General features: G+C 74.1%; 53 protein-coding genes and 1 pseudogene. 28 read left to right on the top strand and 26 right to left on the bottom strand.

Annotated elements, in window-relative coordinates; translation table 11 throughout:
* The first annotated feature begins 77 nt into the window (after positions 1–77).
* Positions 78–4,214 (top strand): ABC transporter transmembrane domain-containing protein, encoded by a 4,137-nt coding sequence (locus TOK_RS07425; RefSeq protein ID WP_098957063.1) that lies wholly within the window; start codon positions 78–80, stop codon positions 4,212–4,214.
* A 149-nt stretch (positions 4,215–4,363) separates the two neighbouring features.
* On the opposite strand, the gene TOK_RS07420 is transcribed toward TOK_RS07425, so the two are convergent.
* Both TOK_RS07420 and TOK_RS34655 read right to left on the bottom strand, forming a co-directional pair.
* Positions 4,364–6,286, bottom strand: coding sequence for an FAD/NAD(P)-binding domain-containing protein (locus TOK_RS07420; RefSeq protein WP_098957062.1), 1,923 nt, complete (start codon positions 6,284–6,286; stop codon positions 4,364–4,366).
* 42 nt (positions 6,287–6,328) lie between these two features.
* Positions 6,329–6,451 (bottom strand): hypothetical protein, encoded by a 123-nt coding sequence (locus TOK_RS34655; RefSeq protein ID WP_256387962.1) that lies wholly within the window; start codon positions 6,449–6,451, stop codon positions 6,329–6,331.
* Between the two features lie 470 nt (positions 6,452–6,921).
* On the opposite strand from TOK_RS34655, the gene TOK_RS07410 reads away from it, so the two are divergent.
* Positions 6,922–7,335, top strand: coding sequence for a hypothetical protein (locus TOK_RS07410; protein WP_141566298.1), 414 nt, complete (start codon positions 6,922–6,924; stop codon positions 7,333–7,335).
* Positions 7,336–7,338: 3 nt separating this feature from the next.
* Here the strand turns inward: TOK_RS07410 and TOK_RS07405 are convergent, their stop codons facing one another.
* Positions 7,339–7,743, bottom strand: coding sequence for a PaaI family thioesterase (locus TOK_RS07405; RefSeq protein WP_098957059.1), 405 nt, complete (start codon positions 7,741–7,743; stop codon positions 7,339–7,341).
* 156 nt (positions 7,744–7,899) lie between these two features.
* Here TOK_RS07405 and TOK_RS07400 point away from each other — a divergent pair, with 156 nt between their 5' ends.
* Entirely contained in the window at positions 7,900–8,697 is a 798-nt protein-coding gene (locus TOK_RS07400) for an enoyl-CoA hydratase-related protein (protein WP_098957058.1), read from the top strand.
* A gap of 24 nt (positions 8,698–8,721) precedes the next feature.
* Here TOK_RS07400 and TOK_RS07395 read toward each other — a convergent pair whose 3' ends face one another.
* On the bottom strand, positions 8,722–9,315 hold the full coding sequence (locus TOK_RS07395; RefSeq protein ID WP_141566297.1) for a TIGR03086 family metal-binding protein: 594 nt from the start codon (positions 9,313–9,315) through the stop codon (positions 8,722–8,724).
* 78 nt (positions 9,316–9,393) lie between these two features.
* Here TOK_RS07395 and TOK_RS07390 point away from each other — a divergent pair, with 78 nt between their 5' ends.
* Positions 9,394–10,254: an NAD-dependent protein deacetylase gene (locus TOK_RS07390; protein ID WP_098957056.1), complete on the top strand. Its 861-nt coding sequence runs from the start codon at positions 9,394–9,396 to the stop codon at positions 10,252–10,254.
* Between the two features lie 6 nt (positions 10,255–10,260).
* On the opposite strand, the gene TOK_RS07385 is transcribed toward TOK_RS07390, so the two are convergent.
* The 3 genes and pseudogenes from TOK_RS07385 to TOK_RS07375 form a co-directional block, all read right to left on the bottom strand.
* Complete coding sequence (locus TOK_RS07385; protein ID WP_253258240.1) at positions 10,261–10,623, bottom strand: barstar family protein; 363 nt, start codon at positions 10,621–10,623, stop codon at positions 10,261–10,263.
* 80 nt (positions 10,624–10,703) lie between these two features.
* Positions 10,704–10,808, bottom strand: a pseudogene (locus tag TOK_RS07380) (guanine-specific ribonuclease N1 and T1); the annotation flags it as partial.
* Between the two features lie 90 nt (positions 10,809–10,898).
* A complete protein-coding gene (locus tag TOK_RS07375; protein WP_098957055.1) occupies positions 10,899–11,129 on the bottom strand; it encodes a hypothetical protein in 231 nt (76 codons plus the stop codon).
* A gap of 43 nt (positions 11,130–11,172) precedes the next feature.
* Between TOK_RS07375 and TOK_RS07370 the strand changes: the two genes are divergently transcribed.
* Positions 11,173–12,138: a zinc-binding dehydrogenase gene (locus TOK_RS07370; protein ID WP_098957054.1), complete on the top strand. Its 966-nt coding sequence runs from the start codon at positions 11,173–11,175 to the stop codon at positions 12,136–12,138.
* A 78-nt stretch (positions 12,139–12,216) separates the two neighbouring features.
* A complete protein-coding gene (locus TOK_RS07365) occupies positions 12,217–12,687 on the top strand; it encodes a MarR family winged helix-turn-helix transcriptional regulator (RefSeq protein WP_141566296.1) in 471 nt (156 codons plus the stop codon).
* A 59-nt stretch (positions 12,688–12,746) separates the two neighbouring features.
* Here the strand turns inward: TOK_RS07365 and lepA are convergent, their stop codons facing one another.
* Positions 12,747–14,606, bottom strand: a complete 1,860-nt coding sequence (lepA, locus tag TOK_RS07360) for a translation elongation factor 4 (RefSeq protein WP_098957052.1) — start codon at positions 14,604–14,606, stop codon at positions 12,747–12,749.
* Positions 14,607–15,176: 570 nt separating this feature from the next.
* Between lepA and TOK_RS07355 the strand changes: the two genes are divergently transcribed.
* The gene (locus TOK_RS07355; RefSeq protein WP_098957051.1) at positions 15,177–15,920 is read left to right on the top strand and encodes a hypothetical protein; all 744 of its coding nucleotides are present in this window, start codon (positions 15,177–15,179) and stop codon (positions 15,918–15,920) included.
* A gap of 167 nt (positions 15,921–16,087) precedes the next feature.
* On the opposite strand, the gene TOK_RS07350 is transcribed toward TOK_RS07355, so the two are convergent.
* A complete protein-coding gene (locus TOK_RS07350) occupies positions 16,088–16,672 on the bottom strand; it encodes a maleylpyruvate isomerase N-terminal domain-containing protein (protein WP_098957050.1) in 585 nt (194 codons plus the stop codon).
* Positions 16,673–16,755: 83 nt separating this feature from the next.
* Here TOK_RS07350 and TOK_RS07345 point away from each other — a divergent pair, with 83 nt between their 5' ends.
* Positions 16,756–17,685, top strand: coding sequence for an SPFH domain-containing protein (locus TOK_RS07345; protein ID WP_172457457.1), 930 nt, complete (start codon positions 16,756–16,758; stop codon positions 17,683–17,685).
* 9 nt (positions 17,686–17,694) lie between these two features.
* Positions 17,695–17,904, top strand: coding sequence for a hypothetical protein (locus TOK_RS07340; protein WP_098957048.1), 210 nt, complete (start codon positions 17,695–17,697; stop codon positions 17,902–17,904).
* A gap of 401 nt (positions 17,905–18,305) precedes the next feature.
* On the opposite strand, the gene TOK_RS35275 is transcribed toward TOK_RS07340, so the two are convergent.
* From TOK_RS35275 to TOK_RS07325, 3 genes are all read right to left on the bottom strand, one after another.
* Positions 18,306–19,862, bottom strand: coding sequence for a C40 family peptidase (locus TOK_RS35275; RefSeq protein ID WP_374754864.1), 1,557 nt, complete (start codon positions 19,860–19,862; stop codon positions 18,306–18,308).
* 106 nt (positions 19,863–19,968) lie between these two features.
* Positions 19,969–20,625 (bottom strand): response regulator transcription factor, encoded by a 657-nt coding sequence (locus TOK_RS07330; RefSeq protein WP_098957047.1) that lies wholly within the window; start codon positions 20,623–20,625, stop codon positions 19,969–19,971.
* On the bottom strand, positions 20,626–21,993 hold the full coding sequence (locus TOK_RS07325) for a sensor histidine kinase (protein ID WP_098957046.1): 1,368 nt from the start codon (positions 21,991–21,993) through the stop codon (positions 20,626–20,628).
* Positions 21,994–22,480: 487 nt separating this feature from the next.
* On the opposite strand from TOK_RS07325, the gene TOK_RS07320 reads away from it, so the two are divergent.
* Positions 22,481–23,377 carry a DNA-3-methyladenine glycosylase gene (locus TOK_RS07320; protein WP_098957045.1) on the top strand — a complete coding sequence of 299 codons (897 nt, stop codon included), beginning with the start codon at positions 22,481–22,483 and terminating at the stop codon, positions 23,375–23,377.
* A 75-nt stretch (positions 23,378–23,452) separates the two neighbouring features.
* Complete coding sequence (locus TOK_RS07315; RefSeq protein ID WP_098957044.1) at positions 23,453–24,082, top strand: hypothetical protein; 630 nt, start codon at positions 23,453–23,455, stop codon at positions 24,080–24,082.
* A 6-nt stretch (positions 24,083–24,088) separates the two neighbouring features.
* Here TOK_RS07315 and TOK_RS07310 read toward each other — a convergent pair whose 3' ends face one another.
* Positions 24,089–24,892 carry an enoyl-CoA hydratase/isomerase family protein gene (locus tag TOK_RS07310; protein WP_098957043.1) on the bottom strand — a complete coding sequence of 268 codons (804 nt, stop codon included), beginning with the start codon at positions 24,890–24,892 and terminating at the stop codon, positions 24,089–24,091.
* Positions 24,893–24,922: 30 nt separating this feature from the next.
* On the opposite strand from TOK_RS07310, the gene TOK_RS07305 reads away from it, so the two are divergent.
* Positions 24,923–25,609 carry an O-methyltransferase gene (locus tag TOK_RS07305; RefSeq protein WP_098957042.1) on the top strand — a complete coding sequence of 229 codons (687 nt, stop codon included), beginning with the start codon at positions 24,923–24,925 and terminating at the stop codon, positions 25,607–25,609.
* 236 nt (positions 25,610–25,845) lie between these two features.
* Here the strand turns inward: TOK_RS07305 and TOK_RS07300 are convergent, their stop codons facing one another.
* Positions 25,846–26,646 carry an AraC family transcriptional regulator gene (locus tag TOK_RS07300; protein ID WP_253258239.1) on the bottom strand — a complete coding sequence of 267 codons (801 nt, stop codon included), beginning with the start codon at positions 26,644–26,646 and terminating at the stop codon, positions 25,846–25,848.
* Positions 26,647–26,695: 49 nt separating this feature from the next.
* On the opposite strand from TOK_RS07300, the gene TOK_RS07295 reads away from it, so the two are divergent.
* Both TOK_RS07295 and TOK_RS07290 read left to right on the top strand, forming a co-directional pair.
* Entirely contained in the window at positions 26,696–27,127 is a 432-nt protein-coding gene (locus TOK_RS07295) for a DUF2000 domain-containing protein (protein ID WP_098957040.1), read from the top strand.
* Between the two features lie 48 nt (positions 27,128–27,175).
* Positions 27,176–28,333, top strand: coding sequence for an acyl-CoA dehydrogenase family protein (locus TOK_RS07290; RefSeq protein WP_098957039.1), 1,158 nt, complete (start codon positions 27,176–27,178; stop codon positions 28,331–28,333).
* A gap of 100 nt (positions 28,334–28,433) precedes the next feature.
* On the opposite strand, the gene TOK_RS07285 is transcribed toward TOK_RS07290, so the two are convergent.
* Together TOK_RS07285 and TOK_RS07280 are read right to left on the bottom strand one after the other, a co-directional pair.
* Complete coding sequence (locus TOK_RS07285) at positions 28,434–28,832, bottom strand: cytochrome c oxidase subunit 4 (protein ID WP_098957038.1); 399 nt, start codon at positions 28,830–28,832, stop codon at positions 28,434–28,436.
* Positions 28,833–28,851: 19 nt separating this feature from the next.
* Positions 28,852–29,799, bottom strand: coding sequence for a cytochrome c oxidase subunit II (locus TOK_RS07280; protein WP_098957037.1), 948 nt, complete (start codon positions 29,797–29,799; stop codon positions 28,852–28,854).
* A 185-nt stretch (positions 29,800–29,984) separates the two neighbouring features.
* Between TOK_RS07280 and asnB the strand changes: the two genes are divergently transcribed.
* The gene (gene asnB, locus TOK_RS07275; protein ID WP_098957036.1) at positions 29,985–31,898 is read left to right on the top strand and encodes an asparagine synthase (glutamine-hydrolyzing); all 1,914 of its coding nucleotides are present in this window, start codon (positions 29,985–29,987) and stop codon (positions 31,896–31,898) included.
* Positions 31,899–32,186: 288 nt separating this feature from the next.
* Entirely contained in the window at positions 32,187–33,206 is a 1,020-nt protein-coding gene (locus TOK_RS07270; protein WP_098957035.1) for an acyl-CoA desaturase, read from the top strand.
* On the opposite strand, the gene TOK_RS07265 is transcribed toward TOK_RS07270, so the two are convergent.
* Both TOK_RS07265 and TOK_RS07260 read right to left on the bottom strand, forming a co-directional pair.
* Positions 33,128–33,988, bottom strand: coding sequence for a diacylglycerol kinase family protein (locus tag TOK_RS07265; protein WP_098957034.1), 861 nt, complete (start codon positions 33,986–33,988; stop codon positions 33,128–33,130). The genes TOK_RS07270 and TOK_RS07265 overlap by 79 nt on opposite strands.
* A complete protein-coding gene (locus tag TOK_RS07260) occupies positions 33,985–35,577 on the bottom strand; it encodes an FAD-binding oxidoreductase (protein WP_253258238.1) in 1,593 nt (530 codons plus the stop codon). Before TOK_RS07260 ends, TOK_RS07265 begins: the two co-directional genes overlap by 4 nt.
* 16 nt (positions 35,578–35,593) lie before the next feature.
* On the opposite strand from TOK_RS07260, the gene TOK_RS07255 reads away from it, so the two are divergent.
* Complete coding sequence (locus tag TOK_RS07255; RefSeq protein ID WP_253258237.1) at positions 35,594–36,178, top strand: TetR/AcrR family transcriptional regulator; 585 nt, start codon at positions 35,594–35,596, stop codon at positions 36,176–36,178.
* Positions 36,175–37,668, top strand: a complete 1,494-nt coding sequence (locus tag TOK_RS07250; protein WP_098957031.1) for a glycerol-3-phosphate dehydrogenase/oxidase — start codon at positions 36,175–36,177, stop codon at positions 37,666–37,668. The genes TOK_RS07255 and TOK_RS07250 overlap by 4 nt, the downstream gene beginning before the upstream one ends.
* A 107-nt stretch (positions 37,669–37,775) precedes the next feature.
* Here the strand turns inward: TOK_RS07250 and TOK_RS07245 are convergent, their stop codons facing one another.
* From TOK_RS07245 to TOK_RS07235, 3 genes are all read right to left on the bottom strand, one after another.
* Positions 37,776–38,711, bottom strand: coding sequence for a carbohydrate kinase family protein (locus TOK_RS07245; RefSeq protein ID WP_216361886.1), 936 nt, complete (start codon positions 38,709–38,711; stop codon positions 37,776–37,778).
* A gap of 180 nt (positions 38,712–38,891) precedes the next feature.
* Positions 38,892–39,260, bottom strand: coding sequence for an iron-sulfur cluster assembly accessory protein (locus TOK_RS07240; protein WP_098957030.1), 369 nt, complete (start codon positions 39,258–39,260; stop codon positions 38,892–38,894).
* A gap of 141 nt (positions 39,261–39,401) precedes the next feature.
* A complete protein-coding gene (locus TOK_RS07235) occupies positions 39,402–40,523 on the bottom strand; it encodes a glycerate kinase (RefSeq protein ID WP_253258236.1) in 1,122 nt (373 codons plus the stop codon).
* A gap of 45 nt (positions 40,524–40,568) precedes the next feature.
* Here TOK_RS07235 and TOK_RS07230 point away from each other — a divergent pair, with 45 nt between their 5' ends.
* Genes TOK_RS07230 through TOK_RS07215 form a run of 4 tightly spaced genes read left to right on the top strand, consistent with a single transcriptional unit; the run spans position 40,569 to position 43,601 of the window.
* Positions 40,569–41,222, top strand: coding sequence for a DUF3043 domain-containing protein (locus TOK_RS07230; RefSeq protein WP_098957028.1), 654 nt, complete (start codon positions 40,569–40,571; stop codon positions 41,220–41,222).
* A gap of 11 nt (positions 41,223–41,233) precedes the next feature.
* Complete coding sequence (locus TOK_RS07225) at positions 41,234–41,755, top strand: bifunctional adenosylcobinamide kinase/adenosylcobinamide-phosphate guanylyltransferase (protein ID WP_098957027.1); 522 nt, start codon at positions 41,234–41,236, stop codon at positions 41,753–41,755.
* 21 nt (positions 41,756–41,776) lie between these two features.
* On the top strand, positions 41,777–42,832 hold the full coding sequence (locus tag TOK_RS07220; protein WP_098957026.1) for a nicotinate-nucleotide--dimethylbenzimidazole phosphoribosyltransferase: 1,056 nt from the start codon (positions 41,777–41,779) through the stop codon (positions 42,830–42,832).
* Between the two features lie 4 nt (positions 42,833–42,836).
* Positions 42,837–43,601: an adenosylcobinamide-GDP ribazoletransferase gene (locus tag TOK_RS07215; RefSeq protein WP_098957025.1), complete on the top strand. Its 765-nt coding sequence runs from the start codon at positions 42,837–42,839 to the stop codon at positions 43,599–43,601.
* 4 nt (positions 43,602–43,605) lie between these two features.
* Here the strand turns inward: TOK_RS07215 and TOK_RS07210 are convergent, their stop codons facing one another.
* On the bottom strand, positions 43,606–44,712 hold the full coding sequence (locus TOK_RS07210; protein WP_098957024.1) for a branched-chain amino acid aminotransferase: 1,107 nt from the start codon (positions 44,710–44,712) through the stop codon (positions 43,606–43,608).
* A gap of 50 nt (positions 44,713–44,762) precedes the next feature.
* Positions 44,763–46,046, bottom strand: a complete 1,284-nt coding sequence (locus TOK_RS07205) for an APC family permease (RefSeq protein ID WP_141566295.1) — start codon at positions 46,044–46,046, stop codon at positions 44,763–44,765.
* Positions 46,047–46,198: 152 nt separating this feature from the next.
* On the opposite strand from TOK_RS07205, the gene TOK_RS07200 reads away from it, so the two are divergent.
* The gene (locus tag TOK_RS07200) at positions 46,199–47,698 is read left to right on the top strand and encodes a leucyl aminopeptidase (RefSeq protein ID WP_098957022.1); all 1,500 of its coding nucleotides are present in this window, start codon (positions 46,199–46,201) and stop codon (positions 47,696–47,698) included.
* A gap of 4 nt (positions 47,699–47,702) precedes the next feature.
* On the opposite strand, the gene TOK_RS07195 is transcribed toward TOK_RS07200, so the two are convergent.
* Positions 47,703–47,999 carry an oxidoreductase gene (locus TOK_RS07195; protein WP_306305128.1) on the bottom strand — a complete coding sequence of 99 codons (297 nt, stop codon included), beginning with the start codon at positions 47,997–47,999 and terminating at the stop codon, positions 47,703–47,705.
* Between the two features lie 257 nt (positions 48,000–48,256).
* Here TOK_RS07195 and lpdA point away from each other — a divergent pair, with 257 nt between their 5' ends.
* The 4 genes from lpdA (at position 48,257) to lipB (ending at position 53,376) form a co-directional block, all read left to right on the top strand.
* Positions 48,257–49,639 (top strand): dihydrolipoyl dehydrogenase, encoded by a 1,383-nt coding sequence (gene lpdA, locus TOK_RS07190; protein WP_098957020.1) that lies wholly within the window; start codon positions 48,257–48,259, stop codon positions 49,637–49,639.
* 57 nt (positions 49,640–49,696) lie between these two features.
* Positions 49,697–51,583, top strand: coding sequence for a 2-oxoglutarate dehydrogenase, E2 component, dihydrolipoamide succinyltransferase (sucB, locus tag TOK_RS07185; protein WP_098957019.1), 1,887 nt, complete (start codon positions 49,697–49,699; stop codon positions 51,581–51,583).
* Positions 51,584–51,665: 82 nt separating this feature from the next.
* The gene (locus TOK_RS07180) at positions 51,666–52,550 is read left to right on the top strand and encodes a TIGR01777 family oxidoreductase (protein WP_098957018.1); all 885 of its coding nucleotides are present in this window, start codon (positions 51,666–51,668) and stop codon (positions 52,548–52,550) included.
* Positions 52,551–52,602: 52 nt separating this feature from the next.
* A complete protein-coding gene (gene lipB, locus TOK_RS07175; protein ID WP_098957017.1) occupies positions 52,603–53,376 on the top strand; it encodes a lipoyl(octanoyl) transferase LipB in 774 nt (257 codons plus the stop codon).
* 174 nt (positions 53,377–53,550) lie between these two features.
* On the opposite strand, the gene TOK_RS07170 is transcribed toward lipB, so the two are convergent.
* Together TOK_RS07170 and TOK_RS07165 are read right to left on the bottom strand one after the other, a co-directional pair.
* Positions 53,551–54,252 (bottom strand): HdeD family acid-resistance protein, encoded by a 702-nt coding sequence (locus tag TOK_RS07170; RefSeq protein ID WP_098957016.1) that lies wholly within the window; start codon positions 54,250–54,252, stop codon positions 53,551–53,553.
* Positions 54,253–54,699: 447 nt separating this feature from the next.
* Positions 54,700–55,635 (bottom strand): LLM class F420-dependent oxidoreductase, encoded by a 936-nt coding sequence (locus TOK_RS07165; RefSeq protein ID WP_098957015.1) that lies wholly within the window; start codon positions 55,633–55,635, stop codon positions 54,700–54,702.
* Between the two features lie 98 nt (positions 55,636–55,733).
* On the opposite strand from TOK_RS07165, the gene TOK_RS07160 reads away from it, so the two are divergent.
* Complete coding sequence (locus TOK_RS07160; protein WP_098957014.1) at positions 55,734–56,660, top strand: oxidoreductase; 927 nt, start codon at positions 55,734–55,736, stop codon at positions 56,658–56,660.
* The last annotated feature ends 78 nt before the right edge of the window (positions 56,661–56,738 follow it).

Raw genomic sequence — 56,738 nt, 5'->3', positions numbered from 1 at the left:
ACTGCTGAGAAGGTGTTCCGGCGGCCCCGCGCGTAGCCCCAGCGGCGCGGGGCCGCCGGCATGAACGGAGTTCGTCGATGTCCACCACCGCCGACGGGGGACGCACGTCCCCGCCGCGTCGGGCATCGGTGATGCCGGATCACGAGCACGATCCCGAGGAGTGGGACTCCCCCGGCTCCGCGCCCGACCACCACGACGACCCCCGGGTGCCTGCCAGGACGAGCAGCGGTGGGCACGACCGTGACTCCCGGCCCGACGAGTCCCGGCCCGACGACTCGCGGCCCGACGACTCGCGGTACGACGCCGACCAGGACGACGACCGGTACGACGACTACGACGACGAGCCCTACGAGCGAAGCTCCATCGCCGACGTCCGCGAGGCCGCCAAGGTCCCGATCCGGCACATCTTCAAGCGCTTCTGGCCCGACACCAAGCCATTCCGCGGGCGGATGCTGCTGAGCCTCCTGCTCGTCGCCGTCGGCCCCGCGCTGGGCACCGTGAACATCTACCTGTTCAAGGTTCTCGTCGACGACATCATCACCCCGCAGGACTTCCGGCTCTTCCCGGTCGTCGCGGGCGCCTTCCTCGCCATCACCGTCGTCGGCGGTCTGATCAACTTCGGCGACGAGTACATGACCGCGTGGGTCGGCGAGAAGTTCGTCATGGGTCTGCGCCAGCGGGTCTTCGACCACATGCACCGGCTCTCGTCCGGCTACTTCGAGACCCGCCAGCTCGGCGACCTGCTCTCCCGGCTCACCGGCGACGTCTCCTCCATCGAGTCGCTCATGCTCAGCGGCGTCAACATGGCCCTGACCTACAGCTTCCAGATCGTCTTCTACGCGGGCGCCATGTTCTTCCTGAACTGGCAGCTCACCCTCGCCGCCCTCGTCGCCGCCCCGATCTTCCTGCTCATCGCCCGGTCCTTCTCCCGGCGCATCCAGTCCGCCGCCCGCGAGAGCCGCCGCCGCGCCGGCTCGATCAGCGCCGTCGCCGAGGAGAGCTTCGGCAACGTCGCCCTCGTCCAGGCCTACGACCGCGCCGACCACGAGAGCCGCCGTTTCCGCGACCAGAACCTCGGCAACTTCCGCGCCCAGATGCGCGCCATCAAGATCGAGGGCCTGTTCTCCCCGATCAGCGCGTTCGTCGAGTCCGTCGGGACGCTCGTCGTCATCGGCATCGGTGTCTGGGAACTCTCGCAGAACCGCATCACCCTCGGCGGCCTGCTCGTCTTCCTCGCCTACATCTCCCAGCTCTACGGCCCCGTCCAGGGCTTCGCCGGACTCACCAACTCGATCTTCGCCGCCAGTGCCAGCGCCGAACGGATCATCGAGGTCCTCGACGCCCAGCCCGGCGTCGAGGACCCGGTGAAGCCCGTCCGGATGCGCCGGGCCAGGGGCGCCATCCGCATCACGGGCGTCGGCTTCGGCTACCCCGGTACCGACCGCACCGCCCTGCACGACGTCGACCTCGACATCATCGCGGGCAGCAAGATCGCCGTCGTCGGCGCGAGCGGCGCCGGGAAGTCGACGCTCACCAAGCTGCTGCTGCGCACCTACGACCCCGACGAGGGCACGATCACCCTCGATGACGTCGACCTGCGCGACCTCACCCTCCACGACCTGCGCCGCAACATCACCGCGGTCCTGCAGGAGACCCTCGTCTTCGACGGGTCGATCGCCGACAACATCCGCTGGGGAAGGCCCGACGCCACCGACGAGGACGTCGCCACCGCGGCGGCCGCCGCCGACGCCCACGACTTCATCGTGCGCCTGCCCGACGGCTACGACACCCGCATCGGCCAGCGCGGACGGCTGCTGTCCGGCGGCCAGCGCCAGCGCATCGCGATCGCCCGCGCCATGATCCGCGACGCCCCCGTGCTGCTGCTCGACGAGCCCACCACGGGCCTCGACGCCGAGTCGACCCGCCGCGTCCTCGAACCGCTGCGCCGCCTCATGGACGGCCGCACCACGGTGATCATCTCCCACAACCTGATCACCGTGACCGACGCCGACGAGATCGTCTACGTCGAGGACGGCACGATCAGCGCCCGCGGCAGCCACGACGAACTGCTCGTCGCGAGCGCCGGCTACGCGCACCTCTACCGGCTCCACCACCCCGGCGCCGCGGTTCCCGCCGCGCCGGTGGCCGCCGCGGCCGACACGTGCGTCGACCTGGCGAAGGCGCCCGCCGCCGGGCCCACGCGCCGGCCCGGTGCCGTGCGCCGGCCCGGTCCCGTGCTCCGGCCCGGTCCACGGCCCCGGCCGGCCGTCGCCGCACAGCAAGGGGGTCGTGACCGTGACCGCGAGGACGTGACGAGCCCCGTCCCCGTCCCGTTCCGGCGGCGCGAACACGCCGAGCCGCCCGCCGCGCCGCGCCGCTACGTCGCGATGCCGGTCGCGGGCTCCCACGGCCCCGCTGAGCCGCTGCCCCCACGGCGGCCTGCCGACGAGCCCCGCGAGCAGATGCCCGCCCGGCCCGGCGCTCCTGCCCGTCCCGAGGTCTACGCCGCCGCGGGCGCCGGCCGGTCAGGTGCCCGGCGGTCCGGCGGCCCGGTCCGCGACGTCGAGGAGACCTCGATGCTCGGGACCCCGACCGGATCGGTCACGCGCGACTCCGGCACCCGCGACGCCGGCACCCGCGACTCCGGCACCCGCGACTCCGGCACCCGCGACTCCGGCACCCGCAGCTCCGGCACACGCGGCTCCGGCACGGAGTGGGCTCCCGCTGGTCCGGGTCCGTCGCCGCGGCGCGGTTCGGATCCGGTCGGGCGGCGCGACGACGGCCGGCCCGTCGGTCCGCGGACCAGGACCGGATCCGGGAGCGGGTCCGGGCTCGGGACCGGCGTCGAGCCCGGCGCCGAGCCCTCCGACGGGGTCGACGCGACGCGCGTCGTCCGCCCGGTGCAGTCGGGCGACACCGGCCCGCGCCGCCTCGTCGGCCCCCGCGACGACCGGTACCCCGCGACCCGCGGGCGCGATGGTCGTGGGCGGGACGACCGGTATCGCGACGACCCGGCCCGCAACGGCCTGTCCCGCACCGGTCGGGGCGCGAGGGACCTGCGCGACAACGACGTCCGTGACGACCATGACGTGAACGGGTACCGGCGGAACGGCTCGTCGGACGAGGATTCGATGACGAACGGTTCGCGGGTGGACGGTGCGGGGGCAGACCGTTCGCAGGTCAACGGGTCGCGCGCCGAGGGCCCGTACGTGAACGGTTCGCGGGCCGACGGCTTGCGGGCCAACGGGTCGGGCGACCACGCGGCCACCGGCCCGTCGACGCGCGACGGTGCGCGGTCCGACCGGGCCGGGCGTCGCGACGACGATGCCGACGGGCCCAGGCCGCGACGCCGGCGCCCGAGCATCGATCGTGACGGCGCCGAGCGCCGCCGGCGCGACACCGGATCGCACCGGCCGGAGCGCTACGACGACGCGCCGCGCCGCGGCCGCGACGTCGCGCCCGACGATCGTCGGCGCGCCGACGAGCTCGCCTTCGGTGCCGGAGCCGGCGAGGTGTCCGAGACGGCCGCGCTCCCCCGCCACCGTCCCACCCGCCGCCGCGACGACGATGCCGACGGTGGCGGCCGCCGGCCCCGCGCCGCGCACGAGGGCCGCGACCGGGAGCCGGCCCGCTACGCCGACGAGCGGTCCGGCCGCTCGTCCCGGCACCCGGACGAACGGGACGCCACCGGCCGGGACGCTGCCCACCGCGACGCTGCCGACCTCGACGCTGCCGATCGGACCCGGCGGCGTCGTGACGACCGCACCGCCGACCGCCCGGACGGCCACCCCTCCCGGCACGCCGACGACCTCTTCCCCGCACCCCGGAACGCGGCCGGTCGCAACGGCGCCGACCACCGCTCCGACAGCCGCGACGGCGAGCACCGACGCGACGAGCCCCGGACCGACGCCACCCGGGCCGACGAGCGCAGGACGGACCGGCGCCGCGACCGGGCACCGCGGCCGGACGACCCGCGCCGCCGCTCGGGCTCCGGGCGCCACGCGGTGCCCGACGTCGACCCGCCGACGACCGCGCTGCCGCTCGTCCATCTCACCCAGGCGTTCGAGAAGCTCACCGTGCCCGACCCGCGGGTCGCGACCGACGACGTCGACTCCGAGACCACGGTGTTCCGGGCGATCCCGCGCCCGCGCCGCCGCTCGTGGCTGACCGGCGAGCTCCCGAAGGTCCCGCCGCTGCCTCCGCACCGCCGCTGACCGGTTCCGGGGTCCGCTCGAGACGCAGGGTCCGCGTGCGGAACCCAGGGGCCGCGCGCGGGATGCAGGCCGGGCGGTGAGCGGAGAACCACGCGCTGACCCGGAAGTCCGCCGTCGGGCAGGGCTCCGGCGCAGCGGCCGGACCGCGGTCAGGCAGCCGCCGCGGACTCTGCGGGCAGGCTGGCCAGCACGGCGCGGGCGATGGCGTCGTTGTAGCGCAGGCTCTGCGCGTTCATCCCCGGCCGGGTGAAGGCTCCCGCGACCTTGACCGCGGTGTGCGGGCCGACCGCGAAGCGCCGCGGGTGCACCGCGCCGCGTGCGTCGACCAGCGCGCCGTCGGCCGGGCGGACCCGGATCAGGCCGGTGTTGCGCAGAACCGTTCCGTCGTCGGCATACAGGATCTCCTCGCTGACCGCGCCGTCGCGGACCAGCTGGGCGAGCAGGGGGTCGGTGCTGCGGGCGGCGCTGGAGTCAGGGAGGCGGGCGTCGACGAGGATCGTCGAGGTCACGATCTCCGGCGTGGCCGCGCTGCCGGCGCGCAGCACACCGCCCTCCACGGAGACCCACATGCCGGGGCCGAGGAACCGGACGAGGCCGGCGTCGGCGAGTGCGAGGATCTGGCGGACCCGGAACCCGGGCGGCCCGCTGGCGACGGCGTTGAAGAAGCTCTGCCACCACGGCACGTCGCGGGCGCGGGACGCGGCGGTGAGCCCGCCTTCGCCCTGCAGCTGCGTGACCTCGCCGTACACCGACAGCATTGCGACGAACGCGCCGAGGTGCGGGGTGTGCCGGGGGTCGACGTGCTGGCGCAGGTCCTCGGCGATGCGGTCGACGACGAGCGGCTGCAGGGCGTCGAGGTCCGGAGCGGCGAGACCGGCGAGGGGCCGGTCGAGGGCGTCGAGGTCGAGACGGTCGAGCGGGTCGGGCGCGGCGTCGGCGAGGAACGCGTCCATCTCCGCGGTGCCCCAGCGGAGGGCGGCGAAGCGGGCGGCGAACTCGTCGAGGTCGAGGGTGACGCGGTCGGGGTGGCCCGCGACGAGCTCGTGGTACCAGCCCCAGGCGATCTCCTTGGCCATGAGCGGCCACAACGTCGCACCCATGTCGACGGGTCCACCGGCGACGAGGGGCGCGATGTCGGCGGGGCCGAAGTGACGCGGCAGGGGCGGGCGGCCCCCACGCAGCTGGTAGTGGGTCTTGGAGTGGTAGATGCTGCCGCGCGGGCTGCCTGCGACGAGGACGGGTTCGTCGCCGGACGGGATGTAGCGCAGCTGGTCCGAGGAGTCGGCGGCGGGGACGAACCGGCCGCCGCGGCCCTCGAACAGCAGCACCACGAGGTCGACGAACGCGAGCCCGAGCCCGCGGACGAGCACGGTCTCGCCAGGGCGCACGACCGACAGGTCGGTGTCGGTGGTCTGCTCGGGCGGCAGGTAGCGCAACCCGGCTGCGGCGGCGCGGGCGCCGAGGTCGAGCTCGTCGACGGTCGGGGTGGCGTCGAGGTGGCCGGAGGCGAGTACGACGCTGTCGGCGCGGATCGGCGCGGCGAGCCCCTCGACGGTGACCCACTGATCCTCGCCGGTCTCGGTGACGGCGGTGGCGCGACCGGTGTGCAGGTGGACCCGCACCCGCGGCGGCAGTGCGGCGACGACGTCGCGCAGCACCCACTCCAGGTAGCGGCTCTGCAGCTGCCGGCTGGGGAAGGTCGAGGCGTCGACGGCGGTCAGCTCCGCCCAGAGCGCGGGACCGAGGGCGTCGGCGGTCTCCGTCGGCAGCTCACCATCGCGGACCCGCTGCACCCAGTCCCACAGCGACGGCCCCGCCACGATCGGCCCGGCGCAGACGACGGAGTCGTCGGTGTACATGGTGACGTCGGCGGCCATCGAGTTCATGGCCAGCAGCGGCGACTGCGCGTGCCGCCAGATTCGGCCGGCGCCGGGCGGGAAGGGGTCGACGAGGTGGACGTCGAGCTCACCGTCGGGCAGCAGCTCCGGGAGGTTGGCCCCGAGCCGTTCGAGCAGCCCGGTCCCGCGCGGGCCCGCACCCACGACGACGATCGAACGGGGGTGACGCGGCATGTCGGATCCTCGCGTGACGGTGGCGGACGGGCGGTGAGCGCGTCACCCCACCAGCGCGGCGCTGGTCCTGCAGAAGTCGACGTGACGGCGGCGGGCCAGCAGCGTCACGGGCATGGCGGTGCCGCGGTGCGCAGACATGCGCGCGCGGTTCCCGGCCCCGGTCATCGCCCCCGAGAGTAGGCGCCACCGGCGAACCGCGCACCGGGTCCGGCCGACGACCTGCTCGAGGACGCCCGCGAGTTCGGTCGCGAGGTGATCCCGCTGGTCCGGGCCGAGGTGGCGCGCCGCGACGCCGCCGCAGCGTGATCCCCGGTCACCTCCTCGGGCCACGCCGCGGAGCCGTGTCGTGACCGTCCGTCAGATGTGGACATTCGACGTCGACGGTCCGTAACGACCGGGCGCGGGGCGGCGAGTCATGCGTCGACGGGGCGGGCGCTGGGGCGTCGCCCCGTCGCACGGGCCGGGCGGACGCCGCGGGTTCCCCCTCCCGGCCGGTGTGAGCCCGGCCCGGCCCGAACGCAGCCGACCCGACGTAACGGACGCGTGGCGCGGTGCGAGTGGACAGTCACCTCGCCCGGCGCCGGGACGGTTCCGGCGGCGTGCCCGTACGCGCGTCCGATCGGAAGGAACGGCTCATGAGCACTGCTCCCGTCGCCCGGCCCGGAAGTGTCACGGTCGTCGTCGTCCTCACCTGGATCTCGGCGGTCCTGCAGATCGTCGTCGGGGTACTGCTGCTCGTCGTGGCCGCGACGATCGGTACCGCCGAGATCAACGTGGCCAGGGGCGCGATCGTCGCCATCGGGATCTTCACCCTGGTCATCGGGATGCTCACCGCGGCGGTCGCGTCGCGGCTGGGCAGGGGCGGCAACGGCGCCCGGATCATCGTGACCGTCCTGGAGGTGCTGCAGATCCTCGGCGCGATCACGACGTTGTCGGTCTACGGCAGCAGCGGCGCGGGCTCCGGGGCGATCGGCAACATCGCGATCGCCGCCGTCATCCTGGCGCTGCTGTGGAACAACCGCGCCAACCAGTTCTTCGCGCCCCGCTGACCGTCAGGTCAGGATCGCCTGGGTCTGGGTCACCTTCGCGACGAGGCGTTCCTTCGCGTCGCGGAGCTCGGTGTCGACGACGATCGTCGTGCGTCCCTTGTGCAGCACGTGCGCGACGGCGTCGACGTGGCCCTCGGTGCACGGGCGCATGAAGTTGGCCGACGACGAGATGGTGGCCGTGCCGGTCGCGGTCTCCGGCAGGTTGAGCAGTGCCGCCCAGCCACCGGCGGTGTCGGCGAGCGCCATGATCGCGCCGCCGTGCATCAGGCCCGCGGTCGTGGTGCGGGTGGGGTCCCACTCGAGCCGCAGGTGCACCTCGTCGGGGCTCGCCGCGACGGCGACGACGCCGATCAGCGCGGCGAAGGGCGCGGCGGAGTGCAGGAACTCGGTGGGGTCGTCTGCGGCCATGGGCGCAGCCTGGCCGAGCGCATGCGCGCCGTCCACGCCCCTGCCCCGCTCCCCGCGCCGAGTTCGACACCAGCCTGGCCCCGACCGCCACGATCGGACCAGTTCCACGTCGAACTCGACGAGGATCCGCACGGCGGGCTCGGATACCGTCCGGCCATGACCTCTCCCGACGGCGACGCCGCCCCCTCGGAGCTCGTCCATCTCGACGTCGCGGCCGGCGTCGCGACGGTCACGCTGGACTCCCCCGCGAACCGCAACGCGTTGTCGGCGCAGCTGCGTCGTGAGCTGCTGGCCCACCTGCGTGCCGCGCTCGCCGACGACGATGTCCGGCTGATCGTGTTGTCGCACACCGGGACCGTCTTCTGTTCGGGGATGGACCTGCGGGAGACCCGCGGGGCGTCGGCCGACCAGCAGGGCATCTCCGAGGTGCCCGCGATCCTGGAGCTGATCTGGACCGCGCCCAAGCCCGTCGTGGCCCGGGTCGCGGGGGCGGCGCGCGCGGGCGGGGTCGGGCTGGTCGCGGCGTGCGACATCGCGGTGGCCGTCGAGACGGCGACGTTCGCGTTCAGTGAGGTGCGGCTCGGCCTGGTGCCGGCGGTCATCTCGGTGACGGTGCTGCCGCGGCTGCTGCCCCGCGCCGCGCACGAGCTGTTCCTCACCGCGGCGGTGTTCGACGCCAGGCGGGCGGAGGCGATCGGCCTGGTCAACGCGGCGGTGCCGGCCGACGAGGTGGATGCGACCGTCGCCGGGTACGTCGAGGCGCTCAAGCTCGGGGCCCCCGCCGCGCTGGCCGGGACGAAGGAGATGCTGCGGTCGGAGCGCCCGCGGTCGATGTCGGAGGACTTCGCGCAGATGCAGGAGCTGTCGGCCGGCTACTTCGCCGGCCCGGACGCCCAGGAGGGGATGCGCGCCTTCGCCGAGAAGCGCACCCCCGCCTGGGTCGTGCCCGACTGACGTCGGGGGCCGCGTCGGGAGCGGTCAGCCGACGGGCTTCGCGGGGTCGCGACCGGCGGCACCGAGGGCGCGGACGAACGCCGGGGCCTCGTCGGCGACGGGGACCTCCGCGCCGAACCAGCCGCCGTCGCGGCCCATCGGGGCGATCGCGAGGACCCCGTCGAGCACGGCCTGCCCCAGCGCGTCGGGCACGTCGAGGTCGCGGCCGGTGGCGGCGGCGACGTCCCAGGCGTGCACGGCGAACTCCGCGGTCATCATCTGCCCGATCGCGGCCGCGGGCATCGGCGAGCCGCCCATGTGGCTCTCGCCGTCCCAGACACCCGGATCGGCCCAGGCCCGCGCGGTCACGTCGCCCTCCTCGGCGCACCGGTCGGACCACTCGGTCTCGGGGACGCCGATCAGGAACGGGGCGCCGTCCTCGAGCTTCCACGTCTCGTCCCACGGCTCACGGGTCGCGGAGCGCTGCGCCAGCACGAAACCGAACGCGATGTGGTTGACCACCTGGCGGACGGTGAAGTCGGCGCAGGGGCTCGGGTCGTCGTAGGACTCGACGGGTGTCCCCCGGATGACCGCGACGGCGAGGTCGACGCTCTGCTTCATGTGGTCGGTGTGGTCCATGCCGTCGATCGTGCGCGGCCCCGGCCTGCGGGTCTTGTAGGAACGCGACACCTCCGCGGGCCGCCTATCCTGGCACGGGTGACCGCGCTGCCCGCCGCACTGCCCGCCACCACCGCCCCCGCGGATGCCGCGCTCGCCCTCCTCGCCGGGCGCCCGCTCGTCGCGCTCACCGGGGCCGGTCTGTCGACCGACTCCGGCATCCCCGACTACCGCGGTCCGAACTCGCCCGCCCGCGCCCCGATGACGATCTCCGAGTTCCGCTCCGGCGACGACGCGCGGCGCCGCTACTGGGCTCGCAGCCACGTCGGCTGGGCCCGGATGCGCCGCGCAGAGCCCAACCCCGGGCACCACGCGCTCGCCGCGCTGGAACGGGCCGGGGTCCTGCGGTCGGTGATCACGCAGAACGTCGACGGGCTGCACGGCGCCGCGGGCAGTCGCGACGTCGTCGACCTGCACGGGCGCATCGACGAGGTGGTCTGTCTCGACTGTGCCGACGTCACCCCCCGCGACGTGCTGCAGGCCCGCCTCGCCGTGCTCAACCCGGGGTTCGCGGAGGCCGCCGCGGCCGCGGAGACCGCACCCGACGGCGACGCGGTCCTCGACGACACCGACGGCTTCGTCGTCGCGGCCTGCCGCGGCTGCGGCGGCGTGCTGAAGCCGCACGTCGTGTTCTTCGGCGAGAACGTGCCGCGTCACCGCGTGGATCGCTCGTACGCGCTGGTCGAGGGCCTGGCCACGGACGCGGGCGGGCTGCTCGTCGCGGGCTCGTCGTTGACGGTCATGTCGGGCCTGCGGTTCGTCAAACGCGCGCACGCGCTGGGTGTCGTCGTCGTGATCCTCAACCGGGGTGCGACGCGAGGCGACCCGTTCGCCACGCTGTGCGTCGACGCCGGGTGCTCGGAGACGCTGACGGCACTGGCGGCGGCCGCGCAGGCCTGAGCCGGATCAGGTCCGGCCGGTGAGCACCACCCGCAGCGGACGCTCGCCCTGGCGGGACGCCGCCGCGGCGTCGGCGAGGACGTCGAGGAGCCGGTCGTGGCCGTCGGGATCGGTGACCGCCAGCGTCGCCGGGTCGGCCCACACCAGGACGACCTCGCCCGGAGGCAGCCACGACAGGTCGCCGAGGACGTCGCGCAGCGCGTCGAGGTTGTGGCCGAACCAGTCGGGCACGTCGAGCTGCGCGGCCACGGCCGCGTAGAAGTCCCGGCGGTCCTCGGGACCGTCGATCCGCGCCACGCGTGCCCCGCACTGCCGCGCAGTGTCGGCGACCTGCCCGGCATCGCGCGGGCTGCACTGGAGTCCGATCACGACTGCACCGTCATGTGGTCATCATCACCTGTCGGTGCCCGGTTCGCCAGAGCCGTGACCGAGCCGCGACCCCACACCGGTCAACGACCGACGGCCGCCGCGTCGACCACGACGAAGCTGCCGTGGTGGTCACCGGTGCAGTACAGCTCCCGCGGCGAGCCCGTGACCAGGCGTCGGGCCCCGCGGTAGACCTCTGCACCAGGACGAGACCTGCGAGGACCGCAAGCGCGACGAGGGCCACGCGCAGCGACGAACCCCGCCGCGGCGAGCTCACCTCACCTCTCGGTGGGGCCGTCGAACAACGGCTCGGGGGCACGCGGGGCGCGGCGCGGCCGGGGCAGGCCCGCGAGGACGGTGCCGACGACACCCGCGACCCGGTCGACCAGCACCGCCAGCCCGGCGCAGACCGGGAGCACGACGACCGCGGCCAGCACCACCTGGAACGGGAACGGGAGCTGGGTCACCCACAGCTCGACCGCGTCCCACCAGTCCGCCAGTGCCCGCACATCTCACACGGTAGACCCGGGCGATGATGACTAGGTTCGGGGCATGTTCGCCGTCTACGCCGCCGAGCCGAACCCCGACGCCCCTCTCGACGCCCTCACCGTCGGGGAACGCCCCGACCCCGAGGTTCCCGAGGGCTGGGTCGCGGTCGACGTCTCCGCCGCGAGCCTCAACATGCACGACCTGTGGACACTCCGTGGGGTCGGCATCAAGCCCGACCAGTTCCCCATGATCCTGGGCTGCGACGGAGCCGGGACGCTGGAGGACGGCACCGAGGTCGTCGTCCACTCGATCATCGGCGACCCGACGTGGATCGGCGACGAGACGCTCGACCCCCGCCGCACCCTGCTCACCGAGAAGCACCAGGGCACGATGGCCGACACCGTCGTCGTCCCCGCCCGGAACGCCGTCCCCAAGCCCGCCGGCCTGTCCGCCGCGCACGCTGCCGTGATGGGCACCGCCTGGCTCACCGCCTACCGGATGCTGTTCACCAAGTCCGGTCTGCGACCGGGACAGACGATGCTGGTGCAGGGCGCCTCCGGCGGGGTGTCGACGGCACTCGTCCAGCTCGGCCGCGCCGCCGGCATGCGGGTCTGGGTGACCGGCCGCAGCGAGGAGAAGCGTGCCCTCGCCGAGAAGCTGGGCGCGCACGCGACGTTCGAGTCCGGCGCGCGGCTGCCCGAGCGGGTCGACGCCGTCTTCGAGAGCGTCGGCGAGGCGACCTGGTCGCACTCGATGAAGTCGCTGCGCCCCGGCGGCGCGATCATCGTCTGCGGCGCCACGAGCGGCCCGCAGCCGGGCGCGGACCTGCAGCGGCTGTTCTTCCTCCAGCTGCGCGTGGAGGGCTCCACGATGGGCACCCGCGACGAGCTCGCGGATCTGTTGACGTTCGTCGCGAACGCCGGGATCGTCCCCGAAGTCGGCCTCGAACTGCCCATGGACCAGGCCGAAGAGGGCTTCCGGGCGATGCTCGACGGGAACACAGCCGGCAAGATCGTGTTCACTCACTGAGACCGAGCAGGACGATTTTCCGGCATCTTCCCTGGAAGATGCCGGAGATAGCTCAATCGTCAAGTACAGTCGGTAGCCGTGTCTGAGCCATTCAGTCGATCGGCGCCGGGGGCTGTCGCCACCGCCCCGGCGCCGCGCGTTCCCGGCCTCGTCGAACTACTCGACCGAGTGGACCGTGCCGTAGCCACGGCGCTGGTCCCCGCGACGGCGTCGGAGGGCGTCAGCCGCGACGGCTGGCGGGTCCTCCTGATGCTCTCCCGCGGCGGTGGCCGCAGCATGGGTGAGATCGCCGGCCACACCGCCCTGCCCGCCCCGACGGCCACGCGCGTGGTCGACCGGCTCGTCGCAGCGGGGATGGCCTACCGCCGTCACGACCCCGTCGACCGCCGGCGCGTCCTGGTCCATCTCGCCGCCGAGGGCCGCGCCGTCGTCGAACGGGTGTGCGGGATGGTCGAGCGCAAGGTCGGTACGGCGCTGGGAGCCGCGCACCCCCGTGAGCGCGCCCAGCTGGCCGACCTGCTCGCTCAGATCGCCGACGCCCCCGCCTGACCGCCCCGCCCGACGTCCCGTCGCCGCCCGGGATCACTTCGACCCGAGCGGCCCGGGCCCTACTTCTTCGCCTTCTCCGCCGCCGACGAGTCCGTCGACAACGCCGCCACGAAGGCCTCCTGCGGAACCTCGACCCGACCGATGGTCTTCATCCGCTTCTTGCCCTCCTTCTGCTTCTCCAGCAGCTTCCGCTTCCGCGTGATGTCGCCGCCGTAGCACTTCGCGAGCACGTCCTTGCGGATCGCCCGGATGTTCTCGCGTGCGATGATGCGCGACCCGATCGCCGCCTGGATCGGCACCTCGAACTGCTGGCGCGGGATCAGCTCGCGCAGCTTCGTCGTCATCGACGTGCCGTAGGAGTAGGCGTCGTCCTTGTGCCGGATCGCCGAGAACGCGTCGACGGCCTCCCCCTGCAGCATGATGTCGACCTTCACCAGGTCCGACTCCTGCTCGCCGGCCTCCTCGTAGTCGAGGCTCGCGTACCCGCGGGTGCGCGACTTCAGCGCGTCGAAGAAGTCGAAGATGATCTCCGCGAGCGGCATCGTGTACCGCAGCTCGACCCGCGTCTCCGACAGGTAGTCCATCCCGCCGAGCTGCCCGCGCCTGCTCTGGCACAGCTCCATGATCGTGCCGACGAACTCCGACGGCGCCAACACCGTCACCTTCACGACGGGCTCGAAGATCTGCGCCACCCGGCCCGTCGGCCAGTCCGACGGGTTGGTCACCGTCAGCTCCACGCCGTCGTCGCGCACCACCCGGTAGACGACGTTCGGCGCCGTCGAGATCAGGTCCAGCCCCGCCTCGCGCTCCAGGCGGTCGCGGGTGATCTCCAGGTGCAGGAGGCCCAGGAAGCCGCAGCGGAAGCCGAAGCCCAGCGCCGCCGACGTCTCCGGCTCGTAGGTGAGCGCGGCGTCGTTGAGCTGGAGCTTGTCGAGCGCCTCACGCAGGTCCGGATACTCCGAACCGTCCACGGGGTACAGACCCGAGTAGACCATCGGGCGCGGCTCGCGGTAACCGGTGAGGGCCTCGGTGGCGCCGTGGCGCTGGCTCGTGACCGTGTCGCCGACCTTCGACTGCCGGACGTCCTTCACCCCGGTGATCAGGTAGCCGACCTCGCCGACACCCAGGCCGATCGACGGCTTCGGGTCCGGCGACACGATGCCGACCTCGAGCAGCTCGTGCACCGCGCCCGTCGACATCATCTTGATCCGCTCGCGCGGGGTGATCCGGCCGTCGACGACCCGGATGTAGGTGACGACGCCGCGGTACGTGTCGTAGACCGAGTCGAAGATCATCGCCCGGGCCGGGGCGTCGGCGTCTCCCACCGGCGCCGGGACCAGGCGGACGACCTCGTCGAGCAGCTCGCGCACGCCCGCGCCCGTCTTCGCGCTGACCCGCAGCACGTCGGACGCCTCGCAGCCGACGATGTGGGCGATCTCGGCGGCGTAGCGGTCGGGGTCGGCGGCCGGGAGGTCGATCTTGTTGAGGACCGGGACGATCGTCAGGTCCTTCTCCAGCGCCAGGTAGAGGTTCGCCAGCGTCTGCGCCTCGATGCCCTGCGCCGCGTCGACCAGCAGGATCGCACCCTCGCACGCCTCCAGGGCACGCGAGACCTCGTAGGTGAAGTCGACGTGGCCGGGGGTGTCGATGAGGTGCAGGACGATCTCTTCGGTGGTGCCGTCTTCATGGGTGACCGTCCACGGGAGCCGGACGTTCTGCGCCTTGATCGTGATGCCGCGCTCGCGCTCGATGTCCATCCGGTCGAGGTACTGCGCCCGCATCGCGCGCTCCTCGACGACCCCGGTGAGCTGCAGCATCCGGTCGGCCAGGGTGGACTTCCCGTGGTCGATGTGGGCGATGATGCAGAAGTTCCGGATGCGCTCCGGTGGGGTGAACGTGCGGTCGGCGAACGTCGTCACTCATTTTCCTTCGCTGCGGGTGACCTCCATCGTCCCATGTCGGCCGCCGCGGCCTGCGGGCTCCCGGCCACCCACCGATCCGGTGACCTGCACCGTCGCCATGTGTGAGCGGGGCCACCACCGGGAACTGGGGGTCAGGAGGTGGCCCCCATGACCACGACACCGCCCCGGAGCCCGCGCGATGCCCGCCATCGCGCCACCCCGGTGACCGACGACCCGGCCGACCCGACGGGCACCTCCGCTCGGCAGGCACGCCACGCCCGCCCCGACGGGACCGCCGCGGCCGGCGCGCCGGCGCCGGGACCGGGTAGGCCGGCGACCGGTGTCGCGCCTGATGCCGGTCCTGGGCCTGCGGGATCCGGGCCTGCGGGATCCGGGCCTGCGGGATCCGGGCCTGCGGGATCCGGGCCTGCCGACCCTCGGTCCGCCGGGGTTGCCGCGCCGACCGACGTTGCCGTCGACGACGGGTCCCCCCGGTCCGACGACTGGATCGGCCGCACCGTCCACGGGCGTGACGGGACCAAGCTGGGCAGACTGACCCGCGTCCACCCCGGGACCGAGCACTCCCCCGTGCCCTGGGGCGTCGTCAAGCCGCGCATGGGCGCCGGGCACCTCGTGCCGCTGGACCGGGCGACGCCGCATGGCGAGGAAGGGATCACGGTCCCCGTCGACAAGGCCGGGTTCCGCACCGCGCCCGCCGCCGGCGCCGGTGAACCCGACGTCCACACCCGTGGCGAGCTCGACCGCCACTACGCCGGCCGCGGCGCCCTCGCCGTCGCCCGCGAACGCCAGCACGAACGGTTCGGCGGCTTCAAGTTCGGCGCCGCGTTCTTCGGCTGGATCGTCGCCGTGGGTCTCACCGTCATCCTCTTCGCGATCGCCGCCGGCATCGCCGCCGCGACGGGCTTCTCACTCGACCTCTCCGGCTCGCCCGCCAACCCCGCCCCCGAGACCGTCGGGCTCGTCGGTGCGATCGCGATCGTCGTCGTCATGGCGCTGGCCTACCTCGGCGGCGGGTACGTCGCCGGGCGGCTCGCGCGGTTCGACGGCTCCCGCAACGGCAGCGGGACCTGGGTCATCGGTCTGATCGTCGCGATCGCCGTCGGCATCACCGGTGCCGTCCTCGGCGCCGAGTACGACGTCATGGAACGCATCGTGTTGCCCTCTGTCGCACTGCCCACCGGGGCACTGACGATCGGCGGCGTCATCCTGCTCGTGGTCGTCGCGATCGTGACGCTGCTGGCCGCCGTCCTCGGTGGCCGCGCGGGCGAGCGCTACCACCGCCGCGTCGACAAGGCCGGTGCCATGACCTGACGTCGGCCCGTCCGTCCGCGGCGCGGCTCTCCTCCCGGGGGGGGCCGCGCCGCTCCACGTCGCCGTCCGCTCGGTGCCGTGGACCCGCGCAGCCCGACTGCCGTCCCGGGCCCGTTCCGGAGCAGCGAGGTTGCGCGCCGGCTCCGGGCCGGGGCGGGGCGACCCGGTCAGGGGCGGCCGTCGGGTGGGGCGCTGTGCCAGCGCCACTCCTCCAGCCGCGGATGGTCCGCGTCGAGCGCGCAGCGGCCCGTCGCCCAGCGCAGCGTCGGCCAGGACCGTGTGCCGCGCGGCGTCGACGGGAAGAGCCGGCACAGAACACGGTGCGCGAGGTGCGCGTCCGGTTCGAAGACGACCCCGAGTCCGCGCGCGGCATCATCGGTGTGCACGAGCAGCTCCAGCACCCCCATCGCGGCGAACCCCGAGGCGTCCGCCGAGCCGAACGGATGGTGCCCGCGCACGTCCGGCGGCGCCGCCTCGACCACCGCCGCAAGGACCTCCGACCCCGCGACGACCCCGCCCACCAGCTCGGCGGGAGACGCGCCGGGATCGAGCCTCGTCTCCAGCGCCGTGAGCGCCGCCCCGCCCGCGGCGAGGTCGGCGGCGAACCCCAGCAGCGTCCCGCCCACGTGGGCGACCACCCCCGCCACCGGCATGTCCACCGCGTGGGCCGGCAGCGACCAGTCCCGCCCGGCCGCATGCTCCAGCACCGCGCGGCTCGCCGCAGCGGCCTGGCGCACGTCGTCGGCATCCATCCGCAGAGGGTAGGCGGTCCGTCCAGAAAAATTGATATCATCCAGCTAGCAGCGCGCGAGGCCGAGACATGTGGGGGACGTCGATGACGATGCAGGACAACGAACCAGGCACCACCGGTGAGCTCGAGGTGACGCCCGTGCGGATGCCCGACCCCGCCGTCCGCGAGCACAAGGCCTGGGGGCCCAACGGCTTCGTCGGGCTGCTCGTGGGGCTGGTACTCGTCGCGCTCGGCATCGTGGGCGTCGCCGGCGGCGACGGCGTCCTCATCGGGTTCGGGATCACCGCACTCGTCCTCGGGGTGCTCACCCTGCGCGGGCTGATGACGATCGCGCCCGGCGAGGCCAAGGTCGTGCAGTTCTTCGGCCGCTACGTCGGCACCGTCCGAACCTCCGGGCTGCGCTGGGTCAACCCGCTCACCAGCCGTCGCAAGGTCTCCACCCGGATCCGCAACCACGAGAGCGAGACCCTCAAGGTCAACGACCTCGACGGCAACCCCATCGAGATCGCCGCCGTCGTCGTCTGGCAGGTCGACGACACCGCCCGCGCCGTGTTCGAGGTCGACTCCTTCGTCGCCTTCGTCCACACCCAGACCGAGACCGCGATCCGCCACATCGCCACCAGCTACTCCTACGACTCCCACGACGACGCGCCCCTCTCCCTGCGACAGAACGCCGAGGAGATCACCGAGCGGCTGTCCCGGGAGATCGGCGACCGTGTCGAGTCGGCGGGCGTCACGATCATCGAGTCCCGGCTCACCCACCTCGCCTACGCACCCGAGATCGCCGGCGCCATGCTGCAGCGCCAGCAGGCAGGCGCCGTCGTCGCCGCCCGCGGGCGGATCGTCGAGGGTGCTGTGGGAACGGTGGAGATGGCGCTGGCACGCTTGTCCGAGCGCGAGATCGTCGACCTCGACGAGGAGCGCAAGGCAGCCATGGTGAGCAACCTGCTCGTCGTCCTGTGCGGGGACAGGGCGACCCAGCCGATCGTCAACGCGGGCTCGCTGTACCACTGATCCCGCGCCATGCCCGACCGTAAGAGCTTCCTGCTGCGGCTCGACCCGGCCGTCCACGACGCCCTCGCCCGCTGGGCGGCCGACGAGCTGCGCAGCACCAACGCGCAGATCGACTTCCTGCTCCGGGAGGCACTGCGCGCGGCCGGACGGCTCCCGTCCGGCGCCAAGGCCCCCCGCCGCCGCGGACGGCCACGACTCGACGACCCACCCGATCCCTGACCGGGCGCCCCGCAGCACCTGCCGCGGGGCGTCGTGGTGTCAGGGCCCGGGGTACCAGCCGGTGCGCGCCGCTGCGGCGGGTCGGTGTCACTGCGGCGGCTCGGCATCGCCGCCCGGGTTCCGAGCTCGCGGACCAGTCCGCACCCCAGGTGCCGACCATGAGCACTGCGCGCCGACCGCGCAGCGTTCGTGATCGCACGGCCGTCGGCCCCGCCGGGTTGCGACGGCCGGTCCGAGCGGGGACCGACGATCGTCTTCAGCGCGTCGACGACCTGGCCGCCACCACACACCTAGGCGGCCGCGCGGCTTTCACCGCCGCCGCGCGGGCTCCTCGACCATCGCGCGGTGTGCAGGCGGCGCAGCGACCGGAGAACTGGCGCGCCGATCGCGCTGCGGGCGCCTCACGTGCCGACCGCGACTGTTCGCGCGCCGGGCTCGCCGGCCACGACGACCAGGCCGCCCGCCGGGGCGAGGGCGGGGGTGAGTGCCGGGTCGGGGATCGGGCGGACGGCGCGGATCGTCCAGGTCCGCACGGCGCCGTCGACGCTGTGGACGGTCACGGTCCGGCCGGGCCGGAGGGTCGCCGGGTCCTCTGCCGCGGACAGTACGACGACGGTCCGCCCGTCGGCCTCGGCGATGCGCCCGCCCGCGTGCGGCGCGGTGGGCACCCCTGCAGTGGGCGCGGCCACCGGCACCATTGGGACGCTGCGCTCCCCCACCACGAGCTGCGGCTCCGCAGCCGTCGCCGGCGGCTGTGTGGTTGTCGTCGGCGGCAGGGTCGTCGGAGGCCAGGTCGTAGGAGGCACCGGCGGGCCCACCGTGGTGGGAGGCAGCGTCGTCGGAGGGAGCGCTGCGGGTGCCGACAGGCCGGGCGGGAGGAGGGTCGCCGCGCCCGCGGCACCGGGCTGCCGTGCCGTCGCACCGGGCTCCGGGCCGGTCGTTCCCGCACCTGCCGACGCCGGGTCCGAGGAGCCCGGCACCACCAGGACCGGGTCTGTCGTCGACGGGTCCGCTGTGAGCGACGTGCCGGTCGGCGGGGGCGTCCCCGTGCTCGTCGCGTCGCCCGCCGCGACGGCGGAGGCGGCGGTGACCGGCTCGGGCGGCAGCGAGATCGCGGGCTGCGGGACCGCGGGCGGCGGCGGGGCGGGCGGCGCCTCGAACACGGTGGGGCGCGGCGGGCGGATGACGGGCCCGCCCTCGGACGGCGCCGTCGGCAGCAGGCCCCGCGTGGTGGGGCCGGTGGCGGCAGGGCGGGTGGCGCCCAGGTAGTCGTCACCGTTCCAGCGGTAGTAGGCGGTCTGGACGGGCTTGCCGAAGGTCGGGGCGTTGGCCATCCGGCCGTCGCCGATGTACATCCCGACGTGGTGCACGGCGCCGGGCGTCCCGTAGAACACGAGGTCGCCGGGTTGCAGCGGAGCTCCGGCGGGGACGTGCGGCCCGGCTGCGTACTGGGTCGCCGCGGTGCGCGGCAGGGAGACGCCGGCGGCGGCATAGGCGAACGTCGTCAGGCCGGAGCAGTCGAAGCCCTCGTCGCCTGCGGTGGGGCCGTTGCCACCCCACTGGTAGGGCAGGCCGATCTGGGCCATCGCGGTGCGGATCGCGACGGCGGCACGGTCGTCGGGGAGGGCGCTGGTGAAGTCGGCCGGGGCCTGCTCGGCGTCGGCGACGGGGTGCGCCGGCGTGAGGCCGAGGGTGACGGGGAGGCTGCCGGGCAGCGCGAGGTGCGGCGCGGTGGCGGGCGGCAGCGGGAGGGGCAGGACCGGGAGCACGGCCTGCTGGGCGACCGGGCGGACCGGGACCGCCGACGGGAGCGCGCACGCGGCGGTGCCGAGCAGGGCGGTGAGCAGCCATGCCGCGGCGACGCCGTCACGGTCGACGCGACGCCGCCCGCGGGCGCGGTGCCGCCCCCCGCGCGCGCCGGGATCGGGACACACCCACGCCCCGTCACCTACCGTCACCACCGCTGCCCCCGAACGGTCGATCTCTCCCGCACGAGCATGCCCGGCGGGGAGTCGCCACAACACCCTCACACAGGGGTAGGTGTTCTCACCCGTTCGAAGGAGGTCAGGCGCGCATCCACGCGAGTACGGCCTTCACGCGGCGGTGGTCGTCCTCGGACGGGGGAAGTCCGAGCTTTCCGAAGATCGACGAGATGTGCTTCTCGACGGCCCCGGGCGTTACCACGAGTGCTCGTCCGATCGCGACGTTGGTGCGTCCTTCGGCCATCAGGCCGAGTACCTCGCGCTCGCGGGGCGAGAGCTCGGCGAGCGGGTCGCGGCTGCGGCGGCGGCTGAGCAGTGCCGAGACGACCTCGGGGTCGAGCACGGTGCCCCCGTCGGCGACCCGGTCGAGCGCGTCGGACAGGTCGGCCAGGCGCGACACCCGGTCCTTGAGCAGGTAGCCGACGCCGCCCCGACCGCCCCCGGTGCCCGAGGCGAGCAGGTCCCCCGCGTAGCTCTCCTCGACGTACTGCGACAGCACGAGGATCGCCGTCGCCGGGACCTTGCTGCGCACCTCGACGGCGGCGCGCAGACCTTCGTCGGTGAACGTCGGCGGCATCCGCACGTCGACGACCGCGACGTCGGGCCGGTGCTCGACGACCGCCTCGACCAGCGACGTACCGTCGCCCACCGCGGCGACGACCGCCGCACCGGCCTCCTCGAGCAGCCGGACCAGGCCTTCCCGCAGCAGCAGCGAGTCCTCGGCCAGCACGACCTTCACTCAGGCGCTCCCCTCGTCGTCCTCCAGCAGCGGGATGGTGGCCGTGAGCACGGTCGGGCCGCCGGGCGGGCTGCTGAGGTCGAGCATGCCGTCGACCCCCGACAGTCTGTCGCTCAGCCCCGCCAGCCCGTGGCCCTTGCCCAGGTGCGCTCCGCCGACGCCGTCGTCCTGCACGGTCACGACGACCCGCGCGTCGCCGCGGCGCCTGCTGCCCTCGACCGTCACCGTGACCGCGCAGTGGGCGGCCGCGGAGTGCTTGGCGACGTTGGTCAGCGCCTCGGTGACGACGAAGTAGGCCGTGTTCTCGACCTCGTCGGCCGGCCTGCGTCCCTCGGGCAGTGCGACGTCGAGCGACACCTCGACGGGGCTGCGGGCGGCCGCGGCCGCGAGTGCGGCGCCGAGACCGCGGTCGGCGAGGATCGGCGGTGCGATGCCGCGGGAGAGGGCACGCAGCTCGGTGAGCGCCTCGCGGCTCTGCTCGAGCGCTTCGGCGACGAGGACGCGGGCGCGGGCGGGGTCGTCGTCGAGGCGCCGGGTGACAGCCTCGAGGTCCATCGTGAGCCGGACGAGACGCTGCTGCGGACCGTCGTGGATGTCACGTTCGAGCCGGCGCAACGTCTGCGCCTCGGCGGCGACCGCGGCGCGACGACTCACGGCGAGCTGGACGGCGCGGGCGCGCAGTGCGGCGCTCTGGTTGGTGAGCAGGCCGCGGGCGAGCCCGGTGCGGGCGGCGACGAGCAGCCGCAGCACCCAGGGAAGCGTGACCAGCAGGACGATCCCGGCGACGGTGGTGATGCCGATGTCGACGAGGCGCGAGTCGTTGCCGGTCAGCAGGCCGTAGAGGCCGCTGAACTCCGCGTCGTAGGGCAGCGACCACATCCAGGTCAGGGCGAGGGTCGCGCCGAGCCCCGCGACGGCCCACACGACGCCCACGACGAAGCACGTGAGCCGGACGGGGAACCCCGCGACCGCGTGCAGCACGTCGCGCCACGACTGCGGTTCCGCCAGCGACGACACCATCCGGCCGAGGCCGGTTCCGCTGGGAGTGCGGTAGTGGTGCGGCGGCAACGGGCGCCCGAGCACGGTCTCGGTGCTGCGACGTTCGACCCGCGCGAGGCCGCGGGCCGCTCGCAGCGTCGCGGCCAGGATGGGCACGCCTACCCAGACGACGACCGTCGACACCCCCGCGGCGAACCCGGCGACCGCGACGACGAAAGCCACGATCGACAACGGCAGCCCGCCGATCAGGTAGCGCAGCTCGCGCCCGACGCGGGCGAGCCCACCGCGTCGTTCGGCCACCGGGCCGGGCACGGTGGCGGGCCCGTCCTGGCCGAGGACGGAGGTGGGCGGTACGGCGGTTCCGGTCATACCTCCCACCCTCGCGGCGTGTGACGTGCGGACCCAGCCGGTGGACCGCAGGAACGAGGGTAGGGCCATCCCGAACCGCAGGGTTCCCTCCCGGCCGGCCGTCGATCACCGTCGCGTGGGAAGCGAACGGCCGATCCGGGAGGGAACCGCGCAGATCATCGCGGATCGCTCCGCGAGCGGTCACGGAGGGTGGCGTTCCCGCCGCGTCGCCACCACTCGCTCGGCCCCGAACATCCGGCCCGCGGGGGCCGGATGCGGTCGCGCGCGGTGACGCCCCCGTCGTCGTCACCGTGCACGGCCGCTGCCCCGCGGGCCGGTCGTTGCGGGTCTCCGACGGTCGCCGACCAGGCATCGGTTGTCAATGCTCACCATCGAGTTGTCCACATTCCGCCGGGTCGGCACCCGGATCCGGACGTTCGCGCGAGTTGTCCGGAGGCCGGCGGCGACGCGCTCGGAAACGTCGGTGCGAGGGCGCATCCTCATGCCCATGACCACCTTCCGCATCACCCCACGCGGCGCGTTCTCGCTGGCAGAGACCGCGCTGTTCGGTTTCGGCCATCGCGCCGAGTCCACCTTCGACGGCACGATGCGGCTCGCGTTCTGCCGCGACGACCTGCGCGGTCAGGTCGGCGTGGCGTTGACCGAGTCGGGCGGCGACGTCGTCGGTGAGATCTGGGGGCTACCCCCGGGTGGTGATGTCGAGGCCGTGCGGGTCCAGGTCGCGCGCATCGTCTCACTCGACCACGACGCCACCGGCTACGAACGGGTCGCGGCCGCCGATCCGGTCGTCGCGCCGGTCCTGGCCGCGGCACCGGGTCTGCGGCCGGTGCTGTTCCACTCTCCCTACGAGGCGGCCGCGTGGAGCGTGCTGTCGTTGCGCTGGAGCCGGCGCCAGGCGTCCGCGGTGCGCGAGCGGTTCGCCCGTGAGCACGGCCGGGTGTTCGACGTCGCCGGCCACGAGGTCGCGGCGTTCCCGACGCCCGCGCAGGTGCTGGAGGTCGGGGAGTTCCGCGGGATCCCGGAGCTGAAGATGCAGCGGCTGCACGGCGTCGCCCGCGCCGCGCTCGCCGGAACGTTCGACGTGGCCGGCCTTCGCGACGCCGACCCCTCCGACGCCGATGCGGCGCTGCAGGCGATCCCGGGCATCGGTCCGTTCTCGTCGGCGCTGATCCGGCTGCGCTCCACCGGGGCGGCCGACGCGGTCGTCGACAGCGAGAAGAACCTCGCCGAGATCGTCGGGACGCGGTACGGGCTCGACGGGCCCGCGACCGACGAGCAGCTCGTCCGGATCGCGGAGGGCTGGCGCCCGTTCCGCACATGGGTGGCGGTGCTGCTGCGAGCCGCGTCGGGCCGCGTCGGGGAACGCAACGGCCGTGCGGCCTGACCCCGGCAGCCCGCACGGAGGTCGCGGCGACCGACCCGCCGTGCCCGGCCGACCACGCACCGCTACGGTCGCCGGGTGGTTGTCCGAAGCGTCCGGTTCCCGTCCCGTGCACGGCTCGTCCCCGTCCTGACCGCCGTCCTGATCGCCGTCCCGGTCCTGCTCGCAGGCGCGGCGTGCAGCGGCACCGCGGGGCCCGGCACCACGGCCGCGTCGGTGACCACGGCACCCACGACCGGACCGGTCGCGGGTCCGACGTCGACGCCGGACAGCGCGGCCGACGTCGTGCGCCCGGCAGGGGCCGAGAAGGCCTGCGCGCTCGTCCCCGTCGCCGAGATCAACGCGGCAGCCGGGCTCCGCGTGGCGGGCGGCATGGGCACCGAGAGCGCGCGCAGGTCGGTGTGCGCGTTCGACGCCGCCCGGTCGGGCGGGACGGGACTGAGCGTCGGCGTCGAACCCGGTGCGCGGTTCGACGCGAAGGCCGCCGCCTCCCGGCGGTCGGTCGGGGTCCCCGGGGACGAGGTCGCCGGGCTGGGCGAGCGCGCGCTGTTCTTCTACAGCGACGCCGACCTGCCCGAGGGCGTGGGCGGGGTGCTCGTGCAGGCCGGCGGCTCGACGATCGACGTCACCCTCCAGGGACTGGGCACCGAGGCCCGCACGCGCGAGGCCGCGGTCGCGGTCGCGCGGGTCGCGGTCGGCAACCTCTGATGGGCGTCAGCGAGTCTCGTCGGTGAACCTCGGTGCGCGCTTCTCCCGGTGCGCGGCAACGCCTTCGGACACGTCGGGCAGCCCGAACCCGTAGAACTCCATCGCGAGGGAGGCGTCGAACGCGGGGCCTGCGGTGCGGTACCAGTTGTTGAGGGCGATCTTCGTGAGGCTCACCGCGCTCGGCGAGCCCACGACGAGCTTGCGAGCGACCTCCATCGCCTTGTCCTGCACCTGGTCGTCGTCCACACACAGCGACACCAGGCCGATCCTCTCGGCCTCCTCACCGGTCAACGCGTCGCACGTCAGGAGGTAGTACTTGGCCTTCGCCATTCCGCACAGCAGGGGCCAGCAGATCACGGCGTGGTCGCCGGCGGCGACGCCGAGGCGGGTGTGCCCGTCGACGATCTTCGCGGTGCGCCCGGCGACCGAGATGTCGGCGAGCAGCGCCACGGCGAGCCCCGCCCCGACCGCCGGTCCGTGGATCGCGGACACCACCGGCTTGGAGCAGTTGATGACGTTGTAGACCAGGTCGCGAGCCTCCCGCATCACCCGGGTGCGGACGACGGGGTCCGACACCATGTCGGTGATCATGTCGAACGCACCGCCCGCGGAGAACGCCTTTCCCGCGCCGCGGACGAGGACGGCGCGGACGCTGTCGTCGCGGTCGATCACCGGCCAGATGTCGGCGAGCTGGCCGTGGGCGTCGTGCCCGACGGCGTTGAGGTTCGGCCCGTCGAGGGTGATCCGCAGGATCGCGTCCTCGGGGCGGTCGACACGCACCGCGGTGAACCGCTCGTAAGCATCCGACATGCATCGCACCCTAGGTGAGACGGTGGGTCCATGAGCGACGACACGAACGACGGCGCCGGCAACGACGGCGAGGTGTGGAGCCGCGTCGACGACTACTACGGGCAGCGGTTGGTCGGCGACGACGAGGCGCTGGCGGCGGCGTTGCGCGCCAACGCAGAGGCGGGTCTGCCCCCGATCGACGTGACCCCGGCGCTCGGGAAGCTGCTGCACCTGCTCGCGCGGTCGGCGGGGGCGCGGCGCATCCTGGAGGTCGGCACCCTGGGCGGATACAGCACGATCTGGCTGGCCCGGGCGCTGCCGGCCGACGGCGAGGTCGTGACGTGCGAGGTCTCGCCGAGGCACGCCGACGTCGCCAGGGCCAACCTGGACCGGGCCGGGGTCGGCGACCGGGTGCGGATCGTGCTGGGTCCGGCGCTGGAGACGTTGCCGGGCGTCGGGGGACCGTTCGACATGGTGTTCATCGACGCCGACAAGGTCTCCAACGCCGAGTACCTGGATCACGCGATCCGGCTGTCGCGGCCGGGAGCACTGGTGATCGTCGACAACGTGGTGCGCGGCGGCCGGGTCGTCGACGAGACCGCCGACGACCCCGCGGTTCTCGGCACCCGGCGGCTCGCGGACGCGCTCGCCGCCGATCCGCGGATCTCGGCGACGATGGTGCAGACGGTGGCCGCCAAGGGTTACGACGGCTTCGTGCTGGGCATCGTCGAGGGCTGAGGAACGCCCCCGGCACACGCCGGGCCCGATGCGGGACCGGCGTCCACCCGGCCGCGAGCGGTCCGGTGTCCGGACTCGGTGCGTTCCGTGGGCCGCGGCGTGATCCGGGCGTCGACCCGCACCACGGCCGCCGGACCCGGCACACACCCGGGTTCCGCCCGTCGAGAGGAGTACGGCGCGGTTCTTCTGCTGTCCGGCGCGCCGCGGCCCCCCTGTCGCCCCACCTGGGGAACCGGTCAGGAACGGCGGCGATAGCGGCCGGGGGTCGTGCCGAGCATGCGACGGAAGTGCCGGGTCAGGTGCGCCTGGTCGTAGAACCCGGCGGCGGTGGCGACCTCGGCGGGAGCCATGCCGTCGAGCAGCAGCCGGCGGGCGTCGTCGATGCGCCGCCCGGTCAGGTAGCGGTGCGGCGGCAGGCCGTAGGTGGCACCGAAGGCGCGCACGAGATGGCTGGGCGCGGCGCCGAGGATGCCCGCGGCCTCGTCGAGGGAGATGCCGACGGGCAGGGAGGCGTCGAGAAGATCGCGCAGGCGGGCGGCGAGGCCCGGGTCGCGGACGGCGCCGGACGTCCCGGCCCGGCCGGTGAGGTGCTCGCGGAGCCGGTCCCGGACCAGGGTGAGCCGGCTCTGCGCGGCGAACTCCTCCCCCGGCGTCCCGAGCGTCCGATGCAGCTGGGAGATGCGCAGCCGCAGCAGGCGGTCGTCGAGGGCGGGCCGGTCGACGGCGGCGCCGATGCGGTCCTCCCCGAGGACGTCGGGTTCGAGGTAGAGCACGCGTTTGCGGAAACCGCCGGGCCCGGCGGAGCGGCCGTCGTGGGGGACGTGCGGCGGCAGCACGGTGGCCTGTGAGCGCAGCGCGCCGTGGGCGTGGCGGTCGAGGTCGTAGCAGACGGCGCCGTCGTCGACGATCAGGAGCGTCCAGGCGACGTGGGTGTGCGCCGGGTAGCTGTGGCCGACGAACCGCGCGTGGAAGACCTCGGTGACCCCGGGCACCGCCGGGCGCCACGCGGTCGTCGTCTTGGGAGCGGGCAGGCCCACGTCAGAAACGTACAAGACGCACCGGCCCGCGACCGGCGAGCGTGGGGCCATGGAGAACGACGCGACCCCGGTCCGCTTCCCGACGAAGGTCACCGTGCTGCTGCGCGACGACCTGGAGGTCTGGCAGGCGCTCAACGTCACCGCATTCCTGGCCGGCGCGGTCACGGCGGCGGTTCCGGAGCTCGTCGGCGAGCCGTACGCCGACGCGGACGGGACCGCCTACCTGCCGATGCTGGGTCGGCCGATCCTGGTGATGCAGGGCTCGAAGGAGGTGCTGACGGCGGCGCGGGAGCGCGCGGCCGGCCGCAGCATGCCGCTGGCGGTGTTCACGGCGGACCTGTTCGCGACGGGCAACGACGCGGACAACCGGGCCGCCGTCCGGGCCGTCGCCGCCGCGGACCTCGACCTCGTCGGGCTGGCGGTGCACGGGCCGCGCAACGCCGTCGACAAGATCCTGAAGGGTGCGCGGATGCACCCCTGAGCACCGCGTGCCCCGCCACCGCCCGCGAAAGGTGTTAGAACAACTCACGTGGACGCCTCGGATCTCGACGATGTGCTGGCCTCGGTGCGGGAGTTCGTCCGCGAGGAGGTCGTGCCGCTCGAGGAGAGCATCGACACCGACGACGCGATCCCCGCCCGGATCGTGGAGCAGTGCAAGAGCATGGGGCTCTACGGGTTCACGATCCCCGAGGAGTACGACGGGCTGGGGCTGACGGTCGCCCAAGAGGTCGAGATGGCGATGGAGCTCGGCTGGACGACGCCTGCGTTGCGCTCGTTGTTCGGCACCAACAACGGCATCGCCGGGCACGTCCTGATGGAGGGTGGCACCGAGCAGCAGAAGAAGTCGTGGCTGCCGCGGCTGGCCTCGGGCGAGGTGACCGCGTCGTTCGGGCTGACGGAGGCGGAGGCGGGTTCGGACCCCTCGACGCTCACGACCACAGCGCGTCGCGACGGCGACGGCTGGGTGATCAACGGGTCGAAGCGCTACATCACGAACGCCCCGGTGGCCGACGTGATCATGGTGTTCGCGCGGACGAACCCGGACGCGCCGGGCAACCGCGGCATCTCGACGTTCCTGGTCCCGGCGGGCACCGAGGGCCTGTCGACGGGCCCGCGCGACCACAAGATGGGCCAGTTCGGGGCCTGGACCTCCGACGTCCACCTCGACGACGTGCGGGTCCCGGCGGACGCGGTCGTCGGCGGCGACGCGGGGATCGACAACGGCTTCCGGATCGCGGCGAGGTGTCTGGCGCACGGGCGGGTGCACATCGCGGCGGTGTGCGTCGGGATGGCGGCGCGCCTGGTGCACGAGACGGTCGAGTACGCGAAGAGCCGGGAGGCGGGCGGGAAGTCGATCGCGACGTTCCAGCTGGTCCAGGGCATGGTCGCCGACTCGGTGACCGACCTGCACGCGGGCCGGGCGCTGGTCCGGGAGGCGGCGCGGGCGTTCGACGCGGGGACCGACAAGGTCGCGGGCCCGGCGGCGGCCAAGTACTTCTGCTCGGAGATGGTGGGGCGGGTGGCCGACCGCGCCGTACAGGTCCACGGCGGCGCCGGCTACATGCGTGGGGTCGCGGTGGAACGCTTCTACCGGGACGCACGACTGTTCCGCATCTACGAGGGAACGAGCCAGATCCAGCAGGTGATCATCGCGCGGGACGCTCTGGGGGCCGCCGCGCGAGGATGAGCACTGTCCGGTTCCGGACCGCGACGGCCGACCGGCCAGGGCCTGAACGCACAGCGGCCCGGCGCCGAGAAGGCGCCGGGCCGGTGCGAAGCAGCAGAGCTCAGTGGTCCGCGGGGCGGATGTGGTACTCGAACACGAGGCCACCGATGGTGAACAGCAGCAGCACCGCGGCGATGACGAGCAGCCACACGTAGAAGAACGCCAGCGCGATGCCGACGAGCGCGGCGGAGCCGGCCAGTCCGATGGGCCAGTAGCTGCCGGGCGAGAAGAAGCCGACGTCGCCGGCGCCGTCGGACACCTCGGCGTCGGGGTTGTCCTCCGGACGCGTCTCCAGGCGCCGCGACACGAACCTGAAGTACGTGCCGATGATCAGCGACAGGCCGGCGGTGAGGAACAGGCAGGCGATGCCGACGGCTTCACGGGTGACGATCGTGTAGACGATCGCCGCCACGAAGAAGAAGCCGGTGCAGATCTCGAAGATTCGGGATTCGACCTTCACGGGGACTCCTCGGCTCCGGTCAGCTGTTCTGGGGCTCCGACGCGGACTTCAGGGTCCGGTCGGTGCTGAACGGGTAGGTCGTGGTGGCCTGCGGCGCGCACAACGTCGCGTCGCAGCCCTGGGACTGCAGCTGCTGCAACGCCTGGGCCACCGTCATGTCGGCGTTCGCGGAACGCATCGACATGTAGGCGTCGTACAGGTTCGGCGGGAGCGCGCGGACCTCGAAGTTCATCTGCGAGTGGTACGACCCGCACAGCTCGGCGCAGCGGCCGACGAAGGCACCCGTCCGGTCGATCTTGTCGATGACGAAGACGTTGTCGGTGTCGTTCTTCTCCGGCATCGGGAAGACGTCACGCTTGAAGAGGAACTCCGGCACCCAGAAGCTGTGGATGACGTCCTTCGACGAGATCGTGAACTCGATGCTGCGGTCGGTCGGCAGGACCAGGATCGGGATGGTGCTCGACGTGCCGAGCGACTCGACCGTGCCGCCCCGCTTGTTGTCGACGTCGAACTGCCAGTTCCACTGGAACGCGGTGACCTGGACCTTCTCCTGCGGTGCGTCGTTCTTCACGTCCACGTAGTTCTGGACGTTGACGGTGAAGCCGAAGAGGACGGCGACGATGATCGTCGGGATCACGGTGAAGACGATCTCGACGGGCAGGTTGTACTGGGTCTGGCGAGGGGCGCTGCCGTCGTCGCCCTTCTTCTTGCGGTGGAAGGCGACCGCCCAGAACATGACGCCCCAGGTGATCACACCGACGATCAGTGCGGCGATGGCCGACCAGGTCCACAGCGTGCGCATCGAGTGGGCCTGGGGCGTGACGCCCTCGGGCCATCCGAAGCGCAGGACCTCGTCGACGGAGCAGCCCGTCGTGAGAGGGATGACGACGGCCGCGAGAACGGCCAGCTTCGCCGCGCGGCGCCATCCGGAGCGGCGGCCCGTGGCCTCCTGCTGTGCTCGGCCCACTGCTCGCCGCCTCCTGCCTCTCGTTCTGCTGCGTACCGGCCCTGACCAGGCCGGACATGCCGCCGAACCCGCTCGTCGGACGCGCGTTCTTCGACCAGGCGTAGAGACTAACCGAGCGGCCCTCTCGAACGCCTCCCGGGTGTTGCCGTCATCGCCCTCGGAGGGGGTGGCCATACTGGCTCGCCATGTGCGGACTGCTGGGACTGCTGACCGCCGGGGCCGACGCCGCCGACCGGACCGGACCGATCTCGGACGCGTTGCGCTGCATGCGCCATCGGGGTCCCGACGAGAGCGGGACCTGGCACGATGCCGACGCGGTGTTCGGGTTCAACCGGCTGTCGATCATCGACGTGGAGCACTCGCACCAGCCGCTGCACTACGCCGACGGGCGCTACACGATCGTCTTCAACGGCGAGATCTACAACTACGTGGAGCTGCGCGCGGAGCTGGCGGAGAATCACGGTGCGACGTTCGCCACTGCGGGCGACACGGAGGCGATCGTCGCCGCTTACCACCACTGGGGGCCGGCGGCGGTGTCGCGGCTTCGCGGCATGTTCGCCTTCCTGATCTGGGATGCGCAGGAGCGGGTGCTGTTCTGCGCGCGCGACCCGTTCGGGATCAAGCCCCTCTACGTGGCGACGGGCCCGGTGGGCACGGCGTTCGCGAGCGAGAAGAAGTGCCTGGTGGAACTGCTGGGCACGCTCGGCCTGACCGACGACCTCGACCCGGTCGCGCTGCAGCACTACCTGACGCTGCAGTACGCGCCGGAGCCCGGCTCGCTGCACCGGGCGATCCGCCGCGTCGAGTCCGGCACGCACGTCACGGTCCGCCCCGGGGCCGAGCCCGACGTGGAGCGCTACTTCACGCCGTCGTTCCACTCGGGCGCGGGCACCGGCCCGGCTCTGCACGCGCGGATCGCCGCGACGCTGCGCGACTCCGTCGCCAAGCACATGCGTGCCGATGTGACGGTCGGCGCGTTCCTGTCCGGCGGCATCGACTCGACGGCCATCGCGGCGCTGGCCAAGGAGCACAACCCGGACCTGATCACGTTCACCACCGGGTTCGAGCGCGAGGGCTACTCGGAGGTCGACGTCGCGGCGGAGTCGGCGGCGGCGATCGGGGTGCGCCACGTCGTCCGGACGGTGAAGCCCGGCGAGATGATGGACGCGCTGCCGTTGATCGTCTGGTATCTCGACGACCCGGTGGCCGACCCGGCGCTGGTGCCGTTGTGGTTCATCGCCAGGGAGGCGCGCCGGCACGTGAAGGTCGTGCTGTCGGGCGAGGGCGCCGACGAGCTGTTCGGCGGCTACACGATCTACCGCGAGCCGCTGTCGCTGGCGCCGTTCGAGCGGGTGCCGGGCGCGCTGCGGGGTTTGCTGGGCAAGGCGTCGGCGCGGCTGCCGGAGGGCATGCGCGGCAAGGACCTGCTGCGCCGGGGGGCGCTGCCGATGGAGCGTCGCTACTACGGCAACGCCCGCATCTTCCGCGACGACCAGCTGGCCGGGGTGCTGCGCCGGTACGACCCGCGCCGCAGCCACACCGACGTCACCGCCGCGCACTACGCGGAGTCGGCGGGCTGGGACCCGGTGGCGCGGATGCAGCACGTCGACCTGTTCACGTGGCTGCGCGGCGACATCCTGGTCAAGGCCGACAAGATGACCATGGCGAACTCGCTGGAGCTGCGGGTGCCGTTCCTCGATCCCGAGGTGTTCGCGCTGGCCTCGGGCATCCCCCGCTCGGAGAAGGTCACGGGCACCGACCGGACCGGGACGACGAAGTACGCGCTGCGGCGGTCGCTGGAGGGCATCGTGCCCGCGCACGTGCTGAACCGTCGCAAGCTGGGGTTCCCGGTGCCGATCCGGCACTGGCTGCGCGACGAGATGTACGGCTGGGCGCGCGACATCGTCCGCGACTCGCAGGCCGACCACCTCGTCGACCTGGCCGCCGTGTCCCGGATGATCGACGCGCACCGCGAGGGCCCGATCGACCACAGCCGCCGGATCTGGACGCTGCTCGTGTTCCTGATCTGGCACGGCATCTTCGTCGAGGACCGCATCCGCCCCGAGATCCCCGAGCCCGCGTACCCCGTCCTGCTCTGAGCGGAGGCCGGAAAACCCGGTGGACGGACCGGGCACGACCGCAGGATCGTGACGGACATGACAGCGGTCCCGGGCCTCGAGCTCACCCGGGTCGACGACGAGGCCGGTCTGCGGGCCTGGTTCGACGTCAGCCGTCGACACCTGGAACGCCGGCCCGTACGACGCGTGGACGGAGTGGGAGCTCGACCTGGTGTGACGCGGACGACACGTCCGACTCCGGTTATCCATACCCTGTGAAGGCGGGCCCCCCGGCCTCCCCCGGGGCGCCTGACCGGGTGGACTGGGGGCATGACGCCTTCCGCGACGTCCACCCTTCCACCTCCGGCACGCTCCCCGCAGCCGCTGACCGACGGCCGCCGAGGCGGACTCGAGCAGGGCCTCGTCCTCACCTTCGTCGTCGTGCCACTGCTCGCGCTCGCCGCCGCGGTCCCGCTCGCGTGGGGCTGGGGCCTCTCGGTCACCGACATCGCGATCGCCGCGGCCTTCTACGTCGTGAGCGGGCTCGGGGTGACCGCGGGGTTCCACCGCTACTTCACACACGGGTCGTTCAAGGCGAACCGGCTGCTGCGGATCGCGCTGGCGATCGCGGGGAGCCTGGCGCTGCAGGGAAGTGTCACCTCATGGGTCGCCGACCACCGCCGGCACCACGCCTACTCCGACAAGGCCGGTGATCCGCACTCCCCGTGGGCGTTCGGGACCGGGCCGCGCGCGCTGGCCCGCGGGATGTGGCACGCGCACGTCGGCTGGTTGTTCGACCGCGACCGCACCAACGCCGCCCGCTTCGCACCGGACCTGCTCGCCGACCGCGACATCGTCCGCGTCGACCGGGCGTTCCTGCCGCTGGCCGTCGCGTCGCTGGCACTGCCCGGCGTCATCGGCGGACTGGTGACGTGGTCGCTGACCGGTGCGCTGACGGCGCTGTTCTGGGGCGGTCTCGTCCGCGTCGCGCTGCTGCACCACGTGACCTGGTCGATCAACTCGATCTGCCACATGTGGGGCGACCGGCCCTTCGCCGCCCGCGACCGCTCCGTCAACGTCTGGTGGCTGGCGATCGTGTCGTTCGGCGAGTCGTGGCACAACCTGCACCACGCCGACCCGACGTGCGCGCGGCACGGGGTGAAGCGCGGGCAGGTCGACCTGTCGGCGCTGCTGATCCGCGGCTTCGAGAAGCTCGGCTGGGCGACGGCGGTGCGCTGGCCGACGCCAAGGCGCCTGGAGCGGCTCGGTGTTCAGGCGAGCACCCGCAGCACCGCCGGCCGCACCGAGACCGTCACCGACCCGGAGGCCAGCGGCTCACCGTCGGCGTGAACCGGCAGCGGGCGGTCGACGACGATCTCGACCGTCCGCGCCCGGCGCACCTCGATGTCGGGCCGCGCGATGTGCGATCCGTCGTAGACCTCGCGCAGCGCCGCGATCAGCGCCCAGCGTGACGAGTCGCGGATCATCAGGACGTCGAGCAGCCCGTCGTCGACCTCGGCCGACGGGACGATGTGCATCCCCGCGCCGTACCACCCCGAGTTGGCGACGACGACCGACCAGCCCCGCGCGGCCCATTCGACGCCGTCGAGGGTCAGCCGGAAGCCCGCGGGCCGCGTCGTGAGCAGCGCCCGCACGGCCGCGTACCGGTAGACGGCCCCGGCCGGCACCCGCGGGCGGGCGGCCACGATCTCCGAGGCTGCCGAGTCGACACCCGTGTAGACGCTGCCCAGCACGGTGCGCCCGGCGGCGTCGATGACGTCGACGACCCGCTCCCGCCCTCCGCGCAGCACCTCGGCGACCGCGGGGACCGCGCTGGGCAGGCCGAGCTGGCGGGCGAAGTCGTTGCCGCGGCCGACGGGCACGATGCCCAGCAGCCCACCGGCCGCAGCGACGGCGCCCGCCACCGCGCCGGTGTGCCCGTCGCCGCCGACGGCGAGCACGGTGCGTCCCGCCGCGGCGGCGGCTGCGGCGAGCTCCCCGGCGTGCGCGCCGTCGCGACCGGCGACGACCTCGACGCTCCCGTGTGGCATCGCCGCGACCAGCTCGGCCGCGACCCTGGCCCCGGCGCCGCGCCCCGCGGCCGGGTTGACGACCGCGGTGAACGCACTCACGGCACGAGCACGCCGGGGTTGAGGATGCCGGTGGGGTCGAGCCGGGCCTTGACCGCGCGCAGCACCTCGACGCCCAGCGGCCCGATCTCGCGCTCCAGCCACGGCCGGTGCTCGGCACCCACGCCGTGGTGGTGGGTGAGCGTGCCGCCGCCGTCGACGATCGCGTCGGTGGCCGCGGTCTTCGCCGCCGCCCACTGGGCGACGGGATCATCCGCCGCCTTGGCGACGACGGTGAAGTAGAGCGACGCACCCGTCGGGTAGACGTGCGAGACGTGGCACATGACCAGCGGCGGGGTGCCGTGGACGGACAGCGCCGCCGTCAGTGCCGCGGAGACGGACTCCTTGAGCGCCACCAGGTTCGACCACGACGTCGCCGTCTCCAGCGTCTCCGCGATCGCGCCGGCGCCGAGCAGCGCGTCGCGCAGGTAGGGGGCGTCGAACCGGGCTTCGGCCCACCCCTCGCCGATCGCGTCGTCGAGCCGGGCGCCGCCCGCGGACGCGAGCGCGTCGGCTCCGGCAGCGGCGAGCGCGTCGGCCCCGGTCCCGCCGGGGAAGCCGTCGTACCCGGCGATCACCAGGCAGCCACCGGCCTCCCGGCTGTGCAGGACGGCGTCGACGCCGGTCTCGGCCTCGTCCGACAGCCGCAGCACCGTCGGCAGCGGGCCGCGCTGGGCCAGCTCGCGCACAGCGGTGACACCCTCGGCGAACGAGGAGAACCGCCAGCCCTGGTAGAGCGACCGTTCCGGCGCCGGGTGCACGCGCAGGGTCAGCTCGGTGATGACGCCGAACGCACCCTCCGAGCCGAGGACGAGCTGGCGCAGGTCGGGCCCGGCCGCCGACGCGGGCCCGCGGCCCAGCTCCAGGACACCCTCCGGGGTGGCGACGGTGAGCGCGAGGACCATCTCGTCGAACCGCCCGTAGCCCGCCGACGCCTGGCCCGCCGACCGCGTCGCCGCGAACCCGCCGAGGCGCGCGTACTGGTACGACTGCGGGAAGTGCCCGAGGGTGAACCCCTTGGCGCCCAGCAGCTCCTCGGCCTCGACGGCCGACGTACCGGCACGGAACGTCGCGGTGAGCGACTCCGTGTCGAGCGAGACGAGCCCCGTCAGCCGCCGCACGTCGAGCGCGACGAGACCGCCGAAGCCCTCGCGGCGGGCGGCGAACCCCCCTACCACCGACGTCCCGCCCGCGAACGGTACGACCGCGACGTGGCGGCGCGCGCACGCGCCGAGAACACCGACGACCTCGGCGTGGCTGCCGGGCAGCACGACGGCGTCGGGCGCGTCGGGGGCCTCGCCCGCGCGCAGCCGCAGCAGGTCGGCGGTGGAGCGGCCGGCGGCGTGCTTGACACGGGCGTCGTGGTGGGTGTGCAGGTTGGGCGGGCCGACGAACATCGCGAGCTCGGCGGCGACCGCCGGGTCGAGCGCGGCGTCGGGGAGCCGGACCTGCGAGATCGGGACGGGCGCCCGCTCGGCCGGTTGCACCCCCAGCGCCTGTTCGAGCAGGGTGAGCACGGCAGGGGGCAGGGTGACGGCCTTACCCGGGTCGCCCCACCCGGACCAGAGCATGTCGCGACGACGCGGCTTCACCGTTACACTGTGACATGTGACGTCCAGTCGTAACAAGTCGGGCGTGGTTGCCCGGCTCGACGACGGAGCGGTCCTCGACGCGGCGCGGGCCTGCGTGCTCGACGTCGGGGTCCGGCGCACCACGCTGTCCGACGTCGCCCGCCGCGCCGGCGTCTCCCGGATGTCGCTCTACCGCCGCTGGGACGGCGTCGACGCCCTGGTCGGCGACCTGCTCACCCGCGACCTGCTCGCCGTCGCCGCCGCCCCACTCGGCACCGACCGCGCCGCGATCGTCACCCGCGTCGTCGACGTCTGCGAGACCCTGCGCCGGCACCGGCTCGTCCGCAAGATCGTCGACGTCGACCCCGAGCTGCTCCTGCCCTACCTGCTGCGCCGCCGCGGCCGCAGCACCGACGCACTCCTCGCCCTGCTCACCGACGCCGTCGCCGACGCCCAGACCGGCGGTACCGTCCGCGCCGGTGACGCGGCCGTCCTCGCCCGGTTCGTGCTGCTCACCGCCCAGTCCTACGTACTGTCGTCCGGCGCGGTCACCGCGGGCACCCCCGTCGCGCAGCTGCCCGCCGAGCTGCACGCCCTCCTCGACGGGTACCTGCGGCCATGACCTCTCCCGGAACCGGCACCGCCCTGAACGCCGCGCGCCGCGACGCCGAGCTGCACGCGCTCGCCGGTGGCGACGTCGTCGACCTGCTCGTCGTCGGGCTCGGCGTCACCGGTGCCGGGGTCGCCCTCGACGCCGCGAGCCGCGGCCTCACCGTCGCCGCCGTCGACGCCCACGACCTCGCGTTCGGAACGTCGCGCTGGAGCTCCAAGCTCGTCCACGGCGGGCTGCGCTACCTCGCCTCCGGCCGCGTCGGGGTCGCGTTCGCGAGCATGCGCGAACGCCGCGTCCTGCTCGAGACCGTGGTTCCGCACCTCGTCCGCCCGCTGCCGATGGTGCTGCCCGGCGACGGGCGGCGCGCCCTGCTCACCGGGGTCGGCCTGCGCGGAGCCGAGCTGCTCTCCCGAGCCGCCGGCACCCGACGCGACACGCTGCCCGCGCCCCGGCGCATCCGCGCCGACGAGGCCCTGCGGCTCGTCCCCGCGCTGCGCGACACCGGTGCGGGTGCCTGGCTCTCCTACGACGGCCAGCTCGTCGACGACGCCCGCCTCGTCGTCGCGCTCGCCCGCACCGCCGCCGGGTTCGGCGCGCGCATACTGACCCGCTGCCGGGCGATCAACGTCGCCGCCGACGGCGCGCTCGTCCACGACACCGTCGCCGACGCCCCCGTCCGGCTGCGCGCCCGCGCCGTCGTCAACGCCGCCGGGGTGTGGGCGGGCGGGCTCGTCGACGGCATCGCCCTGCGCCCCTCGCGCGGGAGCCACGTCGTGCTGCCCGCCGCCGCGCTGGGCAACCCGGCCGGCGCCCTCACCGTCCCGATCGGCGGCTCGCTCTCCCGCTACGCCTTCGCCCTCCCCCAGCCCGGCGGTCTCGTCCACCTGGGGATCACCGACGAACCCGTCGACGGCCCGGTGCCGGACGTGCCCCGGCCGACCGAACGCGAGATCACGTTCCTGCTCGACGTACTCAACTCCGCGCTCGCCACCCCCGTCCGCCGCGACCAGGTCCTCGGTGCCTACGCCGGCCTGCGCCCGCTGCTCGACGACGGCCGCCGCAGCGGCGCCGACCTCTCCCGCAGGCACGCCGTCCTCACCTCGGCGGCCGGGGTCGTGACGGTCGTCGGCGGCAAGCTGACCACCTACCGCGCCATGGCCGCCGACGCCGTCGACGCCGTGGTCGCCGCCCGGTCGTTGTCGGCCGGGCCGAGCCGGACCGCGACGTTGCCGCTGGTCGGGGCCGGCCCCGTGCCGCCGGGGGCTCCGCCGCGACTCGTCGCGCGCTACGGCGGCGAGGCCGCAGACGTCGCGGCCTGCGGCGACGTCGAGCCCATCGCCGAGCAGGTGCCCGTCAGCCCCGCCGAGCTGCGCTGGGGCGTGACCCACGAGCTCGCCCTCGACATCGACGACCTGCTCGACCGCCGCACCCGCGTCGGCCTGGTCCCGTCCCGCCGCGCGGTCGCCGAACCCGCCGCCCGGGCCGCCCTGCACCGCTGACCACGCGCCGCTCCGCCCTCCCCATGTGCAGGAACGGGCACGCCACAACCGCGGCGGAGCGCACGGCCTGCAGCGGAGCGCACGGCCCGCGGCCGCTCGTGAGTGGGTCAGGCGGGAAGGACCGGGGCCAGCTCGGCGGCGGCGTCGGGGCCGTAGGCGTCGCGGAGGCGCTCGAGGCCGGCGGCGCGGTCGTAGGTCCACTCCTGCGGGCCGTCGGTCTCCAGCACCCAGACGGCGACGAGGGAGCCCAGCTGCGCGGCGCGCTCCAGCGACAGCCCGCCCGCGGTGGCGGCGAGGAAGCCGGCGCGGAAGGCGTCGCCGACGCCGGTGGGGTCGACCTTGCCGGTCTCGGGGACGACGCCGACCTTCAGCTCGCTGCCCTCGGGGCCGACGATCTGCACGCCGTTCTCGCCGAGCGTCGTGATCCGGATGTCGACCTGCGCGTCGACCTGCTCGGCGGTCCAGCCGGTCTTGCGCTGCAGCAGCTCGAACTCGTAGTCGTTGGTCAGCAGGTAGCGGGCGCCCTCGACGAGGCGCCGGATCTCCGGGCCCTCCATGCGGGCGAGCTGCTGCGACGGGTCGGCGGCGAAGGCGTAGCCACGCTCGCGGCACTCGTCGGTGTGGCGCAGCATCGCGGCGGGGTCGTTGGCGCCGACGAGGACGAGGTCGACGGCGGCCGACGCCGCGACGACGGGGGCGAGCTCGATGTCACGGGCCCGGGACATGGCGCCGGCGTAGAAGGACGCGATCTGGCACATGTCGTCGTCGGTGGTGCAGACGAAGCGGGCGGTGTGCACGTCGTCGTGGACGTGGACACCGGAGCAGTCGACGCCGTGGCGCTCCAGCCAGGAGCGGTAGTCGCCGAAGTCGGTGCCGACGGCGCCGACGAGGACGGGGCGCTGCCCGAGGACGCCGAGGGCGTAGGCGATGTTCCCGGCGACGCCGCCACGGCGGACGACGAGGTCGTCGACGAGGAAGCTCAGGGAGAGGCGCTGGAGCTGCTCGGCGACCAGCTGCTCGCCGAACCTCCCCGGGAAGTGCATGAGGTGGTCGGTGGCGATGGACCCGGTCACGGCGACAGTCACGACGGGTGACACTACCTTCCGAGCTGCGGGACTCCGGGCCCCGGACGCACCACGGCCCCCGTCCGCGCGGTGGCGGCCGGGGGCCGTGGTGGCCTGTTCAGGAACCCGTGTCGTCCGGTCGTTCTGGGTGGGCGGCGATCAGTTGAACGAGTCGCCGCAGGCGCAGGAGCCGCCGGCGTTCGGGTTGTCGATCGTGAAGCCCTGCTTCTCGATGGTGTCGACGAAGTCGATGACCGCACCCTGCAGGTAGGGAGCGCTCATCCGGTCGACCCCGACCTTGAGGCCGCTGTAGTCGCGGAACAGGTCGCCGTCGAGCTCGCGGTCGTCGAAGAAGAGCTGGTAGCGCAGGCCCGCGCAGCCACCGGGCTGGACGGCGATGCGCAGGTGCATGTCGTCGCGGCCCTCCTGCTCGAGCAGCAGACGGGCCTTGCCGGCGGCAGCGTCGGTCAGCTCGACGCCGTGCGTCTCGGTCGCGACGTCGGTCTGGACGGTGTTCTCGACGGTCATGTCTCTCCCAACACAGGCACGGGCCGAACTCATTCCATCCGGACTGCTCCGGTTCCCCCCAGTGTAGGCCGGGCTCCGACAGTCGTCGCGTTCCCTGCGCACGAGGGTGACCGGAGCCACGTCCGCAGACGTCGTCGCAGGTCAGTGGCTCCACTGCCGGGCGACACGGGCGGCGAGCGCGGTGAGGGTGCCCTCGGGGTCGGCCATGGAGGCCTCGACGCCACCGGCGTCGTCGGCCACGGAATAGGCGGAGTCCACTCCCGCGGACGCCGCTTCGCGCCTCCCGACCGACACCTGGCCGGCGAGCACGAGACACGGCACGCCGCGGTCGGCGGCGGCGCGGGCGACGGTGGTGACGAGCTTCCCGCGCAGCGACTGCCAGTCGAAACTGCCCTCGCCGGTGACGGCGAGCCCGGCACCGGCGCCGGCGAGGCCGTCGAGTGCGGCGTCGAGACCCACGAGCTCGCGGACGAGCCCGGCCCCCGACACCCGTCGCGCGCCCAGGGCCAGCAGCGCGGCACCCATGCCGCCGGCGGCACCCGCTCCCTGCTCGTCGCGGACGTCGGTGCCCAGCGCCGCGGCGAGCACGTCGGCGAAGACGGCGAGGGCGGCGTCGAGGTCGGTGACGGCAGCGTCGTCGGCGCCCTTCTGCGGGCCGAAGACGGCCGCGGCGCCGTGCGGGCCGAGCAGCGGGTTGTCGACGTCGGCGGCGGCGACGAGCCGGACCCCGCCCAGGTCGGGCGAGCCGTCGAGACGGGTGCAGCGGTCCAGCGACGTGCCGCCGTCGGGAAGCGGGGCACCGCCGTCGTCGACCGCGACGGCGCCGAGCGCGGCGAGCATGCCGGCGCCGCCGTCGGTGGTCGCCGAGCCGCCGAGGCCGACGACGATCTCGGACACCCCTGCGTCGCGCGCGGCGGCGAGGAGCTCACCCACGCCGCGGGTCGTCGCCCGGCCCGCGACCTCCGGTGTCCGGTCGGTCCGCGGCACGTGCTGGAGCCCGCACGCCGACGCGGACTCGACGTACGCGGTGTCACCCACCTGCAGCCAGGAGCCCTCGACGGGGTCGCCGAGCGGTCCGGTCACGGTCAGCGTGTGCACGGTCCCGCCGAGGGCGGTGTGCAGCACGTCGAGGAAGCCGGTACCGCCGTCGGCCAGGGGCATCTGCACGACCTCGTCGCCCGGGGCGGCCTCGCCCCAGCCCTTCGCGATCGCCGCCGCGGCCGCCGAGGCACTGAGCGTCCCGCCGAATGAGTCTGGAGCCACCACCACCCGCACGTCACGCAGGCTAGCGCCCGTATCCTGTGGCCCGTGAGGTTCCTGCGCCGCTCCGACGAGACCACGGGCAACGACGCCGACGGCACAGCCGCGGACGCCGCCACGACGCAGGAGGTCGCGGACGACCCGCCCCGCAAGGGACAGACGGCCGCGAAGGGCCGGGCCACGCCGAAGCGCCGCGACGCCCAGTCGACCGCGCGCCGGCCCGCCACACCCGCGCCGCGCACCCGCAAGGAGGCGTCGGCGTACGCGAAGGCGAACAAGCCGACGAAGGACGCCCGCCGCGCCGCCGCGGCCGAGCGCCGGGCCCGCATGGACGCGGGCGACGACCGCTACCTGCTGCCCCGCGACCGCGGCCCGGTGCGCGCCTACATCCGCGACGTCATCGACTCGCGCCCGCACCTGGTCGGCCTGTTCATGCCGCTGGCGATCCTCGTGCTGATCGCCGTCGTGCTCCCGGTCCCGGCGATCCAGCAGTACATGAGCCTGTTCTGCCTGCTCGCGCTCGTCGTGATGATCGGTGAGGGCGTGCTGCTCGCCATCACGACGACCCGCAAGGCCCGGGTGAAGTTCCCCACCGAGAACATCTCCGCCCTCGGGACGGGCTGGTACTGCTTCACCCGGGCCAGCCAGGTCCGCAAGCTGCGCGTCCCGAAGCCGCGCGTGCAGCGCGGCGCGACCGTCTGATCCCGGCGACGGTGCCGTCGACGCTCGTCCTCGGGGGAACCCGCTCGGGCAAGTCCGCCCACGCCGAGGGGCTGCTGCCCGTGGAAGGGCCGGTCCGGTACTGCGCGACGGCGCGGCGCATCCCCGGCGACGCCGAGTGGGACGCCCGCATCGCCGCGCACCGCGACCGGCGCCCGGCGGGCTGGAGCACCGTCGAGGACCCCGATCTCGTCGCGGAGCTGGCCCGGCCGGGCGCACTGCTGGTCGACGACCTCGCGACCTGGCTGACCGGCGTCCTAGACGACGCCGGCGCCTGGACCGCGCCCACGACCCCGCCGCAGGTGGGCGCGGCCGCGGACGCGCTGGTCGGAGCCATCGCCGGAGCCGCCGGACAGGTCGTGCTCGTGTCGGCGGAGGTGGGGCTGGGCGTCGTCCCGGAGACCCGCGCCGGCCGGATGTTCCGCGACGAGCTGGGTGCGCTCAACGCCGCGGTGGCCGCCGTCTGCGACGACGTGGTGCTGCTCGTGGCCGGGCTGCCGCTCCGCCTCAAGTGAGGGCCGGGTAGGAAGACGTCCATGGTCGACTCTGCAGTCGCGGACCTGCCCGCGGTCCCCGCCCCGAACGTCGAGGCCCGCCGCGAGGCCGTCGCCCGGCACGAGGCGCTGGCCGTGCCCGTCGGAGGCCTGGGCCGGCTCGCCGAGCTGGGCTGCTGGCTGGCCGCCGCCCAGGGGGTGTGCCCGCCACGGGCACCGGCAAGGCCGCGGGTCGTGGTCGTGGCGGCCGACCACGGCATCGCCGCGGCCGGGGTCTCCGCCTACCCGGCGGGCACGACGGAGCGGCAGGTCGCGGCGGCGCGGGACCGGGTCCTGCCCGCGGCAGTCGTCGCGGACGTCGCGGGGGCGTCGGTGCGGGTCGTCGACGTCGGCCTCGACACCCCCGACCCGGCCGACGAGCGCTACCGCGTGCGGCGCGGCAGCGGACGCATCGACCACGAGGACGCCCTCACCGCCGACGAGACCGAGGACGCGCTGCGGATCGGGCGCGCGCTGGCCGACGAGGAGGTCGACGCGGGTGCCGACCTGCTGGTGCCGGCGTCGCTGGGCGTCGGCGCGACCACCGCGGCGTCGACGATCGCCGCCGCGATCACCGGGCTGGAGCCGGTCGTCGTCGTGGGCCGCGGCAGCGGGATCGACGACGACGCCTGGATGCGCAAGGCCGCCGCGATCCGGGACGCGTTGCGCCGCACCAGGTCCGTGCGCCGCGACCCGGTCGGTCTGCTGCGCGTCGCGGGTGGGGCCGACCTGGCCGTGCTCACCGGCTTCCTGCTGCAGGCGTCGCTGCGGCGCACGCCCGTACTCGTCGACGGGCTCGTCGTGATCGCGGCGGGGACGCTCGCCGAGCAGCTCGCGCCGGGCGCGCGGCAGTGGTGGCTCGCCGCGCAGCGTTCCCCCGAACCCGCCGCCGACGCGCTGCTCGCCCGGCTGCAGCTCGAGCCGGTCGTCGACCTGGGGATCCGGGTCGGCGACGGCACCGGTGCCCTCGCGCTCGTCCCGCTGCTGCGGATGGCGGCGCGGCTGCTCACCGACACCGCGACGGCCGCCGACAGCGGGATCACCCCGGCCCGCGCATGAGCACGTGAGCACCGCTGCACGGGGGTTCGCGCTGGCCCTGTCCTGGCTGACCGTGCTGCCCGTCCGCACCGGCGCACCCGCCCCGGGCGTCGCCGCGGCCGCGCTGCGCTGGGCTCCCTTGGTGGGGGCTCTCGTCGGGGCGGTGTCGGGGCTGGTCGCGGCGGGGCTCGCCGCGGCCGGCGTGCCCGTCCTGGTCGCGGGCCTGCTCGCCGTCGCCGTGGCCGCGCTCGCGACCCGCGGCATGCACGTCGACGGCCTGGCCGACACCGCCGACGGCCTGGGCTGCTACGGCCCGCCCGAGCGGGCGCTGGCCGTGATGCGAGACGGCGGGGCGGGACCGTTCGGCGTCGTCACCCTGATCGTCGTGCTGGGCGCACAGGCCGCCGCGCTCGCCGCGCTCACCCCCGCCGGGGTCCTGGTCACCACGGTTGCCGGTGCGCTCGCCGCCGCCGTCGGCCGGGCGGGATTCACCTGGTGCGCACGGCGCGGCGTGCCCGCGGCGCGGCCGGGTGGGCTGGGCGCGACCGTCGCCGGGTCGCAGCCGTGGTGGGTCGCCGTCGCCTGGTGGGCGGTGCTGGCCGCCGCGGCGGCGTGGCTGGTCCCGGCGCGGTGGCCGGGAGTCCTCGCCGTCGCGGTCGCGGCGCTGTCCGTCGCCGGGCTGTCGGCGCACACCCGGCGACGCTTCGGCGGCATGAACGGCGACGTGCTGGGCGCCGCGTCGGAGCTCGGCGTCACCGCCGTCCTGGTCGTGCTGTCGGCCGCCCTGTAGCGGACTACGGCCGGTACAGCGTCGTCATCCAGGAGTGGGTGTCGGGCGCGAGGCCCCGCTGGATGTCGGTGAGCAGCTTGCGCAGCCGCAGCGTGATCGGGCCCGGCTCGCCACCACCGACGACGACCTCGCCACCGGTGTGCTTGACCTTGCCGATCGGCGTGATCACCGCGGCCGTGCCGCAGCCGAACACCTCGGTGATCGTGCCGTCCGCGGCGCCGTGGAGCCACTCGTCGCCGGAGACCTTGCGCTCGGTGACCTCGCAGCCGATCTCCTTGGCCAGCACCAGCAGCGAGTCGCGCGTGACGCCGGCGAGGATGCTGCCGGTGAGCGTCGGCGTCACGATCTCGACGTGGTCACCCGAGCCGACGACGAAGAACAGGTTGTTGGAGCCCATCTCGTCGACCCACTTGCGCTCCTCGGCGTCGAGGTAGGCGACCTGCGCGCAGCCGTGCGCGGCTCCCTCGGCCTGCGGGAGCAGCGACGCCGCGTAGTTGCCGCCGCACTTCGCGCCGCCGGTGCCGCCGAGGGCGGCGCGCGTGTAGTCGGTGGACAGCCACACGTCGACCGGCTTGACCCCGCCGCTGAAATACGGGCCCGCGGGCGAGGCGATCAGCATGTACAGGTACTCCGCCGCCGGCCGCACACCCAGGCCGACCTCGGTGGCCAGCATGAACGGCCGCAGGTACAGCGAGTCCTCCGTGCCGGACTCGGGCACCCAGGCGTGGTCGACGGCCATGAGCTCCGACAGCGAGTCGAGGAACAGCTCGTCGGGCAGCTCGGCCATCGCCAGCCGGGCCGACGACGTGCGGAACCGCGCCGCGTTGGCCTCCGGCCGGAACGAGGCGATCGAGCCGTCGGCCTGCCGGTAGGCCTTGAGGCCCTCGAAGATCTCCTGTCCGTAGTGCAGCACCATCGACGCCGGGTCGAACGAGATCGGGCCGTAGGGCACGACGGCCGGGTCGTGCCAGCCCTGGCCCTGCGTCCAGCGCACGGTGACCATGTGGTCGGTGAAGTACCGGCCGAACCCGGGGTCGGCCAGAATCTCCCCACGGCGCTCCTCGGACACCGGGGAGGGGTTCTGGGTGCGGGTGAAGGCCGTCGCGCTCATGAGAGCAACGGTAACGCGTTCGACAAGTCCGACTGTCGGACGTCCGACGGTCAGTCGACGGGCGGCTCGTCACGTGCCGTCAACCGCACGACGAGCGTGCACAGCAGCCAGCCACCCAACAGCGCCGCCGCCGCGATCAGCACGGTGCCCAGCGGCAGGAACACCGCCAGGCCGACGCAGAGCACCACGCCGAGCAGCGACGTCCACACCGGCCAGCGCCTGCGCGCCCGCGGCAGCCGCAGCGCCGCGACGTTGATCAGCGCGTAGTGCACCAGCGTCGCGCATGCCGACAGCGCGATCGCCGCGACCGGGCCGGCCAGGATCGCGACGACGATCGCGAGGACCGCACCGGCGACGTCGGCAGGCCACGGGTTCTGCCGCGACCCGACCCGGGCGAACACCCGCGGCAGCTCGCCGCGCTTGGCCATCTCGCGCATCGTCCGGCTCGTCGTGACCAGCACCGACAGCAGCGCCGCCCCCGACGCCACCGCCGCGCCGATCCGCACCAGCACCCCGAGTGCGGGCGCCTGGCCGGTGTCGACGAGCGCCACCAGCGGGGCGCGCTCGGCCGCCAGCCGGTCGACGCCCAGGCCCACCAGCAGCGCGCCCGCGACCGCGACGTAGGTGACCGTCACGACCGCGAAGGAGATGACGACGGCGCGGCGCAGCGACCGGTCCGGGTCGCGCAGCTCCTCACCGATCGTCGCGACGCGCGAGTAGCCGGCGAACGCGAAGAACACGATGCCCGCCGCCGTCACCGCGCCCCACGGCCCGGTGACCACCTGCACCGGGACCGGCGAGTCCGACACCGGCGACGCCGACACCCCCGTCGAGCCGCCGGGCCCGAGCAGCCCGACCACCACGACGACGGCCAGCACCGCCAGCGTCCCGCCGACGAGCAGCCACGCCGTCCCCGGCGACCACCGCACCCCGGCGATCGTCATCGCCGACACCACCACGATCACCACGACCGCGCAGATCACCGGGTGCGCGGGCAGCACGTAGGTGCCGAAGACACCCGCCGCCGCGGCCGCCGACGACACCTTCCCCACGAGGAACGACACCCCGGCGAGCCGGCCCGTCCCCGGCGAGAGGCGTTCGCGCGTGTAGACGTAGCCGCCGCCGCTCTCCGGGTGCGCGACGGCGAGGTCCGCGGTCGAGGCCGCGTTGCAGAACGCCGTCACCGCCGCGATCGCCACCGCCAGCAGCAACCAGCTGCCGCCCGCGGCGGCCGCCGGGGAGAACGCGGCGAACACGCCCGCGCCCAGCATCGCCGCCAGACCGAGGGCGACCGCGTCGGCCGTTCCGAGGCGCCGGGTCAGTGACGACAACACGCCCACAGCCTTGCACCCGGGCCCGCACCGACGGACGCCGCCGAGGTGTCATTAGCATTTCGAAGCGGTCTCACCGCGCGCCTCCGAGCGCCCGAGGCCCGTCCGCACCGGCCCGTCACCCGCCAGGGCCACCCGTCGCGACAGGGAGTCACGTGGCCACCGAACTGCGCACCAGCACCGTCTCCGCCACCGAGGTCGAGGCCGACGCCGTCGTCGTCGGTCTCGTGCAGGGTTCCGGCGACGCCGGGCCCACCCTCGCCCCGGGCGGCGAGGAGGTGGCGGCCGCGTTCGGCAGCGACGGCGAGCTCGTCGCCGAGCTGGTGCTCCTCGGCGCGACCGGCAAGGCCGAGGAGGTCGTCCGCCTCTCGTCCCGTGGGGCGGTCGCCGCGCCGCTGGTGGTCGCCGTCGGCCTGGGCCGGGCGACCGACACCGTCGGGGCCGAGCAGGTCAGACGGGCCGCCGGTGCCGCGAGCCGGGCGTTGTCGGGAACCGGGCGGGTGGCCAGCACGCTCGGCCGCGTCGATGCGGGCGCCGCGGCGGAGGGTGCGTTGCTGGGGGCGTACACGTTCCGGGAGTACCGCAGCAACGGCGACGGTAAGCCCCCCGTCGGCACCATCGAGCTCCTCCTCGCCGACGGCGACACCACGGCACAGGACGCCGTCACCACCGCGGTGGCCGTCGCCGAGGCCGTCGCCACCGCCCGCGACCTCGTCAACACCCCGCCCAACGACCTCTACCCCGACTCGTTCGCCGAGCGCGCCCGCGCGCTGGGCGAGGCCGCCGGACTCACCGTCGAGGTCCTCGACGACGCCGCACTGGCCGAGGGCGGGTACGGCGGTGTGCTCGGAGTCGGGCAGGGCTCGTCGCGCAAGCCGCGGCTGGTCCGCCTCGCCTGGGCCGGTGGCGACGCCCCGCGGGCGCGCGTCGCGCTCGTCGGCAAGGGCATCACCTTCGACACCGGCGGCATCTCCATCAAGCCGGCCGCGGGCATGGACCACATGACCTCCGACATGTCCGGTGCCGCCGCCGTCGTCGCCACCACCGTGCTGGCCGCGAAGCTCGGCCTGCCCGTCGCCGTCACCGCCACCGTGCCGATGGCCGAGAACATGCCCAGCGACACCGCCTACCGCCCCGGCGACGTGCTGCGGATGTACGGCGGCCGGACCGTCGAGGTGCTCAACACCGACGCCGAGGGCCGGCTGGTCCTCGCCGACGCCATCGTCCGCGCCGCCGAGGACTCCCCCGACTACCTGGTCGAGACCTCGACGCTCACCGGCGCCCAGATGGTCGCGCTCGGCACCCGCACTGCCGGGATCATGGGCTCCGACGAGCTGCGCGACCGCATCGCCGCGCACGCCCGCGCCACCGGCGAGGACGGCTGGGCGATGCCCCTGCCTGAGCACCTGCGTCCCGAGCTCGACTCCCGCGTCGCCGACCTCGCCAACGTCACCGGCAACCGCTGGGGCGGCATGCTCGCCGCCGGGATCTTCCTCGGCGAGTTCGTGCCCGACGGCCTGCCGTGGGCACACATCGACATCGCCGGGCCGGCGTTCAACACCGGCGGCGCGTGGGGCTACACGGGCAAGGGCGGCACGGGCGTCCCCGTCCGCACCCTGTGGGCGCTGCTCGGCGACATCGCCGAGAACGGCTGAGAACTCACCGCTCCAGATCGTCACGACGGCAACGCTCCCGCAGTACCCGCTCGCGGGCGTCGTGGTCGCGCATGCGCTGCGGGTAGCCGACGATCTGCACGTCGTAGACGGGGATCCGCAGCGAGCGCGCGAGCTTCCGGGCCCCCTCCGGCCCACCGATGCGCCGCCGCGTCCAGCTGCCGTCGGCGGCGACCATCACAGCGGTCGCGTCCGTCACAGTCGTCCGCGGCTCCACGAACATCTCGACTCCGCGGTTCGCCGCGGCCCACGCGCGCAGGTGCGCCTCGTCGGCCTCGGGCACCCGACGGTCCGCCCGCGACCCGCGTGCCCGACGCAACCTGCTGACCAGGCCCATTCCCTCCACCTCCGCCCGTGGGGCGGCAGGCCGACGGAACCCGCCGGTGTCGCCGCCGTCGTCACGCCCCTCGGAACCCCCAACGGACGGCGCGCCCGGTTTTCTCCCGAAGGCCTGCCCCCACACACCGCTCGCAGAGTGACAAGATGAGCGCGCCTGCGGCGCGAGACCCGCGCCCGCGCCCCTCGAGGAGGAATGCAACGGTGCCCGAGCACAACGCCGACCTGGTGATTCTCGGTGGCGGATCCGGCGGGTACGCGAGCGCACTGCGCGCGGCCGAGCTGGGGATGTCCGTCGTCCTGGTCGAGAAGGACAAGCTCGGAGGCACCTGCCTGCACCGCGGCTGCATCCCGACCAAGGCGCTGCTGCACGCCGCCGAGGTCGCCGACGCTGCGGCCGAGGGCGCGAAGATCGGCGTGCGCAGCACGTTCGAGGGCATCGACATGGCGGGCGTGAACTCCTACAAGGACGGCGTCGTCGGCCGTCTCTACAAGGGGCTGCAGGGGCTCGTGAAGTCCCGCAAGATCGAGCTGGTGCAGGGCGCCGGCACGTTCGTCGCGCCCAACGCGATCGACGTCGACGGCGAGCGCTACGTCGGTCGCCACGTCGTCCTCGCCACCGGCTCCTACGCCCGCTCGCTGCCCGACCTCGAGATCGGCGGCCGGATCATCACCTCCGACCAGGCGCTGACCCTGGAGGAGGTCCCGAAGAAGGTCGTCGTCCTCGGCGGCGGCGTGATCGGCGTCGAGCTCGCCAGCGTCTGGCGTTCCTTCGGAGCCGACGTCACGGTCGTCGAGGCCCTGCCACGGCTCGTCCCCAACGAGGACGCCTTCGCCTCCAAGCTGCTCGAGCGCGCCTTCCGCAAGCGCAAGATCGCCTTCAAGACCGGCGTCCGGTTCACCGGCGCCAAGCAGGACGACAACGGTGTGACCGTCAGCCTCGAGTCCGGTGAGGAGATCGAGGCCGACCTGCTGCTCGTCGCCGTCGGCCGCGGCCCGAACACCACCGGACACGGCTACGAGGAGGCCGGCGTGACGATGGAGCGCGGGTTCGTCCTCACCGACGAGCGGCTGCACACCAACCTGGAGAACGTCTACGCCGTCGGCGACATCGTCCCGGGCCTGCAGCTCGCGCACCGCGGCTTCGCGCAGGGCATCTTCGTCGCCGAGGACATCGCCGGGCTCAACCCGCCGCCCATCGACGAGGCCGGCATCCCGCGCGTCACCTACTGCGAGCCGGAGGTCGCCTCCGTCGGGCTGACCGAGGAGCAGGCCCGCGAGAAGCACGGCGAGATCCAGACGCTGACCTACGACCTCGGCGGCAACGGCAAGTCCCAGATCCTTCAGACCTCGGGTGCGATCAAGCTGGTCAAGGCCGGCGCCGAGGGGACTCCGGGCCCGGTCGTCGGTCTGCACATGGTCGGCGCCCGCGTCGGCGAGCTCATCGGCGAGGCGCAGCTGATCTACAACTGGGACGCCTCCGCCGACGACGTCGCCGCCCTGATCCACGCCCACCCGACCCAGAACGAGGCGCTGGGCGAGGCACACCTCGCTCTCGCCGGCAAGCCGTTGCACACCCACGGCTGACGGCCGCCCCCACACACGCCCACAACGCGAAGCACAGCGAAGGAGCTCCGACCAGCCATGGCGTTCTCAGTCCAGATGCCCGCTCTCGGTGAGAGCGTCACCGAAGGCACGGTCACCCGGTGGCTCAAGCAGGAGGGCGACCAGGTCGAGGTCGACGAGCCATTGCTGGAGGTGTCGACGGACAAGGTCGACACCGAGATCCCGTCCCCCGCTGCCGGTGTGCTGCAGCGCATCGTCGCCGGCGAGGACGAGACCGTCGAGGTCGGTGGTGAGCTCGCCGTGATCGGCGACGCCGGCGAGGCGGCCGGCGACTCGGGCGCGTCCGACTCCGGCTCGGGGTCCGCGGAGTCCTCGGAGTCGTCCGAGGAGCCCGCCGAGCAGGCCGAGCCGCAGCCCGCCGTGGAGGAGCCCGCCGCGGAGGAGCCCGCGCAGTCGGAGCCGGAGCCCGCCGCGGCGTCGTCCGGGTCGTCCGACGCCGGGTCGTCGGGGTCCGGTTCCTCGGGGTCCGGTTCCTCGGGGTCCGGCGGCGGGTCGCCGGTGACGATGCCCGAGCTGGGCGAGAGCGTCACCGAGGGCACCGTCACGCGCTGGCTCAAGCAGGTCGGCGACAGCGTCGAGATCGACGAGCCGCTGCTCGAGATCTCCACCGACAAGGTCGACACCGAGATCCCCTCGCCGCTCGCGGGGACGCTGCTGGAGATCACGGTCGGCGAGGACGAGACCGTCGAGGTCGGCGCCAAGCTCGCCGTGATCGGCGACGGTTCCGCCGCTCCGCAGCAGCAGGAGTCCGCACCCGAGCCGGCCGCGGAGAAGGCCCCGGAGAAGGCACCCGAGCCGGCGGCCGGGAAGGCCCCGGAGAAGGCTCCCGAGCCCGCCGCCGAGGAGAAGGCGCCGGAGCCGGAGAAGCCCGCCGCGCGGCCCGAGCCGGCCGCCGCGAGCAGCAACGGCGACGGTGGCGGCGAGGGCGGCTCCGACCGCCTCCCCTACGTCACGCCGCTGGTGCGCAAGCTCGCGGCCGAGCACGGCGTCGACCTCGACGGACTGCAGGGCAGCGGCGTCGGTGGCCGCATCCGCAAGCAGGACGTGCTCGCCGCGGCCGAGAAGGCGGCCCCCGCCGCTCCTGCCGCCGAGCCCGCGGCCGCCCAGCCGGCCGCTGCAGCCCAGCCCGCCGCCGCACCGCGGGCCCCGGCTGCGGTGCCCCAGCGCGCCGACAGCGCCCCGCAGCCCGGCAGCACCGTCAAGATGCCGCGCCTTCGGCAGGTCATCGCGCAGCGCATGCGCGAGTCGCTCGCCGTCTCGGCGCAGCTGACCACGGTGCAGGAGGTCGACGTCACCCGCGTCGCGCGCCTGCGCGCCCGCGCCAAGGCCGAGTTCGAGGCCCGCGAGGGCGTGAAGCTCACCTACCTGCCGTTCTTCGCCAAGGCGACCGTCGAGGCCCTGCGGGCGTTCCCGCAGGTCAACGCGTCGATCAACGAGGAGACCAAGGAGGTGACCTACCACGGCGCCGTGCACCTGGCGATCGCGGTCGACACCCCCCGCGGCCTGCTCGTCCCGGTGATCAAGAACGCCGAGGAGCTCAACATCGCGGGCCTGGCCCGCAAGATCGCCGACATGGCGGCCCGCACCCGGGCCGGCAAGATCGGTCCCGACGAGCTCTCCGGTGGCACGTTCACGATCACCAACATCGGCAGCGCGGGCGCCCTCTTCGACACGCCGATCATCAACCAGCCGCAGGTCGCGATCCTCGGCACCGGCGCGATCGTCAAGGAGCCCAAGGTCATCGCCGGCGCCGACGGTGAGGACGTCATCGCCGTCCGGTCGGTGTGCTACCTGCCGCTGACCTACGACCACCGCCTCGTCGACGGTGCGGACGCCGGCCGGTTCGTCAGCGCGATCAGGGCCCGCCTCGAAGAAGGCGCGTTCGAGTCCGAGCTCGGTCTGTAGCACCGGGACGGTCCGGCGGCCCTCACCGGCCGCCGGACCGCTCCGGTCGCGGGCGGAGGCGGGCTCGGGAAGGATCACGGTCGTGCGCGTCGTCGTCGCCGGTTCGTCCGGTCTCATCGGTACCAGCCTGGTCGCCGCCCTGCGCGCGGCCGGGCACGACGTAATCCGGCTCGTGCGCCGGACCCCGGCCGCTCCCGACGAACGCGGCTGGGACCCTCCCGCGGGCCGGATCGACGACGGCACCTTCGACGGGGTCGACGCCGTCGTCAGCCTGGGCGGCGTCGGCATCGGCGACCGCCCGTGGAGCGGCTCGCGCAAGCAGGCCGTCCGCGACAGCCGCAACGTCCCCACCGAGGTCGTCGCCCGCGCCGTCGCCGAGCACGGGGTGCCGACGCTCGTCAGCGGCTCGGCCGTCGGCTACTACGGCGACGCCGGCGACCGCCCGCTCAGCGAGTCGGCACCGTCCGGGCAGGGGTTCCTGGCCGACGTCTGCCGCGACTGGGAGGCCGCCACCGCACCGGCCGCCGACGCCGGGGCCCGCGTCGTCCTGCTCCGCACCGGGCTCGTCCTCTCCCCCGCGGGCGGGCTGCTCGGCCCGATGAAGGTCGTGTGGAAGCTCTGCCTCGGCGCCCGGCTCGGCACCGGCCGCCAGTACATGTCGTGGGTCTCCCTCGACGACGAGGTCGGCGCCATCAGGTTCGCCGTGGAACACCCCGAGCTGTCCGGGCCGGTCAACGTCACCGGGCCGACACCCGTCACCAACCGGGAGATGACGCGGGCACTCGCCACCGCCCTGGGCCGCCCGGCGCCTTTCGCCGTGCCGGCGTTCGCGGTCAAGGCCGTGCTCGGTGAGATGGGCGAGGAGATGCTGCTGTTCGGGCAGCGCGCGGTGCCGACGGCGTTGATCGACGCCGGGTACCAGCACCGGCACAACACCGTCGCCGAAGCCCTCGCCGCGGCTGTGTGAGCCCCGTCCACCGGCGGCCCGACCAGCGGTCGTGCTGACGTACGGTGGAGCCATGTCCGACACCGTGACCTCGGAGCGTCCGGCTCCCACCGACACCCGCCGTGCCCGCACCGCCACCGGGCCGGTCGAGATCGAGGTCATCGAGCTGATCGACTACGTCGAGGCGTGGGAGCGGCAGCGCGCGCACGCGCAGGCGCGACGCGACGGCGGCCCCGACGTCCTCATGCTGCTGCAGCACCCGTCGGTGTACACCGCGGGCAAGCGCACCCGCCCGTCCGACCGGCCGACCGACGGCACCCCCGTCGTCGACGTCGACCGCGGCGGGCTCATCACCTGGCACGGGCCGGGCCAGCTCGTCGGCTACCCGATCATCGGGCTGGCGGAGCCGCTCGACGTCGTCGACTACGTGCGTCGCGTCGAGGAAGCCCTGATCAAGGTCTGTCACGACCTCGGTCTCACCACCGCGGGCCGGGTCGCGGGCCGCAGCGGCGTCTGGCTGCCCGCCGACGCCACGCGCCCGGAGCGCAAGGTCGCAGCGATCGGTGTCCGCGTCCAGGGCGGGGTGACGCTGCACGGCTTCTCGCTCAACTGCGACGCCGACCTCTCCTCGTTCGGCAGGATCGTCCCCTGCGGCATCACCGACGCCGGGGTGACGTCGCTGAGCCTGGAGCTGGGTCGCGAGGTGACGGTCGAGGAGGTCCGCGACGCCGCCCGCGACGCGGTGCTCGCCGCACTCGAGGGCACACTGGGCGTCACGGACCACGCCGTGGAACGCCCCACCACCCCCGCGGGCCTCGACCTGCGCCTGGACCCCCGCCTGCGCTGACCGCCACCGAGGGCGCGGCTGCCCGCAGGCGCTCAGGGCCGCCGGACGTGCAGCGAGAGCCGGGCGCACGCGCTGACGGCACGCTCGCCACGGCGTCCGCGATCCAGCCGTGTCACCAGCGCTGCCCGGGAGCGCTCACGACACGTTCGGCGTCGAGGCGCGGGCACCGGCCGGTCACCGCTCGTTGCTGCTCGGCGGTGGGACGTCCTGCGGCGCCGCCGCTCCGGGCGCCCCTGCCCCGTCCGGCGTCACGCCATGCGCGGCGGGCGGGGTACCGGCCGGAGCGCCGGGAGCAGGGCCCGCCGCGGCATCGATCGCCGAGCGCAGCCGGAACGCCCACACGACGACCACCACACCGAAGACGAGCGCCCAGATCCCGGCGATCCACAGCAGCGTGACCAGCCCCGCGCCGGGCTGCACGACCAGCAGGATGCCGAAGACGACGCTCAGGATGCCGGCGGCGAGCATCCAGCCCCACGTCGAGGACCCGTTGCGGCGCATGGCCAGCGACTCGGAGACTTCCGCGATGCCGTTGACGATGCTCCAGAACGCGATGACGAAGAGGATCGCGAGCACCGTGACGCCGGGCCACGCGAAGGCGAGGACACCCGCGATCACCGAGATCACGCCCTGGACGACGTGCCAGCCCCAGTGGTTGTCCTCGGAGCGGTGCCGGATACCGGCGACGACGGCCGTGACCCCGTCGAGCACCGCGTAGACACCGAACACCAGGACGAGCGCGAGCAGCGCGGTGCCGGGTGTGAACAGCAGGACGAGTCCGAAGAGGATCGCGAGGACGCCTCTCAGCAGCACGAGCCACCACACACCGCGGATCGCGGACTCCACACCGGACGTCGGAGGCGTCGTTGCCGTCATAGCGGCCGAACGTACGCCTTCCCCGGACGTCGCCCCAGCCCCCGAACGGGGTCACCGTGTCCGTCCTGCGAAACGCACATCTGCCGCATACGGTGCGTCGAAGATCGGATTCCGCGGAGGAACGATGCACCTGACCCGCGGGCGTTTCCTCGGTGCGGCGGCCGGGCCGGCGGGCACCGCCGCCCTCGCCGCGTGCACCGGACCAACCGCCGCATCGTCGCCGCGCAGCCGCCGTCCGGCCAGGCCCCACCCCGACCGACCCCCGGCCAGTTCGACGCCGCGGTCCGTCGGTGGCCGGGTGCGCCGGCGGGGCAGGCACGCCATCTCCCCACGCTGCACGCCGCGATCGGCACCGGCCGCTACGAGCCACCGCGGGCCGCGGAGATCGCGCGGAGCTGCTCGACGACGCCGCGGCCGCCCGGCTCACCGCGGTGGCGGGACGCCCGTTCAGCCGAGCTGCGGGGCCACCTCCGAGGCGAACAGCTCGACGTGGTCGAGGTCGTCGATGTCGAGGATCTGCAGGTAGAGACGGGTGATCCCGGTCTTGTCGCGCAGCGCCCCGATACGGTCGACGACCTCGCCCGGGGTGCCGGCCAGACCCTCGGCCCGGACCTGGTCGACCTCGCGGCCGATCGTGATCGCGCGGCGCGCGACCTCGTCGTCGTCACGGCCGAGGACGAGGGTCTGGGCGACGGAGTACACCAGCTCGCGCGGGTCGCGGCCGATGTCGCCGCAGGCGGCGGCGACGCGGTCGAACTGCGTCACGACCTGCTCGGGTGGGGCGAAGGCGAGGTTGAACTCGTCGACGTAGCGGGCGGCCAGCATCGGGGTGCGCTTCGGGCCGCGCCCGCCGACGATGACCGGCGGCCGCGGCTGCTGCACGGGCTTGGGCATCGCGGGCGAGTCGGTGACCGTGAAGTGCGTACCGCTGAACTCGAAACGGTCACCGGGCAACGTCGCCCACAGACCGGTGATGATCGCCAGCTGTTCCTCGAGCCGGTCGAACCGCTCGCGCAGCGGCGGGAACGGGATCCCGTAAGCAGCGTGCTCGGCCTCGAACCAGCCCGCCCCGATACCGAGCTCGACGCGGCCTCCCGACATCTGGTCGACCTGCGAGACGGAGATCGCGAGCGGGCCGGGGAGCCGGAACGTCGCGGCGTTGACGAGGGTCCCCAGCCGGATGCGGCTGGTGTCGCGGGCGAGGCCCGCGAGGGTGATCCAGGCGTCGGTGGGGCCGGGCTCGCCGCTGGCATCGCCCATGACGAGATAGTGGTCGGAACGGAAGAAGGCGTCGTAGCCCGCGTCCTCGGCGGACCGCGCCAGGCGCAGCAGGTCGTCGTAGTGGGCGCCCTGCTGGGGCTCGGTGAAGATCCGGAAGTCCACGTCGCCAACGCTATCCCCGTCCGCCGCCGCCCGCCGGACCCGGACGACGACCGGGGACGCAGCACGAGCGCTGTGAGCGGCGGGCTACGGTCGGCGTCGTGATCAGCCTCCCCGACCAGACCGGTCGCACGGTCCTCGTCACCGGCGCGACGTCGGGCCTGGGTCTCGCGTCGGCCGTGGCGTTCGCCGGTGCCGGTGCGCGGGTGCTGATGACCGCGCGCGACCCGGAACGTGGGGCGGCCGCGCTGGAGCGGGTGCGGGCCGAGTCGGGCGGGATCGTCGAGCTCGTCGACCTCGACCTCGCCGACCTCCACTCGGTGCACGCCGCCGCGGCCGACGTGCGGGAACGGACCGGCGACCGGCTGCACGTCCTGATGAACAACGCCGGGGTGATGGCCACACCGCGGGGATCGACCGTCGACGGGTTCGAGCTCCAGATCGGTACCAACCATCTCGGCCCGGCGGCCCTGACGTGGCTGCTGATGCCCGCCCTGCGCGCCGCGGGGACCGCCGAGGAGCCGTCCCGGGTGGTGACCGTGTCGAGCATCGCCCACAACCGCGGCGGCCTCGACCCCGACGACCTGGCCTTCGAGCGACGGCGCTACTCCCCCGCCGCCGGCTACGGCGCGTCGAAGCTCGCGAACCTGCTCTTCACCGCCGAGCTGGACCGACGGCTGCGCGCGGCGGGCGATCCCGTGATCTCCGTCGCCGCGCACCCCGGGTCGACGCAGTCGGAGCTGCTGGGCAACTCCCTGCGGCAGCGGTCCCCGCTGCTGGCCAAGCTCGCCCGGCCGATCAACGCCGTCGTCACCCAGCCGGTGGCCACGGGGGTGCTCCCACAGCTCGCGGCGGCGACGTCTCCGCAGGTCGAGGGCGGCGACTACATCGGGCCACGAGGGCCGTTCGAGATCGCCGGGAGGCCCGGTCCGGCGCGGCGCAGCGGTGCCGCCCACGACCCCGGGCTCGCCCGCCGGCTGTGGGACGTGACGGCCGTCGCGACCGGCGTGCAGCCCGATCCGCGGTGACGTCCGCGGCGTAACGTGGCAGGGGTGACGATCGCACCGGAAGGTCGCAAGATGCTCCGCCTGGAGGTCCGCAACAGC

This window comes from Pseudonocardia sp. N23 (genome assembly GCF_002583555.1).
GTDB lineage: Bacteria > Actinomycetota > Actinomycetes > Mycobacteriales > Pseudonocardiaceae > Pseudonocardia.
Note: the sequence above shows the minus strand (reverse complement) of the source record. Positions and strands in the feature narration are given on the sequence as shown.

Excerpts from the sequence above, each read along its gene's own strand:
- asnB (WP_098957036.1), top strand. The coding sequence starts at position 29,985 with ATGTGCGGACTGCTGGGACTGCTGACCGCCGGGGCCGACGCCGCCGAC.
- TOK_RS07370 (WP_098957054.1), top strand. The coding sequence starts at position 11,173 with ATGTTCGCCGTCTACGCCGCCGAGCCGAACCCCGACGCCCCTCTCGAC.
- TOK_RS07405 (WP_098957059.1), bottom strand. The coding sequence starts at position 7,743 with ATGGCCGCAGACGACCCCACCGAGTTCCTGCACTCCGCCGCGCCCTTC.
- TOK_RS34655 (WP_256387962.1), bottom strand. The coding sequence starts at position 6,451 with ATGACCGGGGCCGGGAACCGCGCGCGCATGTCTGCGCACCGCGGCACC.
- TOK_RS07240 (WP_098957030.1), bottom strand. The coding sequence starts at position 39,260 with ATGACCGTCGAGAACACCGTCCAGACCGACGTCGCGACCGAGACGCAC.
- TOK_RS07310 (WP_098957043.1), bottom strand. The coding sequence starts at position 24,892 with ATGTCGGATGCTTACGAGCGGTTCACCGCGGTGCGTGTCGACCGCCCC.
- TOK_RS07325 (WP_098957046.1), bottom strand. The coding sequence starts at position 21,993 with ATGACCGGAACCGCCGTACCGCCCACCTCCGTCCTCGGCCAGGACGGG.
- TOK_RS07220 (WP_098957026.1), top strand. The coding sequence starts at position 41,777 with ATGGTCGACTCTGCAGTCGCGGACCTGCCCGCGGTCCCCGCCCCGAAC.
- TOK_RS07340 (WP_098957048.1), top strand. The coding sequence starts at position 17,695 with ATGCCCGACCGTAAGAGCTTCCTGCTGCGGCTCGACCCGGCCGTCCAC.
- TOK_RS07295 (WP_098957040.1), top strand. The coding sequence starts at position 26,696 with ATGGAGAACGACGCGACCCCGGTCCGCTTCCCGACGAAGGTCACCGTG.
- TOK_RS07210 (WP_098957024.1), bottom strand. The coding sequence starts at position 44,712 with ATGAGCGCGACGGCCTTCACCCGCACCCAGAACCCCTCCCCGGTGTCC.
- TOK_RS07395 (WP_141566297.1), bottom strand. The coding sequence starts at position 9,315 with ATGGACCACACCGACCACATGAAGCAGAGCGTCGACCTCGCCGTCGCG.
- TOK_RS07170 (WP_098957016.1), bottom strand. The coding sequence starts at position 54,252 with ATGACGGCAACGACGCCTCCGACGTCCGGTGTGGAGTCCGCGATCCGC.
- TOK_RS07425 (WP_098957063.1), top strand. The coding sequence starts at position 78 with ATGTCCACCACCGCCGACGGGGGACGCACGTCCCCGCCGCGTCGGGCA.
- TOK_RS07245 (WP_216361886.1), bottom strand. The coding sequence starts at position 38,711 with ATGCACTTCCCGGGGAGGTTCGGCGAGCAGCTGGTCGCCGAGCAGCTC.
- TOK_RS07320 (WP_098957045.1), top strand. The coding sequence starts at position 22,481 with ATGACCACCTTCCGCATCACCCCACGCGGCGCGTTCTCGCTGGCAGAG.
- TOK_RS07250 (WP_098957031.1), top strand. The coding sequence starts at position 36,175 with ATGACCTCTCCCGGAACCGGCACCGCCCTGAACGCCGCGCGCCGCGAC.
- TOK_RS07410 (WP_141566298.1), top strand. The coding sequence starts at position 6,922 with ATGAGCACTGCTCCCGTCGCCCGGCCCGGAAGTGTCACGGTCGTCGTC.
- TOK_RS07400 (WP_098957058.1), top strand. The coding sequence starts at position 7,900 with ATGACCTCTCCCGACGGCGACGCCGCCCCCTCGGAGCTCGTCCATCTC.
- TOK_RS07350 (WP_098957050.1), bottom strand. The coding sequence starts at position 16,672 with ATGGATGCCGACGACGTGCGCCAGGCCGCTGCGGCGAGCCGCGCGGTG.
- lipB (WP_098957017.1), top strand. The coding sequence starts at position 52,603 with ATGTCCGACACCGTGACCTCGGAGCGTCCGGCTCCCACCGACACCCGC.
- TOK_RS07345 (WP_172457457.1), top strand. The coding sequence starts at position 16,756 with ATGACGATGCAGGACAACGAACCAGGCACCACCGGTGAGCTCGAGGTG.
- TOK_RS07270 (WP_098957035.1), top strand. The coding sequence starts at position 32,187 with ATGACGCCTTCCGCGACGTCCACCCTTCCACCTCCGGCACGCTCCCCG.
- TOK_RS07420 (WP_098957062.1), bottom strand. The coding sequence starts at position 6,286 with ATGCCGCGTCACCCCCGTTCGATCGTCGTCGTGGGTGCGGGCCCGCGC.
- TOK_RS07305 (WP_098957042.1), top strand. The coding sequence starts at position 24,923 with ATGAGCGACGACACGAACGACGGCGCCGGCAACGACGGCGAGGTGTGG.
- sucB (WP_098957019.1), top strand. The coding sequence starts at position 49,697 with ATGGCGTTCTCAGTCCAGATGCCCGCTCTCGGTGAGAGCGTCACCGAA.